Raw genomic sequence first — 55,944 nt, forward strand, 5'->3', positions numbered from 1 at the left:
AAAGAAGAGCGCGAGAGCGTCGATATAAGTGTCGCATCCCTGAAAGTTAAAGTTTCCGACCGTGACGTCAAATGCCCAATTTGCTTCGCGAGCGGTGATGCGAATGTCATCACCTTCTTTTGAAAAATCAAAAAAAGCGAAATCGGCATTTATCCAGTTTTCGAAACTAATATTTTTTGCCCCACACCCTAAGAGCCTGATTACGATGACATCATAGTGATCGCCATACGTGCCCCATTTAGCGACCTCTATTGCTGGCTTCTGTTGGGTATGTATGTTCATGCTAAATCTGCCAGCGACATCCAGGCCGAATTGACCAATATAAATAGGCTCAGTCAGACCGTCAGGGAATAGCTTCTTCAAAAATAGGTTGCTACAGATCATGTCGATTACATTCATGAATTAATCACCAGGTCGTTCCCAGTACTTGAGTAGTTCCAGCTCGCGTTCAATATCATCCATATCATCACTGCCCAATTCATCGTCAAATTTTTCTGAAACGATTCGCCTGACTTTGGCCAAGCGCCGTGTTATTTTATTTTGGTCAATAAAGCGTGTTGTTTCGAGTGCGTAATCTAATGCCGTGTTTTCCGAGGGCTTTAGTTGTTCGTTGTTGTAATGGTACTCGGCTATTTTGTTTAAAGAGATTAATAGGTACTCAATTTCCTTTATTATAGAAATTGCTTCTACACCGGAAAGCTTAATGATTTCATTCTTTTTGAGCATGCTACTTCCTTTTAAAAAAGTCAGGGTTGCTAAGCTGCAAGTCGCCTTTAACGGTTAGCTCGAGTCTGTGATATCTGGGATTATTTACCCATTTAAGTAGCTCTTCAGGTACATCAGTTTCTACATAGTCACGACCTTTATTTTTTGCAAGCTGGTATTTCTCCCTGGCAGCTGTTTCGCTCAAAGGTTTTTTACTGGCGGGCTCAAGATAGACATTGTTATTGTCATTTGCCTTGATATATCCGCTCTCTTTGATTCCGTTTAGGCCTTTTCTACTTGTGTAGTGCCGAACCCGAACACAACTCCACCCCCAAGGATCCACCCACCCCACGGGATTCGGCGCGTACTGATATAAATTCAGCCCGCCCGCCAACCCGATCGGATCAGGCGTCGTGAAGCGCCCTATGTCCGGGTCGTAGTACCTGAAGGTGTTGTAGTGCAGTCCGGTCTCGCGATCAAGGTATTGGCCCTGGAAGCGCAGGTTCTGGTGTTCGAGGAAGTAGGGTTCGCGGGTTTCTTCGGTGGTGCTGCCCCAGACCTGGTAACGCGCCTGCCAGACGACGTGGGCGTCGGGTTCGGTGAGCTGTTCGGGCAGGCCGTTGAGGTCGTTGTGGTAGTGGCGGATTTTCTGGTGTCCGTCTCGGCCATCGACGCGGGCCAGCGGCTCGTGGCTGTCGTCGACATAGAGGTAGAGGGTGGAAAGGCCGTTCTGCTCTTCTTGCAGCAGGCGCAGGCCGTCCCAGGTGAATCGGGTGTCGTTGAGGAGGTGGCCGTCGGGGTGGTGCAGGGTTTTGCGGATGCGTCGGCCCAGCGGGTCGTAGGTCATGCGCACGACGTGGCGGTCGGGGTTTCTGACTTCGATCAGGCGGCTTTCGGCGTCGTAGCTGAAACGCTGGAGGCCGCGGCGGGTGCTGCGTTTTTCGATCAGGCGACCGTAGCGGTCGTAGCGATAGCGTTTGTCCTGCCAGGTCAGCAGTTGGTTATGGGCCACCCGCGCTTTGCCGGACTCACCGACCACGAGGTTGGCGGCGGGGTCATAGGCAAATCGCTCCACCCTTCGGCTGATGCTGTCCTGGGCGCAGAGGATCCGGCTGCTGCTGTCGTAACCGAGCCAGGTCTGGTGGTCGCCATGGCGTTGCTGCTCGACCCGGCCAATCAGGTTGTCAGTGAGGTCGTATTCGTAGGTTTTGGTGCTGTCCGCTGGCAAGGGCCGGGGGCGACTGTCGTGTCGGCGAGCGCGTGATTGAAGTCGACCGCTGCGGTCGTAGGCGCTGCGGGTGTGGACCTGGCCCTGGGTGCGCAGCACTTCGCGGTGCAACCGGTCCCGTTCGACGTCGCAGATGACCTGGCCGTCGAGGTTGAGTTGGTGCAGATGGCCACTGCCGTACAGCAGGCGATTGATCCAGCGCCCGTCGGGGGTTTGGGTCTGGATCAGGTGGCCGAGTTCGTCGTAGCGATGCTGAACGGTGCCGGCGTCGGTGGTTTCGCTGAGCAACTGACCCAGCGCGTCGTAGGTGAAACTCACGCTGTGCTGCGTGCCGTCCAGACCGGTGAAGGTCGCGTCGATCAGGTTGTCGAGCGGGTCATAGGCGTAGGCCGTGCGACCGTCGTCGGTCACTTTGGCGATCAAGCGTCCAACCGCATCGTGCTCGAAGGCATGAGTGATCGACTCATGCCCCGACACGTGCGTGACGCCCACCACATCACCCAGCGAGTCGTATCGATAGTGCCGCTGGCTGCCGTCCAGACCCTGTTGAGTCGAGAGTCGATCCCCGGCGTCCCAGGCAAAGCGGTAGCGTTCGCCGTTCTCGTTGGTCAGCGTGTCCAGCCGGCCATAAGCGTCGTGGCGATACTTCACCGTGCGCTCGTGAGGGTCTTGATGCCGCTCCAGCCGCCCGCACCGGTCGTAGCCGTAACGCGAGATGTCTCCGGCGGCGTTGACGTAGCCGATCAGTGCACCGCTGTCGTCGCGCAGGAAATGTTCGCGGCGCCCAACGGGGAGGTCGCGTCGTAGCAACCGGCCTTGCCCGTCATACCCATATTCCGTTCGCTCACCGAGCGCATCAGTGCTCTGGTCGAGAAAGCCGCGCCGGTCGTAGCGGAATTCAGTCTTGTAACCCGAGCAATCGATGTAATCGGTCAGTTGGCCGAATGCGTTCCAACGCAGAGTTTTGCTTTTGCCGCTGGCATCGATGATCTCGACGACCCGGCCCCGTTCGTCGAAGCGATAACGCGTGACATGCCCCAGAGGATCAACTTCGTGGGTGCGGTTGCCCCGCGCGTCGTAGCGGTAGTGCCAGTGATGGCCCGCTGCATCGGTTTGCACCTTCGGCAACGACCAATGTTCCAGCCACAGCGTGCAGTCGATGCGTCCAAGGGGGTCTTCAGTCGAACTCAGATTGCCTGCGTCGTCATAAGCAAAGGTCCACCGGCCCTGCTGAGGATCAATGGCACCCAGCAACTGACGCTCGTCGTTCCAGAAAAACTGCCACGTCTGGCCAAGGGCGTCGGTGCAGTCGGTGATCTGGTGCTGAGGGTTCCAGCGTCGGACGCTGCGGCGATTGAGGCCGTCCGTAATGACAGAGACACCGGCGCTCAGGTTGTAAGCGAAGTGGTATTCATCCCCCGCGTCGGTCCAGTGATAAACCACGCGCCACTCGCGCCCGTCGATCAGCGCCCAGTCATAAAAACAACGCAGCCCGGTGGACCGTTGGTGTTCGACCATGCGCCGATGCGCGTCGTAGCTGAATCGCCGCTGCACCTTGTCCAGCGCGTCCCGCACCTCACTCAGGTCGCCGTGATCGTCATAGGCATAACTGACCAGCGCCTCGGACGCGTCGTCATCGAACACCCGCTCGATCCGCGCCACACGATCCGGCCATTGCGCCGAATACACCAACCTCACGCGCACGACATCAAGGCCGTCATGCAGATGAGCCAGTCGCCCCTCAGCGTCGTACACCAGATGAATCCGGTTGTCGTTACGGTCGCCAAGCTGGCTCAGGCGTAACAGCGATGAATGAGCCAGATTTGGCTCGAACAGCCGATAAATCCCGTCCTCGCTCTCGATCAACACACGGCCATCGGCATGCCGCTTGACCGCCAGCCCTTCGCCGGGACTGAACACCGCGTCACCCGGCGCAATCGCTCCCATGTCAATGCGCCGGGCCTGCTCATCGATGTAGACCAGCCGCTCGCCACCGTCCGCGAGCGCCTCGACCTCAATGCGGACCTCGAACCCCACGCTCCAGCCCGCGCCCAACAGCCCGTCGCGCCGCTCATCGCGACTGCTGTAGAACCGCTGCCACTCGATCGGCAACACGCCCGGCAAGACGAAATCCAGCTCTTCAGACCCACCCAACACCTTGGCGCCAGTGGCCGCATGCACCGGATTTGGCGACCCGGACACCGCCCGACCCAAAGCACTCGCGACCGCTCCGACGACATATCCCGTAGCGCCGCCGATCAGCAGACACGGCAAGTTGCTGACGAATTTCACAGGCCGACCGCGCAACATCATCAGCGCCGACACCGCCAGCCCCACGCCCGGCGTCTTGCCGCTGCGAATGGTGCGCACCACCGCCGTGCCGCCGCCGATGCGAACGTTGGGTGAGATCAATCCGGAGGACACCACCGTCGCGTCACAGGTGCTGCGATCCCCGCTGCGCACGGCGGGCTGGCCGTTGATGAATACCGTGCTTGAGCCTTCGGCGAGGTATTGACCGGGCGTGCCGGGATGCTTGTTGCAGGCGATCAGGTCGTTGGGCCGTGGCGAGGCGCCGGGGTCTGGCGTGGCGACGGTGGGGCGCCACAGTTCAGAGAAAAAGCCGGCGGCCATGTCGAGGAAGGTGCCTTCGGAGGATGCATCTTCCGGCAGCGAGGAAGGCGCTTCTGATATCGCGCCAGCGGCGCGAGCAGCGGGTAATCCGTTGATGAAGACGTTGGGGGAACCGCTGATGATGTGCGCGCAAACAGTGGGCGGGAACAGGTCGTTGGCCAGCCCCTGGCAGAAATCACTGAGCTGCCTATCGGCCCCGGTGAGTTGCATGCCGACGGTCACCGCCACCCCAACGACCACGCCCAACACACAAGCGCCCAGCCCGCCCGTGGCAACGGTCAGCCCCGTCGCCGCGACGATGGCTGTGGTCGCCAAGATGCCGACCGCCACGGTGGCCACCACTTCGAGGGCACCGCCGAACACGTCGGCCATCATTGAGGTGTGAGCGAGGGCATCGCCCTGACGGGCAGCCCATAAGGCGTCAGACATTCCCTGATCCGCGCTGAGAAAAACGGGGAATCTAGGGGGTTAAAACGCGGCTGTCTGGGCGGTGAAACACAAAAAAGGAGGACTGCGAAGTTTTCAGAAAGGGACTACAGAGGCGGGTGTTTGTGTCCTGCTTGAGAGGGTAAGGTGTACGACGTGGCGCCCCATAACCGATCAGACCCGCGCCTTGATAGCAATCAAACCAACGGCCACAAAAAAGCCCCGCATCTCTCGACGCAGGGCCTCTCGTTCAAACCAGATGAATCAGGTGTCGCTCATCAGGCGTCACAGCTCTTTGACGGTACGCACCTGATCTTTGTTGATGCGGGTTTCTTTACCGTCCAGCTGTTTGAATTCATAGAAACCGGATTCTTCGTCGTACTTCGGCTGGTCAGTGGCCTGGATTTCGCGGCCATCGTTCAGAGTGATCACAGTCGGCGAAGAGCAACCGGCGAGGGTGGCGAGGCCCAGTGCGAGCAGGAAGGCTGCGGGAATAGTCCGTTGTTTCATTACTGTGTCTCCGAGGGTCATTCTTTATGTAGTGAAGTTTCTGACGCGGGGGCTGTGAGCAAAGTTCCATGAAACTTGCCCGGCACCTGCAGTCTGATCGAATCAGCGCTCAACGGCGGACAGCAAATCCGGAGTGTTGAGATTCGCCAGGCGAGGGTCGCCGTCGTCACATTGCAACGCCACGCCGCCCAGCTCGGCCATGGTCCGGCGCGGGCTGCGCTGGCCCTGTTGCCAATGTTGCTCGAAGACGGGGGCGTGGAGGGTCGGAATGCAGCACAGCAGCGGTTCCCACTGATCGCCCTCCCGCACCATCACCGGTTGGCCGGGGTGTTCGACGGCTTTTCGGCGCAGCGCGTTGAGCAGGGCGAGGTCCAGCAGCGGCTGGTCGCAGGGCATCACCAGCAGATAGGCGTGCCGCGCCACGGCGATGCCTGCGCGAATTCCCGCGTAAGGGCCGGGAAACCCGCTTTCGTCGTCTTGAACCAGTCGGTCGGCGAGTGGCGCGTACCGGTCCTGATTGCGGTTGCAGGAAATGATCAGGTCGTCGGTCAACGGGCGGGTCAGGCGATGCAAGTGTTGAATCAGTGGCTCGCCGCGCCATTCGATCAGGCCCTTGTCGCGGCCGCCCATGCGCTGGCCCTGACCGCCGGCCAGCAGCAGGATCGAGCAAGGGGGCAGGGTGTCGGAAGGCGTCATTGTGCTCTTGTCCAGCGGAGAAAAAAGGGGTGCTGTGATATAACACCGGACTGTTTTCCCTACAACCGGACCACGCCGATGAAATCCAAGGCTGACACCCCCTTCGTGCCGCTGAACATTGCCGTTTTGACCGTGAGCGACACCCGTACCTTTGAAAACGATACCTCCGGGCAGATGTTCGTCGATCGCCTGACCGCTGCCGGTCATGGCTTGATCGAGCGCGTGCTGCTCAAGGACGACCTCTACAAGATTCGCGCCCAGGTCGCCACCTGGATTGCTGACGATGAAGTGCAAGTGGTGCTGATCACTGGCGGCACGGGCTTCACCGGCCGCGACAGCACCCCCGAAGCCGTGGCGTGCCTGCTGGACAAGCAGGTCGACGGTTTCGGCGAGCTGTTCCGGCAGATTTCGGTGCCGGACATCGGCAGCTCCACCATTCAATCCCGCGCCCTGGCGGGCCTGGCCAATGGCACGCTGGTCTGCTGCCTGCCGGGTTCGACCAATGCCGTGCGCACCGGGTGGGACGGGATTCTGGCCGATCAGTTGAACAACAGCTTCCGCCCCTGCAATTTCGTGCCGCACCTGAAGAAAGCCGAGCCGTGCGCAACCCGTGGGTGATGACCGATGAGCAACTCTGAACCCCGTGGCCTGATCCCGGTGGAGGAGGCCATGGAGCGCTTGATGGCCCTCGCCGCGGAGGCGCCGATCACCGAGCGCGAAACCGTGACGCTGGCCGACGCCCAAGGTCGCATCCTCGCCGATGACCTGATTTCCACCCTGGACTTGCCGCCGTGGCCCAACAGCGCAATGGACGGCTACGCCTTGCGCGTCGCCGACTGGACCGGCGAGCCATTGCCGGTCAGCCAGCGGATTTTCGCCGGGCAGGCGCCGCTGCCCTTGCAACGCGGCACCTGCGCGCGGATTTTTACCGGTGCTCCGGTGCCGGCAGGTGCGGACTGCGTGGAAATGCAGGAAAACGCCGTGGTCCAGCCCGACGAGCGCGTGCGTTTCCTTGAACCGCTGAGCATCGACCTGAACATCCGCCCCAAAGGCCAGGAAACCACCGTAGGCGACAAGGTGCTGGACGCAGGCACTGTCATGACCCCCATCGAATTGGGTCTGGCCGCGACCCTGGGGCTGGGCCAGTTGCAGGTCATTCGGCGGGCGCGGGTCGCGGTGCTTTCAACCGGCGATGAATTGATCGAACCGGGCCAGCCGCTGGGTCCGGGACAGATCTACAACAGCAACCGCGTGTTGCTGTGCAGTTGGCTCAGGCGCTTGGGCTGCGAGGTCGTCGATGCCGGGATACTGGCGGACGATCTGGAGAAAACCCGCGCCGCGCTGGGGGCCTTGGGTGACGTTGACCTGATCCTCTCCACGGGCGGTGTTTCTGTGGGCGAAGCGGATTTTCTCGGTCACGCGCTGCGTGAAGAGGGCGAAATCTCGCTGTGGAAGCTGGCGATCAAACCGGGCAAGCCCCTGACCTTTGGCCATTTTCGCGGCGTGCCGGTGATCGGTTTGCCCGGCAATCCGGCATCCACCCTGGTGACGTTCGCCTTGCTGGCGCGGCCTTATCTGCTGCGACGCCTGGGCGTGACCGAGGTCAAACCGCTGCAGTTCAAGGTGCCCGCCGGTTTCGTCTGGACCAAGCCCGGCAACCGTCGCGAATACTTGCGCGGGCGTCTGGAACAGGGCCGCCTGATCGCCTACCGCAACCAAAGCTCCGGCGTGTTGCGCAGCGCAGCGTGGGCCGACGGGCTGATCGAGGTCATGGAAGGCACCAGGGTGGCGGAAGGTGATCTGCTGAATTTCATCCCCTTGAGCGAGGTGATGGGCTGACCGGCGGCGGGATCCAATCGCGAGAAGCTGAGCTACGCTGAAAGTGCGTCATGACAAATGGGTATTCAGTCTTTGCCCCGGAGTATTGTTATGCAGGCTTTGCGCGTTGCGTGTGTGATCCCGACGTACAACGGCCGCAGGGAGCTTGAGCGGCTGCTCGATTCGCTCTCTGCCCAGACCGCCGTTTTCGACACCCTGATCGTCGATTCCAGCTCCACCGATGGCACATGGGAGCTGGCCCGCGCCCGCTGCGAGAACGTCGTCCAGATCGCCAGCAAGGACTTCAACCACGGCGGGACGCGGCAGATGATGGCCGAGACCCATCCACGTTATGACGTCTTTGTCTACCTGACTCAGGATGCCTACCTCGAAGACCCTCGCGCGGTGGAAAACATTATTCAGCCGTTCGACGACCCCTTGGTCGGCGCCGTGTGTGGCCGCCAGTTGCCGCACCTCGACGCCACCGTGCTGGCGCAACACGCTCGCTGGTTCAACTACCCGCCGGTGTCACGCATCAAGACCCTCGCCGACGTGCCTGAAATGGGCATCAAGGTGCCGTTCATGTCCAATTCCTTCGCGGCGTACCGGCGTGACGCGCTGCGTGCCGTGGGCGGGTTTCCTCGACACGTGATCCTCTCCGAAGACATGTACGTTGCGGCCCGCATGTTGCTGTCCCACTGGAAAGTCGCCTACCAGGGCTCGGCAGTCTGTCGGCATTCCCACAACTACAGCTTGCGTGAAGAGTTTCGGCGTTACTTCGACATCGGCGTGTTTCAGGCCCGGGAATCGTGGATTCACGCCCGGTTCGGCGGCGCCCGCAAAGAGGGGTTTCGCTACGTGAAATCCGAGCTGGATTTCCTTGGCGCTCGACGCTGGTATCTCTGGCCGGCGTCGTTCTTGCGCAACGGGCTTAAGCTGCTGGCGTTCAAGCTGGGCAAGGAGGAGGCGCGGTTGTCGCGGCCTTTGAAGCGGCGGCTGGGAATGTACAAGCGTTTTTGGGACAGCGAACACGCTTGATTGGCCTGAGGGATTGCGCCCTGCATCAGCAGTGGCGCCGCCATTCGTGCGTCTGACGCACTCATACACTGCCTAAATGTAAATTTTTCTTCATCTTGAGGCTTTTTACACTGCCGGAAACGACGCCCGTTTCCGGAGTGATACGCCCATGTCTCACCTTGCCCAAGCCTCCCTGCCTACTGCTCGACAGCGGGCGGCGCCATGACCGCCGCCGCGCCGTTGCCTGCGATCAAGGCTGCGCTCCCGGCCACGTTCGGCCTGCAAACGGTGCTGGGTCTGCTGGGTGTATTGCTCGCGGTGCTGGTGGCGGGGGTCAATGAAGGTGTGACCCGCATTGCCCTGAATGACATTCGCGGCGCAATGTTTATCGGCTACGACGAAGGGACCTGGGTCACGTCGCTGTATGCCGCCACCTCGCTCACGGCCACCGCGTTCGCGCCTTGGTTCGCGGTCACGCTCTCGCTGCGTCGGTTCACCCTGGGCGCCATCGGCGTGTTTATCGTCCTGGCGCTGCTGTGCCCGCTGGCGCCGAATTACCCAAGCTTCCTGATCCTGCGCGCCCTGCAAGGGCTGGCGGCGGGGTGCCTGCCGCCGATGCTGATGACCGTGGCCCTGCGGTTTCTGCCGCCAGGCATCAAACTCTATGGGTTGGCGGGCTATGCGTTGACGGCCACGTTCGCGCCGAGTCTTGGCACGCCGCTGGCCGCGCTGTGGACTGAGTATTTCAACTGGCAGTGGACGTTCTGGCAGGTGATCACCCCGTGTCTGGTGGCGATGATTGCCATTGCCCACGGTATCCCTCAGGACCCGCTGCGACTGGAGCGTTTCAAGGCTTTCAACGGGCGGGGTGTGCTCTTGGGCGCTCCGGCGATCGGCATGCTGGTCACGGGGCTCTTGCAGGGCAACCGCCTGGACTGGTTCGAGTCGGAGCTGATCACGGTGTTGCTCTTGGGCGGGACGGCGATGCTGGTGCTGTTTATGGTCAATGAGTGGTTCACTCCGGTGCCGTTCTTCAAGCTGCAGATGCTCTCCAACCTGAACCTGTCCCACGCGTTGCTCACGCTTGGAGGAGTGCTGGTGGTGCTGACGGCGACCGGCTCCATTCCGTCCGCGTACTTGGCGCAAGTCCACGGCTACCGCCCTTTGCAGACCGCGCCGATGATGTTGTTGGTGGCCCTTCCGCAACTCCTGGTCTTGCCGCTGTTGGCGGCACTGTGCAACGTGCGCGCCGTGGATTGCCGCTGGGTGCTGACGGTGGGGCTGGGCCTGCTGTCGTTGCATTGCTTTGCGGCGACGCAGATGAGCCCGGAGTGGATTCGCGAGCATTTCTACGGGCTGCAACTGCTGCAGGTGATCGGCCAGCCCATGGCCGTATTGCCGCTGCTGATGCAGGCCACGGGCGGGATCGCGCCGGCCGATGGTCCGTTCGCGTCGGCGTGGTTCAACACCGTGCGCGGCCTTGCGTCGGTGATCGCAACCGGGGTGCTGGATGCGCTGACCACGTCCCGTCAGCACTTCCATTCCAACGTGCTGGTGGACCGGCTCGGCAACAGCCCGGAGCTGGCGGCTCAGGACACGGTGGCGTCGCTCGCCCATCGGATTCACGAGCAGGTTGTGACCCTCGCCAGCATCGACCTCTACTACTGCATGGGCTGGGTGGCCGCCGGGTTGATCCTGCTTATTCCCCTGATGCCGAGCCGTGTTTACCCACCCCAGGCCCCCAGCTGATTTCTTTACCTTTAGAGACGCCCCTCATGAACATGACCTCAAAGCAAACCCTGGCCCTCTGCGGTGGGGTGATCGCACTGGCTGCCGTTGGCCTCTACGGTTTCACCAGCGACGATGGGCGGCAGCGCACCAATGACGCTTACATCGCCGCCGATTACTCCAACGTGGCGCCGAAAGTCGCGGGTTTCATCAGCCAGGTGATGGTGGAGGACAACCAGGACGTCAAGGCCGGGCAGTTGCTGGCGGTGATCGACGACCGGGATTTCCAGACGGCCCTGATCGCCTCCGAAGCCGAAGTGCTGACCGCCAAGGCGCAATACGAACAGGCGAGCGCGGTGTTGCTGCGCCAGACCTCGGTGATCGCCCAGACCGAAGCGGCGTTGTCGGCAAGCAGGGCGGAGGTGACCTTCGCGGATCAGGAACAGGTGCGTTACGAGCGTCTGGCAGGCATGGGCGCGGGCACCTTGCAAAGTGCGCAACAGGCCCGCAGCCGGATCGACACGGCGCGGGCGCGGCAGAACAGCGCCGCCGCGTCGCTGGCGGCGGACCGCAAGCAGGTGGACATTCTGATTGCCCGGCAACACGCCGCCGAAGCCGGGGTGAGACGTGCGCAAGCGGCCCACGATCAGGCGCAGTTGCAGCTGTCGTACACGCGAATCGTCGCGCCCATGGACGGCATGGTCGGCGAGCGGGGCGTGCGTATCGGCAACTACGTGACGCCTGGCACACACCTGCTGTCGGTGGTGCCGCTGCATGAGGTGTACGTGATCGGCCACTTTCAGGAAACCCAGCTCACCCACGTGATGCCGGGGCAGGCAGTGCAGGTGCGCGTCGATATGTTCTCCGGGGAAACTCTCAAGGGCCGGGTGCAGAGCATTGCACCGGCCACGGGGGTGACCTTTGCGGCCATCAAGCCCGACAATGCCACGGGCAACTTCACCAAGGTCGTGCAACGCTTGCCGGTGAAAATCGTGCTCGACGGTCAGCAACCCTTGTTGAGCCGGTTGCGGGTGGGCATGTCGGTGGACGCGAGCATCGACACCCGGTCGAACGGCGAGGACAGCGTCAGCGTGCGATGAACGAGGACGTTGACGGGCGCCTGGCGTGAATGAAAGAAGGACGAATCGCTGCTGGATTTCCGCGCCGGATAGCCGACAATGACGCGACTTTTTTCAGACAAGAAAGGGCACGTCATGCAAAAGCCACTGCAAGGGATTCGGGTCATCGAACTCGGGCAGCTGATCGCCGGGCCGTTCGCGGCGAAGATCCTCGGCGAATTCGGCGCCGATGTGATCAAGGTCGAGCCGCCAGGCACCGGCGACCCCCTGCGCAAATGGCGCCTGCTGCACGAAGGCACGTCGGTGTGGTGGGCGGTGTCGTCGCGCAACAAGCGTTCGGTGACCCTCGATTTGCGTGAGCCCGAAGGCCAGGACGTGGTGCGCAAATTGCTCGCCGAAGCCGATGTGCTGGTCGAAAACTTTCGCCCCGGCACGCTGGAAGGCTGGGGCCTGGGCTGGAAAGAATTGCACGCGCTGAACCCGAAACTGGTGATGCTGCGGGTTTCCGGTTATGGGCAGACCGGCCCTTATCGGGATCGTCCCGGCTTCGGCGTGGTGGGGGAGGCCATGGGCGGCTTGCGGCATTTATCCGGCGAACCGGAACGCACGCCGGTGCGCGTCGGGGTTTCGATAGGCGATTCGCTGTCGGCGCTGCACGGGGTGATCGGCGTGTTGCTCGCCCTGTGGCACCGCGACCAGAACGGCGGCGAGGGGCAGGAAATCGACGTCGCGCTGTACGAGTCGGTGTTCAACATGATGGAAAGCCTGATCCCCGAATATTCAGTGTTCGGCGCCGTGCGTCAGCCTGCGGGCAGCAGCCTGCCGGGCATCGCGCCGTCCAACGCCTACCGCTGCCGCGATGGTCGCTACGCGCTGATCGCGGGCAATGGCGACAGTATTTATCAACGCTTGATGGCGTTGATCGAACGGCCCGATCTGGCGTCCGACCCGGCGCTGGCGCACAACGATGGCCGGGTGAAGCAGGTCGAGCTGATCGACGCGGCGATCTCCGCCTGGGCCGCGAGCCTGGACCTTGACGATGTGCTGGCCAAACTCACGGCGGCGCGGATTCCTGCCGGGAAGATCTACGACGCCGCCGACATCGCCAGCGACCCTCACTACAAGGCGCGGGACATGCTTCTCGACAGCCAGCTCGACGACGGCACGCCCGTCATGCTGCCGGGTATTGTCCCGAAACTGGGTACCACGCCGGGCGGTGTGAGTCGTCCGGCCCCGACACTCGGGCAACACACCGATGAAGTGCTCGCAGAGTTGGGCATCGACGCCGAACAGCGCGCGGCGTGGCGCGCGCGGGGCCTCATTTGAACAGTGTTGGGAGCGCGACATGATCGATCACCTTGACCATCTGGTGCTGACCGCCGTGGATGCCGACGCCACGGTGGATTTCTACACCCGCGTGCTGGGCATGACGCTGGAGACCTTCGGCGCCGGACGCATGGCCTTCACCTTCGGCCACCAAAAAATCAACCTGCATATCCGTGGCAAAGAGTTCGAACCCAAGGCCCACGTCCCGGTCCCCGGCGCGCTGGACCTGTGCTTCATCGCGTCGATCCCGCTGGACGATGTCATTGCCCGCCTCAACGCCGCGCCCTGGCCGATCATCGAAGGGCCGGTGATGCGCACGGGGGCGACGGGGCCGATCCGGTCGGTGTACGTGCGCGACCCGGATTTGAACCTGATCGAGATCTCAGAGGTGGTTTGATCCCATGCCCTTGCCCGACATGAATCTGCTGATCGCCCTCGATGCCTTGCTCGAAGAGGGCAGTGTCGTGGCGGCGGCGAGGCGGATGCATTTGAGCCCGGCGGCGATGAGCCGGACGTTGACGCGCATTCGTGAAGCGTTGGGCGATCCGGTGCTGGTGCGAGCGGGGCGGGGGTTGGTGCCGACCCCTCGGGCGCTGGCGTTGCAGGGGCAGGTGCGCAGTCTGGTGGAGCAAGCGACTGAGGTGTTCCAGGCCCGTGATGAGGTAGACATGAGCACCCTGGCGCGGCGTTTCAATCTGCGCTCCAACGACGTGTTCTTTGGCGCATTCGGCGGCCAACTGGTGGAAGTCTTGCGGACACAGGCGCCTGACAGCTCGCTGAGGTTCGGCCCCGAGGGCGAGGGCGACGACGATGCCTTGCGCGAAGGGCGGATCGACCTGCACGTCACCTCACGGCGCAATTTCGGCCCGGAAATCAAGGTGCAGCAACTGTTCACCACCCGGTTCGTCGCGCTGGCCCGTGAAGCGCATCCCATCTTCGAGGCGCCCATCACGCCGGAGCGTTTCGCCCGTTACGATCACGTCAGCGTCTCCCGGCGTGGGCGTCCCCATGGCCCTATCGATATGGCGTTGGCGTCACTCGAACTGTCTCGCCGTGTCACCCTGACCACGCCGAATTTTCACTCGGCGATCTTCTCCATCGCGGCGTCCGACTTGATCGTCTCGTTGCCGGAACCCGTGCTGTGGGGCTTGCGTGAATTGGGCCTGCGCATGCGCCCCTTTGTGATTCCGCTGGTGCTGGAACCGGTGAGCGTGGTTCAGGCCTGGCACCCGCGTTTCGACAAGGACCCGGCCCACCGCTGGTTACGCCAGACCTTAAAGCACATCTGCACCACGGCGGACGCGCGCAATGCCGGGGTCTGGCCGGCCGCGTGATGCCGATCAAGGATTGAGGCTGCGCCACGGCCTCAACCACAGCGCCAACCCCACCAGCAGCGCCGCCCCGTACGCGCAACTTAGCCCCAATTGCAGCCAGACATTGCTCAATGGGTGCAGCACGGTGGCAGCCAGCAGCATCACCCCGGCCCCTAACAGCCATTGCTCGCGCCAGGGCAACGCGCTGAGCAATCCTTGGCGCCGCATCAGCAGCACGCCGGTGAGGATCGCGCCGCAGACCGCCGCCATGGCGATGCCAATCAGGCCGAAGAAAAACGGCAGCACCGCCAGCAACACGGCATTAAGCAGACTGCCGGTGAGTTCGCAGGCCAATGGCAGACGGGTGTCGCCAGCGGCATAGGCATAACGGGCGAGCAGGGCGTTCCAGGCGCCGAACATCAGTGGCACGGCGAACCACGCCAGCAGTCCCGGCAGCGGACCGTCGACGGCCTGATTCGGCAGCAGCAAGGCGACCAGCGCACCCGCCGCGCCGATCAATCCAGCGACGGCGGGAACCGTCAGCAGCGTGGCGCTGCCCAGCCCTTTGCGCAGCAGGTCCATGCGCTGTTGCCCCTCGGCTCCGCTCATCAACCCCAGCAACACCTGGTTCAGACTCATCAATGCGATCAGTGGCAGGTTGATCAGCTTGCGCGCCAGGTTGACCCACGTCACCGCGCCTTCTCCCAGCAACGAGGCGACCATTCGCTCCAGCAAGGCCAGGCCCTGGCTGGCGAGGTTGCTGCTGAGCAACGGGCCAATGCGCTGTAGCAGCTCGCGCCCGGCACCCGGCGCACGGCTGATGTGCCAAGGCCGCCAGCCTTCGCGAACGAGCGACGGCAACAGCGCTGCGGGCATCAACAGACTGCCGAGCAGGCAGGCGGACGCCAGACCCGTCGGGGTCGCGGCGTGGCGCATCACGGCCAGATACACCACCGGAGGGAGGTTGAACAGCAGCGAACCCAGGCCCGCCAGCACGAAGCGCGAGCGGGCTTGCAGCGGCACGCAGAGCAGGGCGTGCAGCAGAAACCCCGGCGCCGACCAGGCGAGCCATTGCAGTGAACTGGCCGCGAGTGCATAGCCGTCAGTGACCAGCCCCGGCCCGATCAGGCGTACCCAGAACGGCGCGCCCAGACTCAACAGCACGCTGACGCCGAGGCCGCCCAGCAAGACGCGGGGGATCATCGCCCCCAGCCAGTCCTGCTGCGCCTGTGCGACACGTTGCTGATACAGCGGCAACGCGGCGGCACTCAGTAACCCGGCGGCCAATGCCATGCGCAGGGCTTCAGGGAGAAACAGCGACACCAGAAACGCATCGCTGCGCCCGCCCGCGCCCCAGGCCGCGACCAACAGCCACTCGCGGGCGAAGCCTGCCGCCAGCCCGGTGAGGGTGGCGAGGGTCAGCCACAGCGTCGAGCCGAACACCGGCCCGACTCAGTGGAACAAAGTGAACAGGCCTTTGCCGCCCACTTTGTAGTTGAGGCCACGGGCGCGTTCGCCTTTGATCTCGGCGTTGGGGCCGCTGACGATGGCGTAGGGCGGAATGGGTTTGGACACCACCGTGGCACCGCCGACCACCGCACCTTCACCCACGTCAGCGCCGAAGGACAGCAGCGCGCGACTGGCGATCCAGGCGTAATCCCGCACGTACACCGGTCCGCCAACCGCCCAGAATTCAGGGGCCTTGAGGTCGTGGCCACCGGCAATGATCAGCACATGGGACGCGATGGTGACGTGGTTGCCGATGAACAGCCCGCCCCGTGCGTCCAGCTGGCAATGCCAGCCGACGGTGCTGTCGTCGCCGATCCGCAGGCCATCGACCCCGAGGATTTCCGTGTTGCGCCACACCGTCGAGCCCTTGCCGATCTTCGCCCCGCCCATGCGCAGCCAGAACAGGCGCAGGGTGTGGCTGGGAATCTTGCAGATGAGGATGTTGTAGGCCTGCTCCCACGTGCGCAGCATGCGGTCGCGCAGGGTCGGCCAGTTGATGCCGTAGAGGGGAATCAGCGCCCCCGCCGTTTCATGGGACAGCAACCGATAGAAGCGCCGCGCCAGCGGCGGCTCGATGCGCGACTGAATGTCGAGGTAGCTGATGAAACACAGGGTCCTGTCCCTCATCGGGGTTTCGAAGCACACCTCGTTTGCCAGCATCCAGTCGTAGGTGCTTTCCAGTTCTTCAGCGCTGACCCCCATTTTGCGGGCGTATTCCGGCAGGGCCTCACGCAAATTGTGCGAGTGCATCATGCGGTGCTTCATGGTCGTTCCCCCGGATCGGATTCGATGGCTTGCGCACGCTGTTGCAAGCGTTTGGCTTCATGCAGGTTGACCCCGAGCAGCAGCCAGAACAGCGCGATCAGCACCGTGGTAAAGCTGAAATAGTGGTCGAACACGCCGCTGAACAACGCCGCCATCACCCCCACCCGGGTGCCCAGCCACAGCGCGGTGTCCCGACTCAGACTGACCAGGTTGTGCGGCAGTTTCGCTTCGCGCCACCAACTGACCGTCACCGCCACGAACAGCAGCATGCCGGGGATGCCCAGTTTGTAGATGTAATTCAGCCACAGGTTGGAAATGCCCCAGAGTCGGGTACCTGGAATGGGCGGGTCGACCTTGAAGCCGATGCCCAGCGGGAAGGCCCGCATGGCGTCGGGGAAGTGTGAGTACTCCTCGAAACGCACGGCGGTGCTGGCGTCGTCGCTGGTGAACAGGCCCGCGATCCGTTCCTGCAACGGCGGGTAGAACATCAGCAGCAGGCAGCCCAGCAGCACGCCGGTCATCAGCATGCGACCGACATAGGGCACACGCCGACGGGCCATCCAGCACATGACCACCACCAGGCTGACGAGTGCGCCCCGTGAACCGGTAAACAGCAAACCGGCCAGGGCCAGCACCGCCACGGCCAGGCCCAGCACCTTCACCGATCCTTCCCGGGTGACGCCGATGCAGAACGCCAGCGGCAAGAGCATGGCCATCGCACCCCCCGCGATGTTGGGGTGGGTCCAGGGCGTACCCATGCGCGTCGACAACCCGCTGAGGCCCTGATTGAGTGTGTCCAGGTTGCTGTAGCCCAGACCGCCGATGATGGAAATGATCGCCGTCGAGTTGCCGCTTTTCAGGTACACCGGGATCGACAGCAGCAACAGCAACAGCGTGCCGAGCAGCAACGCGATGGTCATCCGTTCCCGGGATTGTTCGTCGTTGAGCAAGCGTGGCACCAGAAACAACGGCGACAGGTTGAACAGCCAGCGCACCCAGTTGATCGGGCCGTTGCCCTCGACATGAACGCTCAGCTCGCCGACCACGAACGGCAGCGCGCTGAACATCATCAGGGCGATCAGCCAGCGCTCGGTGCGCATCAAGTGCAGCGGCGGAGTGTAGAGCGAGAACAGGCGATGGGCGAGCAGGCTGGCCCAGATCAGCATTAGCAAGGCTTCCGACACCGTGGTGCGGATGCCGATCTGCACCGTGGCGTAAGGCAGAAACGTGGCCAGCACCCCGAACAGCAACAGGCCGCGCAATGGGCGACGAACGATGGACAGTGCCGCCGCGACACCGGCCAGCGCCAACAGCACCTTGAGCGGCGGCAGCAGCAGGATCAGCACGCCGAACAGCAGGGCGAGCAAGGCGCCAACGGGCACGGCCAGTGGCATCAGCGCAGCTCCTCAAGCATGTCATTGAAGCGACGACGGAAGGCTTCGACGCCGTACCGTCCGGCCCACCCGCGCAGGGCGGCGGGGTCGTGGGGTTCTGCGGTGGACAGCACGCCCATCAGTCGCACCAGACCGGCGAGGTCGTCCGGCGCAAATCGCGGGCTGTCGTCAGGCGTCACCTCGTCCAGCGAGGAACCCGTGGCCACGGCGACCGGGGTGCCGACGCTCAGGGCCTCGACCACCGGCAGGCCGAAACCCTCGCCATAGGACGGCTGCCACAGACGCTCGGCCCGCTGGTACACGTGGTGCAATTGCGCGTCGCTGATGCCGCTGACAGGGTGCACGCCCGGTGTATCCCGTTGCGCTTGGGTGAGACAGTCGGCACCGCCGACCAGCACCAGGTCCGGCGTCCGGGGAAACTGACGGCGGGCGATCTGCCAGGCCTCGAAAAAGAACGGGATGTTCTTGCGCGGCTCGCGAGTGCCCACACACAGCCAGTAGCGTTCCGGCAATGGCGTGTCGAGTTCGACAGGCGCGACGCTGAAGCCTTCGACCACATGGGGCATGACCCGGATTTTGTGGCGGGCGCCGGGGAACAGCCGCACGGTTTCGTCGGCGGTGTACTGAGAGGGCACCCAGACCCGGTCGGCCACCTTGAGTGAATGGCCGATGGACAGCTGATCCGTCAGTCGATAGACCTTGGCCTTGAGGCGCGAGCCGTGGTTGTTCTGCATGGTCAGCTGGAACAAGTCATGCAACTGCAACACGTAGCGGATACCCGCCGGTTTACGCCCGATGGGCAGGCCCATGTTCAGGTTGGCGACGTAGATTTCAATCTCCGCTTCTTTCAAGGCACCCGGCAGAAATTGCGCTTCGAACCGCAGACGCTCGGGCAAGCGATGAATGCCGTTGAGCGGCGTTTCCCAGGTCGGGCAGTGGGCGATGCGCCGGATCGGGTGGTCGTACGGCCCGACGCTGAACAATTGCAATTGCACGTCGGGATGGGCGCGAAACGCTTCTTCCAGGGCGATGTTCTGCCGGCCGATGCCGCTGTTGGGAAAGCCCGTCGCAGGGCGGTAATCCAGTCCTACGCGCATGCGTGAGCGTCCTCTTGCTGATGAACCCGAGAATAGATGCCTTCCAGTTGCGCGGCGGACACTGACCAGTCGTGATGCTGACGGACATACGCCCGACCCGCTTCACCGATCTTCGCCAGCCGGGCCGGTTGTTCGATGGCTTCGGCCAGCAACCGCGCGAGGCCGTCAGCGTCGTCGCAGCGCAGGTAATGGGTGCCATCGACCACGTTCAGGCCTGAACAGCCTTGTTCGGTGGTGACCACGGTAAGGCCCGCTGCCATGGCTTCCAGCACTTTGAGTTTCGAGCCACCGCCCTCACGCAACGGAGCGAAGAAAATAGCCGCGTCCCGCTGCACCGTGCGCAGGTCCGGCACGTAGCCCAGCCAATCGATGCGCGGGTCGGCCCAACGCTGCGGCCAGTCATGGGGCAGGGCGAAACCGCCGATGGTCAGGCGCACCATCGGGTCGAGGTTCCACACCTTGGGCATGATGTGGTCCAGCGCCCATTGCACGGCATCGACGTTGGGGCCGTATTCGTAATTGCCGATGAACAGCAGGCGGCGGCTGTAGCGGTCCGGGCTGACCTTGGCGTAGTAGTCGCAGTCGACGCCGTTGACCACCAGATGGGTCGCCCTTGAGGTCATGCGCGACAAGCCTTTCGCGTCGTCTTCGGTGACCGCGACCAGCTCGCTGCTCATCGGGAAGATGCGCTTTTCCCACTGCCGGTAGCGCCACTGATCAAAGCGCACGAACGGTCGGGCCCAACCGGGAAAGTCCAGATAGCTGGCAGCGCCCAGACCGGATTCGATGTTGTGCTCCACCAGAATGAACGGCTTGCCGGAATGCCTGAGCGGCGCTTCGAACGGCTGGAACGCGTAGCTGTGCTGAATCTGGATCACGTCCCATGGCTCTTGCAGCAGGGTCTCGAATTCATGCTCCAACTGCGGGGAAAAGCCGTTGGCGCTGGCCAGCATCGGCGGCTTGGCGAAGGCCACGGCGAGCAGGGTGCGCACGCTGCGCAATGGCCGACGGGGCACCACGATCAGACGCTCAAGCCACGGCTCCAGGGCGGCGCGAGTGGCGTCGTCCAGCTCGGTTTTCGACTGCACCAACAGGGTGATGCGATGCCCCCGCGCTGCCAGGTTGCGCAGCAGGTGATATTCCCGTGTCTTGCCGCCGCTGGTGGTGGGCCAGGGCAGGTAGGGCAGTGTCCAGAGAATGCGCATGACTAGGGTTTCCACGCCAGGATTTGCAGGGTCGGGGTCAGCGCCATGTCCACGCCTTTGGCGTTGGCCAGTGAGCTGTGAGCGCCGGTCAGCGGGTCATACAACGTCGCGGTTTTGATGCCGGGAAAGGTCAGGTGCGCGCTGCTGGCGCTCCACGCCATGAGCAAGTGCGTGCCGTCCGGCTTGTTCCAGGAGATGGCGTACAGGTCTTCCGGCACCGAGGTCACGGGCGGCGGATCGGCGGGTTGCAGGGTCGGGCCCGTGACGTCAAAGAAATTCTTCAGCGCGGTGTAAACGGGTTTCGGTTCGCCGCTCAGGTCGAGCAAGCCATAGCCGCGATCACGGGGGGTGGCCCGTTCGTCCAGGTCGCTGAGGTTGAACAGAAAAATACGCTGATAGTCGAGCGTGCTCATCAACGCGAGACGACGCAGGGTGTAGTCGGCCTGGCCATCGAGCCCGATGACGCGCTGCATCTCCACCGGGCCGCTGTAACTCGACCAACCCCACTCGGTGGCCCACACCTGTTTCACCCCCTGATCGTGCAGGCTTTTATTGAGGTTGATGGCGCGAACCAGAAAGTCCCGGTCCGCCACCGAGTCGCCTTCCGGGTATTCGGAATAAGGGTGATACGCGGCGACGATATTCTGGCTGGCGAGGCCCCGATCCACCATCGCTTGCAGCATGTAGCCCGTCGAGCCGCGCATCTGCCCGTAATACGCCACCCCCGCCGTGACGATGGGTTTGTTCGGCAGTGCGCTGCGAATGGCCTTGGCCGTGGTGGTCAGGAGGTCGTAGTACGCCTCGGGATCTGGCTGCGGCAGCCAGACGATATTCGGCTCGTTCCACACCTGCCAGTGACTGACTTGCGGATAACGTTGGGCGAGGGCTGTCATGCGCTCGGCGAAAATCGTGTCGTCCCGTGGCGGGTACTGGTCGGTGTTGCTGGCGCCTTGGGGCGCGCTGCTGTCGAACGCGGCGGAACCCACCAGATAGGCGACGGTGTTGTAGTGGTGCGGGTCGGCGGCCTTCATCGCCGCGTCCAGCGCTTCCAGGTTGTATTGCCCGGGCGCCGGTTCGAGGATCGGCCAATGCAGGGTCCAGCGAATCCAGCCCAGGCCCAGTTGATCGAGACGGCTCATCTGTTTCTGGTAAATGTCCGGGGTGAAGTACTGGAACTGTACGTTGACCCCCAAAAAGTCTTTCCAGACCACCGGACGGGGCGCCCGCAGGATCGTCTCGGCCTCGACGGCCGGGCTGATCGACGTCAACGCACAGACACTTAAAACGGCCATCGCCAGCAACGCTTTTCCCGTCATTCAGCCACCTCGCATGCAGTTTGGAAGACTTGCCGGAATCGCTCGGCGGTCAGGCTCCAGACCCGCTCCCTGCCAAGAACGGAGGCCCGGTCAGCCCAGGTCTGTGCCAGTTGCGGCTGTTCGCACAACCTCGACAGCGCGTCGGTCAGCGCCTGGACATTGCCTTGCGGGTAAATCTCGCCGTTGCCATGGGACACCTCTTCGGCGAACGACCGGGCATCCGAGGTGATCACCCCGCGCCCGCACGCTGTCGCCCAGGACAGCGCCCCGCTGGTGCCGCGCAGTTTGCCGAGGATCTTCAACTTGCTCGATTCGCGGTACGGCAAGACCATGACGTGGTGGGCCTGAATCACATGAGGGATGTCCGCCGCCGGCAGGTCCAGGTGCCAGCCGATCAGGTCATTCAACCCTAGCTCACGAATGCGCTGGCGCAGTTGTTCGAGGTAGCTGCCGGACGGCCCGAACGCCATTTCCGGTTCGCTGCCCCCCGCTAACGTTAGTCGCACGCGAGCCCGCAGCGCAGGCTTTTCAACGAACAGCCGGGCCAGCGCTTCGAGCAGGTCCTCAATGCCTTTGCCCCGGTAGATGAACCCGAAATACAGCAGCTTGAGCGGTTGCAGCGGCGGCAGCGGTATCGGCGCAATGGGCAGATTGCCGTGGGGGATGACGGCCATCTGCGCCTGCTGCAACTTCATGCGCTCCATGAGGCTGCGGTTGCCCGCTTTGGTCAGGGTGATCAGCCGGGTCAGGCGCTGCGCCAACTGCCGTTCTTCATGCAGGCACAGCGGGTCGGCCAGCACCGTGGCGACTTCTGGCAACGGCGAGCGCAGCGACGACATCATCGACAGCGGCCATGGCAGCTGTTGTCGACGCCAGACCAGGCGTTCCGGATCATGAACGGTGGCGGTCAACGGCAAGTGCGCGAAGCGCTGGCGCAATGCGCGCAGGGCATGAAACTCGGCGAGACGGCCGCCACCGATTTCCGCATGCACCAGATCGATGCCTTGCCAGTCGGCCTCGGCCACCCGTTGTCGAGCGGCCTGTGGGTCGTTGCCGACGCCGTGCAGCGGCGTTCTGACGCGCACACCGAGGTCTTCCAGCGCCTGCTTGAGGTGTCCGGCGTAATCGGCGATGCCGTTCTGCTCTGGCGGCAGCGGGGCGAGGAGGGCGATCTGCATCTTAATGGTGGCTCCGATAACGGCCGATCCAGGTCAGCACTTTTTCCGGAATCTCGAAGCGACGGCGGTTGAGGATCACGCCATCGACGTGCTTGAACGCGGTGGACAGCGTCGCCAGTGCGTTTTGCAGTTTCGGCACGGTGGACTTTTCGGCTTCGATCACCAGCACGATCAGGTCGGCGTCGCGCAGGTGCACGAACGCTTCCTGCTTGCTGTAGAAATCCGAGGCGTCGATCAGCTGGATTTCTCCGGCTTCGGCGGTGCGCCCATCGCCCACCCGCACGGTGTGACCCAGCTCCACCAGCAGGTCGCGCAGGTGTTCGATCACAAAGGTCACGCCTTCCCCGGCATTGGCAGACGTGATGCCGATGCTCAAGCCACGTTCCGGCACCTGTTTGAGCGGCAGCACGCTGTAAAGGCGATAAAGGCTGGCCGTGAAGGCGCTGCGTGGCGGGCCTTTCGGGGCGTCCAGGTCTTGCAGGGTGGTCCACACCGGCACGCCAAATTGCGCCTCGATCTTGTCGGCATCGTGGATGCGCTGATCGATCAGGTAGAAGAGGTACATCGCCAACAGACCGACGCCGATACTCAGTGGAATCGCCACCAGCAACAGCACCAGGCTTTTCGGGAAGACCTTGCTCGGGTTGAGCGTGGCCTGTTCGATGACGGCGATGTTGCTGATGCGTTTGTTGTCCAGTTCGCGGTCGATGCGCGCTTTCTCCAGGCTGACGGTGTACAGCGCGTAGTTCTTGTCCTCGGCTTCCAGCTCGCTTTGCAGGCGCGCGAATTGCGGTTCCAGGTCCAGCGCTTCTTGCCGGTCTTTCTCCAGTTGCTCCAGCTGGGCATCCAGTTGCTTGAGCTGCACCAGCAGGCGGGTGTAGCTGGCCTGCTGGTCATTCAGGATGTTCTGCAAGCGGGTGAACAGCGGGTTGGGGGCGATGTTTTCGGTGCGCTGAACCGTGGTGCTGTGGCTCTTCCACAGCGCCTTGAGGTTATTGATTTCGTTATCCAGCGCAATGACCGGCGGCGCGCTTTCCTTGTAGGAGCGCAGCAGTTCCTGCCGTTCGACTTCCTTGCCGTTGATGCGGCTTTCCAGGTCCTGGCGAGTCGGGTTCAGCGCCAGTTCCTTGCCGGAGCTGATGAGCCGGGTCTGCTTGTTGATCTGCTCCTGTATCTTGTCGATCCCGGCCTTGGTCGCTGCGATCGAGCGCAGGGTGTTGTTGCGCTCGGTGCGCAGGTCGTTAAGGCCTTGGGAAACATCGGCCAGGCGCTGGTTGATGCTGACGGCGCCCAGCTTGTTGAGCAAAGTCTGAATCTGGTGTTTGTGGTCGAGAATATTGGCCTGAGTGTCCTTCACTTCCTGCTCGTAGAAGGCATACAGGCTGACACGGCCCAGTGTACGGGTGCGCTCATCCTCGAAGCGGTCGACCCAGGTCCTGAGGATTTCCTGAGCCACCTCGGGATCGCCCCAGGTGAAGGTCAGTTCCATGACCGAAGAGCCCGGATCGTGACTGGCCTTGAAGTTCTTCTCCATGTCTTCGGCGATGCGGTCTTCCTGCGAGCGCTCTGCCACCAGACCGACGAACTCCAGGGTGCTGCGCGCCGCATTGACCAGCCATTCGAACAGGATGTTGGGCGCGTTTTTCAGCGTGGCGACGAAGCCTGACTCGCGTCGCGCGTTGGCCATTTTCTCCATGTACTCATGGGCGACCTGGCGGATGATTGGCCGCCCGGTGAGCATCCGCTCCTCGTCCAGAAGCGGGTCACGCAGGGCACTGGGCACGGCGATGGATTGGCGGTCGGCCAGCTCGATCGGCACGGTGCTGGTATCGCGGCCAGGCTTGACCAGCAACAGCGCCGTGGACTCGTAACGGCTGGGCAGCAGAAACGCGCCCAGCACGATAATGGCGAACGTCGCGATGACGGTGATCTGGACTTCACGCCGAAAGATGAAAAACAGGCGTAGCAGATCGCGGAATGAGCGGATCGTGATCATGTTCGGCAGTCCCTTCCGATTAGTTGCTGTCGCGCAAGTTGTAATTCACGCCGAAGCCCAACGATTTCGAGAAGGGGATCAACTGATTGAAATACGTGTTTACGCCGTCGATCCGGTTGCCCACCGTCGATTTGGGCACGAACACGACATCGCCGCGCTGCAACAGCACCGGCGCACTTGGACCGCCACCCTTCGCGTACAGCAGCTTGCTGTAATCGAAAAAGTAGGTCTTGTAGAGGCCGTCGTCGCCCTGACGCAGCAGCGCCACCTTGGTCGCGTCGGCGTCGGGGTTGATCCCGCCCGCGCCCACCAGGGCCTGCTCCAGATTGGTCACGACGGGCACCGGCAGGTTGGAGGGGTTGCGCACCGCGCCGCCAACGAACACCACATTGCTGGGTGCCTGGCTGATGTTGATGGTCAACGCCGTTTCCCGATACACCGGCGCCAGTTTGGCCTCCAGCACCTCGATCAACTGCGGAACCGTAAGGCCAGCCGCTTTCACTGAACCGATATAGGGGTAGGAAAAGGTGCCGTCATTGAGCACCGGGAACAGCGTCAACTCGTAGATCGAGTTGGCCGTGAACGCTGAAATCGAGGGGGCCTCACCGGTGTTGCGCACGATGCGCAGGGTGTCACCGGCGTGAATCCGTTCCGGCGGCAATGGCTTGCCTGCGAGGGCTTTACCGGCGTCTTCGGCCGCCTTGATCTCGGGGGATTCAGGGAGGCCGATCCGTGCCGGCGTGTTGCACGCGCACAGCAGTAGGACGCTGGCGAGCAACAGCGTGTTTTTCATTGGTCCAAAACTCCTGTCATGCATGAATACGGCTCCCTTGCGGGTAAAACAATCATGTCGGCGATACTGCCAAGTCCAATGTCGGGTGTTGCTGGGTGTCGGGTCGAATTCGGTCTCGTTGGGGTAATGGCCGCGACGGGCGCGGCCAGTGTCGGGTGGTCGCGAGGGTCAGACTTTTGGAGCGTCTGGCACACGACCGTAGATGTCAGTGAAGCGCACGATGTCGTCTTCACCAAGGTACTCGCCGCTCTGCACCTCGATCATCACCAGGTCGATGACCCCCGGATTGACCAGTCGGTGGGTGTGGCCCGGCTTGATGAAGGTCGATTCGTTGGTGTCGAGCATGAATTCGCGATCATTGTTGGTGACCCGCGCCATGCCGCTGACCACGATCCAGTGTTCGCTGCGGTGGTGGTGCATTTGCAGCGACAGCGACCCTTGCGGCTTGACCACGATGCGTTTGATCTTGAAGCGTTTGCCTTCCTCCAGCACCGTGTAGGTGCCCCACGGGCGGGTCACGGTGTTGTGCAGCAGGTACGCCGGATGGCCTTGGCGCTTGAGCTCCTGAGCGATCAGCTTGACCTCTTGAGTACGCTCGGCATCGGCAATCAGCAGGGCGTCAGGGGTGTCGATGATGATCAGGTTGTCCAGGCCCACGGCGCCGACCAGACGTTTCTTCGAGTCGATGTAGCAGTTGGTCACGTCGTGTAGCACCACTTGCCCGTTGTACTGGTTGCCGTTGACATCGGCGGGCACGAGTTCGCGAATCGCTTGCCACGAACCGATGTCGCTCCAGCCCAGCTCGCAAGGCACCACCGCGACTTTTTGCGAACGTTCCAGCAAGGCGTAATCGATGGAAATGTCCGGCACTTGAGCGAAGGTGGTGGCGTCCAGCTCCATTTGCAGTTCGTTGCTGCCTTCCTTGCTCTTGCATTGCTTCAGGCAATGGCGCACAGCCGCCAGCACGTCCGGCGCGTGGGTTTCCAGTTCACGCAGCAGCACGTCGATCCGCAGGCAGAACATCCCCGCATTCCACAGGTGCAAGCCACCCTTGAGGTACTCCTGAGCAGTGCTGGCGTCCGGTTTTTCCACGAATCGGGCGACTTGGTAGCCCTTGTCGTTCAGGGCCTGGCCTTTTTCGATGTAACCGTAGCCGGTCTCTGCACGGGTCGGAATCAGCCCGAATGTCACCAACCAACCGTCGTCCGCCAGTTTTTGCGCGTCCTGCACAGCGGTGGTGAACGCAGCGATGTCGGTGATCAATTGGTCGGCTGGCAGAATCAACAGCTGTGCGTCATCGCCGTGCAATTCCTGCACATGCAATGCCGCCGCTGCGATGGCCGGTGCGGTGTTGCGACCAAACGGCTCCAGGAGAAAATCCAAGTGCAGCTTATGGTCGTTCAGCAGCCGATAATCGTCGACGGTGCGGAAATAGACTTCCCGATTGGTGACGGTCAGTAAGCTCTGCACGCCGGGCAAATTGCTGGCGCGGTTGAAGGTCTTTTGCAACAGGCTTTCGCCGTCGGGCAAACGCATGAAAGGTTTGGGCATCGCCTCACGGGAGACTGGCCACAAACGGGTGCCGGCACCGCCGGCGATAATGCAGGGAATCAGGGTGCCCATCAGTAAGCCTCGCGAGAGAAAAGCACTGCCGGAACAGTGCGCAGAAGGATGTATAAATCGAACCAGACGGACCAGTTTTCGATGTATTCAAGATCGAATTCGACCCGCTTTTCGATCTTCTCCACGGTATCTGTCTCACCACGAAAACCGTTGATCTGCGCCAGCCCGGTGATGCCCGGCTTGACTCGATGACGCGAGGTGTACTCCTTGACAGCTTGCTCGAACAAAATGCCCGCGGCCTTGGTGGCCGTGGCATGTGGGCGCGGCCCCACCATGGACATGCTGCCCGCGAACACGTTGAACAGTTGCGGTAACTCATCCAGGCTGGTCTTGCGAATGAAGCGCCCGACACGAGTGACCCTGGCGTCGCCCTTGACGGTCTGTTGCTCGGCGGTGGCGTCGGCCTGATGGGTGTACATCGAGCGGAATTTGCACACCGTGATCAGGCGGTTGTTGTAACCGTAGCGTTTCTGCCAGAACAACACGGGCCCACGGGAGTTCAGCTTGATGGCGAGGGCAACGGCGGCCATGACCGGCGACAGCAGCAGAATCGCCACGCTCGACAGCACCATGTCTTCGATGCGTTTGAACAGGGGCGACCATCCGCGCAACGGTACGTCCGAGGCGTTGAACATCGGCAGGCTGGCGACTTCGGTGATGCGGTTGTGGGCGTGACGGAACGCGACCATGTCGGGCACCAGCAACACATTCACCGGCAGGCGACGCAATTCACGAATGATGTAGTCCATGCGGTTTTCGGCGGACCAGGGCAGGGCCACCAGCACTTGCGTGACTTTCTCTTCGCGGATCAGGGTTTCCAGGTCGCGGGTATTACCCAAGAGCGGGAGGTTAGCCATGGTTTTGGGCAGGCGACCGATGCGGTCGTCGATGAAGCCCAATACACCCGAACGAATGTCCTGGTTTTGCAGCATGTACTCGGCGAGCCGCTGGCCGTTTTCTGTCGCGCCGAGAATCACGGCGCTTTGCAGGAAGAATCCACGGGCCATCAGGCGCTTGTAGATGATCAGCAGCAGCAACCGTTCGGCGCAAAACATCACCAGGCTGGCGAAGAACCAGACCATCAGTTGCTCTTGGGTGATGTAGACGAACAGGTCCATGGCCTTGTGCATGAACAGCAGCACACAGAACGCGGAGGACCAGACGAACAGGATCATTTTGAAGCGTGACCGGTTGCTGAAGATGATCTCGGAATACACCCCCAGCGCCTGGAACATCAGCACGCAGACTACGCCAAAGAACACCTGCACCATCACGTAACTTTCCGGTGGTGTGGGCGTATCGGTCTTCCAGAAGGTAAAAATCAGGATGCCGGGCAGAACGGATGTGACCCCGTGTACCAACCTGACGGCGAACAGGAAATACTCGATCAGGCTTGTGCGTGTCAGCAGAAGGCTGTCGACCGGTTGCAGTCGCATAAGACGTCCTCACATCTTCAATCCGTGAATCCATGACTGGCTTATCTGACCGGTCCCACCCATAAAAGTCAAGATACTGACTTTTCGAACCGATAATTCCAAATTAGCCAATATTTTGTCGATTAGGCGCTCTCTCGATCTGCATTTCAATCCCGCCGATGAGAAAAAATCCCATTGATTCTCAAAGTGGCGTAGGACTACTCCCAAATGCGGATCGGTAAATCCCTCAAACGAGTGCCTGACCAGAGTAAAGCCCATGAAACATCCTGTGTCATGGCAATGAGGCCTTCGGATCGGCCAAAAGCGCGTCTTGGATCCGCATCGTGCGGGAGGAGAGGCAGCATGGAGTCCAATGACGGCGGGGTTTTGGCCCTTTCCGGGTGCGGGCAAAATTTTTTTTACAACACGGCTTTTTCCGACAGGCTTGAGGTCAACATCTCACGCAACGAAATGCACGCACAGAGGGAAGGTTTATGACGGAGCGCAGAGCAGTATTGATTCTTCACGGCAAACAGGCGCTCAACGAGGACGTTCGCCAGGCCGTGCAACGCAAGCGCAAGCATGGATGGGAACTGGACGTGCGAGTGACCTGGGAGGGCGGTGATGCACAGCGTCTGGTGACCGAAGCACTGGATGCCGGGCACCGCGAGATCATCGCAGGCGGCGGTGACGGCACGTTAAGGGATGTGGCCGAAGCACTGGCATTGGCCCACAGCGACGCCCATCTGACGATTCTGCCACTGGGCACCGCCAACGATTTTGCCCGCTCGGCGGGCGTGCCGCTGGAGATCGAGCGGGCACTGGACCTGCTGGACGTGCCCGCGCGCAAGGTGGACATGGGTTCGGTGGACGGTCAGCTGTTTCTCAACATGGCGACGGGCGGCTTCGGCAGCCAAGTGACGGCCAACACCTCCGAAGACCTGAAAAAAGTGCTGGGCGGCGCGGCCTATCTGTTTACCGGCTTGTCGCGCTTCAGCGAATTGAAAGCGGCCTATGGCGAATTGAACGGCCCTGACTTCCACTGGCGCGGTGATCTGCTCGCGCTTGGAATCGGCAACGGTCGGCAAGCGGGCGGCGGTCATCCTTTGTGCCCCCATGCGCTGGCGGATGATGGCCTGCTGGACATCAGCATTCTCCCTGCGCCGCAGGAAGTGGTCGGCACCCTCAAAAGCCTGCTGGAAGGCGGGCTCGGCATCGACAACCTGTTCGTTCGGGCACGGCTGCCGTGGGTGGAACTGAAGTCGGCGCAGGGGCTGGACATCAACCTGGACGGCGAACCGCTGCGCGGGGAAAACCTGCGTTTCGAAGCACGCCCCGGCGCCCTGCATATTCACCTGCCAGCGCATTCGCCGCTGCTGGGCGGGGTGAAGCGGATCGAGTGAGTGGTCAGTGCAATCGGCATCGCCTGAGCCACCTTCGCGAATGAATTCGCTCCCACAGGGATCGCGCGGCGCCGCGAAAAGCTGGGGCTGATGGGGAGCAGCTCAGGCATTCGGCGGCGCCACGCAGTTTCGGGTACACGCGAGCTAAACGGTGGGAGCGAATTTATTCGCGAGGGGCTTGTACAGCCGCCACATCAACATCGCCTGGCCCATCCTTCGCGAATGAATTCGCTCCTACAGGGATTCAGCGGCGCCACGCAGCTTCCGGTACACGCGAGCTCAACTGTGGGAGCGAATTTATTCGCGAAGGCGGATCAGGCTCCACATGGAGGTCTTCTGACCGATCGAGCCTTGGCGATGAATTCGCTCCCACAAGTGGCTGCGAGATTCGTTCTTTCAATCATCCAGGCTGATGATGTGCTCTCGCACGCAAAACAGCACCAGGCCCGCCACGTCGTAGATCTGTAGCCGTTTCATGATCTGCGAGCGGTGGGTTTCGACGGTCTTCACGCTGAGATTCAGCCCCGACGCGATTTCCCGTGTGGACTTTCCGCGCACGATGAGGCGCAGGATTTCCAGCTGTCGAGCGGTGAGGTTGTGGTTGTCCGCGGGTTCGGCTTTGCTGGACTGGGCACTGACCAAAGCCTGGTTGATGACCGTATGGGCGATGGCCGGGCTCAGGTAGCGTTCGCCATTGCGCAGGGCATCCAGCGCCTGTTCGATTTCCGTTGCGGTGGCATCCTTGAGCAGGTAGCCATGGGCGCCACCTTCCAATGCCCGCATGATCATGTGCGGATCGGTGTGCATCGACAGGATCAGCACCTTGCTCTCGGGCAGGGTACGGTGCAGACGCTCCAGCGCGTCGAGGCCATTGCTGTCCTTCATGGAAATGTCGAGCAGGATGATGTCCGGTTTGAGTTCAAGGGTCAGTTCCAGCAAGTGCTCGCCACTGGCGGCTTCGCCAATGACCTGATAGCCGGGAATGTCGGACACCAGGGCCCGAACGCCAGCGCGAATCAAGGCGTGGTCATCGACCAGGAGAAGAGTGCAGGTCATCAATGTTTACTTATGTCAGCGCGTTCACGGGCACGGGGTGCCCAAGGGAACAGGGCCTCGATGTCAGTGCCGTGTCCGGGTTCGCTTTTAACGGTGAGGTGCCCCCCCAGCAAGGCCACGCGCTCGGCCATGCCGGCCATGCCGCGCTGGCCCTGTTCGCCAGGGTTGGGGGAAGGTGAAAACCCCTGGCCATCGTCGGAGATTTTCAGACATAGCCCGTCGGGGCAGCGCTTGATGCGGATCAGCAGGTTCTTCGCCTGAGCATGGCGCAGCATGTTGGTGACGGCTTCCTGAGTGATGCGAAAGGCCGCCACCGCCATTTCCTCGGGAATACCGGCCAGCCGCTGCTGGCATTCCAGGCTCCAGAGGACAGGGGTGTCCGCCAGCGTTCGCAACAAATGCGCGCGCAAGCTGGCCTCCAGGCCCAGGCTCGCCAGTTGCCGCGGGTTGAGAATCGCCGAAACGTCCCGCACTTTCGCCAGGGTTTCATCGAGGATGTTCTTGAGCATCACGCAGTGCGCCTGCAGGTCTTCAGTCGCCCGTCGCTGCAGCCAGTCGCTTTGTAGTTTGGCCGCCGTCAGCATCTGGCCGATGTCGTCGTGCAACTCGCGGCTCAAGCGATGGCGTTCGGTTTCCTGGACTTGCAGCATATGGTCGGCCAGTTCCTGGGGTTGAAACTGGATGGTCTGGTTGGGGCGGCTCATGGCGTAACCGAAGCCCAGGAATGTCGCGGCGTTGACCAGCGCCCACGGCAAATTGCCGTCGACCCACCAGACGAGGGTGTTCAGCGCGATGATCACCAGACCTGATATCGCTACCCATCCACACGCTTTGTTCGGGCTCATAGGCCATAACTTGAAAGTCTTGTTGCTGCCATGCATAGCGGATGAAGCCATCAAGTAATGATTGCGGATACCTGAACATTCATTTTCAGGTCACTTGTCAGGGAGCAGGCGCGACGACGTGCGCCGACCTACCTTCTACGTGCATACGGAAACCAGTGTTCGACGTTCAATAAGGGTAATGCGATTAAAGTCATCATTAGCGGGCGACGATCTTACCTTAATCGCCGGTTTTATTAAGCGTTAACTGTAAATAACGTGCCGCCAACAATTGTCTGATTAGTCAGGATTTAGTTCTGGAACGATGGTGCTAGCCAGCGCTGTATCGTCTATCGGCAGAACGCCCATTAACTTTCAGCCTGCCCATCGACAAGTTGCGATGCAACAGGAAACGCGCATGGCTCTCGCGTTTGGCGAGTATCGGCTCATTCGGGCGTGGATTCGTCGTTATCAGGCATGTTGCCGCCGCCGCACAGAAAGCCGGACGGATGCGGTCAGAGTGTGCCTGGGCGATCAGCGCGGTCGACGCTGGCGACGTCCGGGGGATTGAGGGGTAACGGGGCAGGCCACTCCAGGGACTCGGCAGGGCTGCTTTCGGGCTGTTCAATGCCGCAGCAGCAGCCGAATTGTTCCAGCAACGCCTGTTGCTCGTCCTCATCGAGCAACAGGACGCCGGTGAAAGGGTCGACCAGCTCAACCTGCCAGGACAACAGCGCCAGGCATTGGCGCAAGGACGCCAGCGCCTTGGGCAGCAAACGCCCCGACGCCGCAGCGAAATACAGCAGATAGCGAAGTTGGCGGGCGAAGCTGCCGACGCCGCACACGCCTGCCTTATCGGCTTTGCCGGCGACCTGTTGGAGGGTGACAAGCAGGCATTCAATGGCATCCCTGTCGTCGCTGATCAGCTCCAGATGGCTGAGACATTCGTCTGCGCGGCTCAGAAGCTGCGGGGTATCACTGAGGAAATCACTGTGCAGTTGCTGCCATTCATTGCCATTCAGCATGTGAAGTCTCCACTTTTCATGGATAGCGATCCAGGGTCGCGCAGGGCGAGTGGCGCAAAGTTAATGTTGAAGGCAATGAGAAGTCTGTAGGGCGTTTCTGAATGTTCTGATTTTTTTGTCGCCGATGAGACCGCGTCGCGCGCACGGGCCGATTCGACGCTCAGGACAGTCACGTCCACAAGCCCCGGATTGACAGGGGGATCGAGAGATTCCACAAGCGCAACCACGTAACCGACTCCATTCAATGAGAATGGCGTCACAATAATGGCAATTAGATACCGCGAATATCAGGTTTGCCCTGACGTCGGTTAGGGAATACCCCTAGATGCATGGAGAGGCGCTAACTTGGTTGGCGGCATAAAGCCACTATTTGTCAGTATTTGAGCGCACTGGATACCCGAGAGTAAAACATGATGTTAATGTGATATCAATGAAGTCGGCAGGCATTTACATGAAGATTAAGGTCTGCTTCGGTGCTGCCGATAAAAAAGGTAGGCGGACTTATTTGAACCCTGCTCCAGGAGCAATTGAATGGCTGGCATTCTCGACACGGTAGACCAACGTACACAGCTGGTGGGTGAGAACCGCCTGGAAATTCTCATGTTCCGCCTCGCCGGTCGGCAACTGTTCGCGATCAACGTGTTCAAGGTGCAGGAAGTGCTGCAACTGCCCAAGCTGACCCTGATGCCGCAGCGCCATCCTTTCGTCTGCGGCGTGGTGAACCTGCGTGGGCAGACGCTGCCCGTGATCGACCTGTCCCAGGCCATCGGCATGCGTCCGCTGGTGCCGGGGCCATCGAGCACCATCATCGTCACCGAATACAACCGCTCTGTTCAGGCCTTTCTGGTGGGCGGCGTGGATCGCATCGTCAACATGAACTGGGAAGCCATCCTGCCTCCCCCGAGCAGCGCGGGTCGACAGCATTACCTGACCGCCATCAGCAAGGTCGACGACCAGTTGGTCGAAATCATCGACGTCGAGAAAGTGCTCGCGGAGATCGTGCCGTACAACGCCAAGGTCTCCCGCGACAAGCTCGAAGACCCGGTGCTTGCCCGGGCACGCGGTCGTGAAGTCTTGCTGGTGGACGACTCCAACGTCGCGCTCTCCCAGTTGCGCGATACCCTCGGCCAGCTCGGTGTGAAGATGCACGTCGCCAGCGACGGTCTCAAGGCCCTGAACATGCTCAAAGGCTGGGCGGACACTGGCGAGGTCATGACCGACAAATTGCTGATGGTGTTCACCGACGCCGAAATGCCGGAAATGGACGGCTACCGGCTGACCACCGAAATCCGCAACGACCCGCGCCTGCGCGGCCTGTATGTCGTGTTGCACACGTCGCTGTCGGGCAGTTTCAACGAGTCGATGGTGAAGAAGGTCGGCTGCGACAACTTCCTCTCCAAATTCCAGCCGGACAAGCTGGTGGACGTCGTGCGCGAGCGGCTGATGCTCGACAACTGACGGCGTCTCGACCCTTTTCCAGCCCCTTGCTGTATGGAGGGGCTTTTTTGCATCTGTAGGGTTCGCGCAGGCGATGGCTCGTATAAAGTGAGGCCTTTCCCGCCCAGTCATAAGGACGCGTTTATGCTGCACCTCAGCGCGCTGTACCGTTACCCCCTCAAATCCTGCAAGGCCGAGCCGTTGCAGCAGGCCGGTTTCGACGAATTGGGGCTGACGGGGGACCGACGCTGGATGCTGGTGGACGAAGTCAGTGGGCGATTCTTCACTCAACGTGCGCTGCCGCACATGTCGCAGCTTTCGGTGCTGTGGAACGAGGCCGGCGGAGTCACCCTGTCAGCGCCGGGTGTCCAGGCGCTGAACGTCGCCTTGCCGGACAACGTCGAGGACAGCTTGCGCGGCGTCACAGTCTGGCGCGACACCTTGCGCGTGCCCGATGCGGGGGACGAAGCGGCGCGGTGGGTCAGCGAGTTCATCGGCAAGCCGACACGCATGGTGCACATTCCCAAGGAGCGCGCCCGCTGGCTGCCGTCCGGCTATGGCACGGTCGATGACAAGGTCGGCTTCGCCGACGGTTTCCCGCTGCTGCTGATCGGTCAGGCGTCCCTGGATGACTTGTCGAGCAAGATTGGTCGTCCGCAGGAAATGCTGCGTTTTCGTCCCAATCTTGTCGTGGAAGGCGCTGAGGCTTTTGCTGAAGACGGCTGGAAGCGCATTCGCATCGGCGACATGGAATTCCGTCTGCTTAAAGGCTGTTCGCGCTGCATCCTGACCACCATCGATCCTGCCACTGGGGAGCGCAGCGACGACCGCGAGCCGCTGAGCACGCTCAAGACGTATCGCGAGAAAGAGGGTGAGGTGTGGTTCGGGCAGAACATGGTCAACGACGGCCCGGGTGTTGTTGAGGTGGGCATGGAAGTCGAAGTGTTGGAGTGAGGGCTGCAACACGCGCCCGTGAATCCCATGGGGTGAGCTGACCGCAGACGCCAGCCATCTGGCGCCTGCGAAGAGGGCGAATGTCTACGCCCTCCCGATTTACGTCCTACGAAACTGCGCAGCGGCTTAGCGACGACCGAGCAGCAGGCCGACCACCAGGCCGAAACCGGCAGACACGGCAACGGTCTGCCACGGGTGGCCACCGATATAAGTCTCGGTCGCTTGCACGGCAGGCTTGGTCTTGTCACGAACGCTGCCGAGGGAATCCACGGCCTGTTTGAGTTTCAGGCTCAGTTGAGCGCGTACGGTTTCTGCCTCTTCGCCGACCAGCGAAGCGCTGTCCTTGAGCAGTTTGTCGGACTCTTCAATAAGGGCCGCCAATTCGCTGAATGCTTGATCCTGGATCTGTTCGGCGGCGTTTTGGGCAGCAGTTTTACGAGCCATGGCAAATTTCCTTTCAGTTGATGATGGCAGTGAGCAATGGAGTCGCGAGGGCCGGAAAAAGTTGCAGCGTATTTCCGGCGCGGCGCAAAAAGTGCGACGAATGTGATCGGGCATCGGCCGTGGCGGGTGTAAGATGCTGACGCTTTTTGAGCCAATGTCCGGCTCCCGTTTTTGAACACAGAGGTAACCGTCATGAGTTTCAACCTGGCCAACAAGACCCTTACCGAACGCGCTGAAATCGAGGACGAAAAATCCCGTCTTTTCGACTTGTGGCAGAGCAATCTGGGCAAGGCCAAAGGCGAAGCCGCCCGGTTGATGGGTGAGCGCGCCAAACGCAAGGGCAAGTGGTCGGAGTGGGTGCGTTCCGAACTCGACGCCATGTCACCTCCCGAGTACGCCAACATGGTGCGCGCCGAAGTCAACCGACTGGTCGCCGCTGCACGGGCCTGATGCCCATCTACGCCTGATATAAGCGCCGCTGAAGGCTGCCATAAGCACTATTCGTTTTTATTGATACCCCGAACTTCCTAGACTCACTCCATCGCAACGGCAGGCGCTTCGTCCTGCCGATTTCAGTGGAGATATGGCATGTCGAAGAATCAGGAAACAGCGTTCTGGCAAAAAGCGCAGCGGCATTTGATCCGCTACGGCGGCACATTTGAGTCGCGGATCATCGAGCGGGCACAAGGCAGCTTCGTCTACGACGCCGACCAACAACCGATTCTGGATTTCACATCAGGGCAGATGAGCTCGCTGCTGGGCCACGGCCATCCGGACATCTGCGACGTGGTGCAACACCACGTCCGCAACCTTGACCACCTGTTCAGCGGCATGCTGACCCGTCCGGTGGTCGATCTGGCCCACGCGCTGTCCGAAACCTTGCCGCCGAGCCTGTCCCGTAGCATGTTCCTCAGCACCGGCGGCGAGGCGAACGAAGCCGCGATCAAAATGGCCAAGCTGGCCACCGGTAACTATGAAATCGTCGGTTTCGCGCAATCCTGGCATGGCATGACCGGTGGCGCGGCTTCTGCGACTTACAGCGCCGGTCGCAAGGGCTACGGCCCGGCTGCCGTGGGGTCGCTGGCGATTCCGGCGCCATACCCGTACCGCCCGCGTTTCGAAAAGAATGGCGAGATCGACTGGCAAGGCGAGCTCGACTACGGCTTCGACCTGATCGACCGCCAGTCCAGCGGCAGCCTCGCCGCGTTCATCGCCGAGCCGATCCTCAGCTCTGGTGGCCTGATCGACCTGCCGCTGGGCTACCTGGCCGCGCTCAAGCGCAAGTGCGAAGAGCGCGGCATGCTGCTGATCCTCGACGAAGCACAGACCGGCGTGGGGCGCACCGGCCTGATGTACGCCTTCGAGCGCGACGGCGTGGTGCCGGACATTCTCACCTTGTCGAAAACCCTGGGGGCGGGCTTGCCGCTGTCGGCGGTCATTACCAGTCCCGCCATCGAAGACCTCTGCCACGAGCGCGGCTTCCTGTTCTACACCACCCACGTTTCCGATCCGCTGCCCGCTGCCGTGGGCCTGAAAGTGCTGGAAGTGGTGCAGCGTGACGGCCTGGTCGAGCGGGCGAAGGTGGCTGGCGCCTACCTGGAAAAAGGCCTGCGCCGTTTGCAGGAGCGCTTCGACTGGATAGGCGATGTGCGCGGCCGGGGTCTGTTGCTCGGCATGGAAATCGTCAGCGACCGCACGAGCAAATCGCCGGCCTCCGACCTCGGCGCTGCCATCACCCGGGAATGCATGAAGCTGGGGTTGAGCATGAACATCGTGCAGCTGCCGGGCATGGGCGGGGTGTTCCGTATTGCGCCGCCCTTGACTGTGAGCGACAGCGAGATCGATCTGGGGCTGGACCTGCTCGGCAAGGCCATCGCGGCGGCGCAGTGATCAGCCGTGGGCGTGATCTGCCCCTGTACAGAAAATGAACGTTAATAAAATTGTCACTGTAAGAAATGAATACGGTTGAGTCGGGCTCTGCGTTCATATTTTTGCGCTCCGTGGCGAGATTGCCGCACGCTACCGCGCGATTGTTCGACGCTTTGGGCGATGGCACCTGTCTTGCACCCCGGACGCAACGCCTGGGGTCCGGGCGTTGATGACAAATCCGGTTGAACACTCATAACAAGGGTCAATGACATGCGAACATTCAAGGCAATCACGTTCGACTTCTGGGGAACGCTGGTCGATGTGGACACCAGTGGCGAGGCGGGCGTGGCGGCTGTGCTTGCCCAAAGCGGCGTCACTCCCGGCATGACGGCGAAAGAGCTGTATTTCAAATGGGACGATGCAACCGTACGCCGTTATCGGTCGGGCACGTGGCGACCTTATTTCGACTTTGCACTGCTGGGGCTGCAAGACGTGTTGCAACCCTTGGGTTTCGATGCAGGACCGGAGCGCTGGGCGGCACTCACTGAGACGCTGCTGAGCACGATGACGGGGGAGGCACGGCCACACCCTGAAGTGCCTGCGATCATTGCGGTGCTGAAAGAGAAATACCCGCTGATGCCGATCACCAACATGGACAATCGGCTGTTCGATCTGAACCCGTTTCGGTCCGAATTCGCTCAGGTCACCACAGCGGAAGAAGCCAGGGCATTTAAGCCGTCGGCGTTCATTTTTCAGCGGGCAATCGAGAAGCTTGGCGTACCGGCGGATCAGATTCTGCACGTGTCGCTGTCGCAGTTCGCCGACCTGGAAGGCGCGATGCCGATGGGAATGCAGGTGGCCTGGATCAATCGGTACGGCCATCCATTGGGCCAGTTCACGCCGAAGCCGTTGTATGAGTTTTCCGATCTGTCCGGGCTGAAAGGTGTGCTCGCAGGGGATTGGTAAGGGATGATGCCGTGCCGGGCTGCATTCCCCCTGAAGCAGTCCGCTAAGGTCACGCACCTGTTTGCGCCTGCGAGCACTCATTCCTGTGGCAGCGAATTCATTCGCGAAGGGGCGTACAGCCCCTACACCCTCGGCGCCATAACCCTTTTCGCGAATAAATTCGCTCTACACGTTTCGTGTACGGCGTTCTCAACCTTCGCGCGCCCTCATTTTCTATACGGCAATAAAACCGCCCACTTTCGCTGTAAAAAATCCAAACACTGTCAATAAAATTAACGTTAATTATAAATACAAACGCTGCTGTCCTATTCCCATTCGCCTCAAAATAATCCTGCACTTTCAATCAGTTATAAGCTTAAAACCAACTGGCATCCTCCTTGCTCTTTGTCAATGACATTACCAAGAGAGGTGAATCATGCCGATTGAAAAAGATTCGACCCACTGCGTCGACACACTCGTGACGTCGAACATGACCGCCCGTGCTTTCGCGACCCGGCCGGGGGAGAACTATCCCGCTGTATTAAGCACTCCGTTTTTGATCAGCGAACTGGAACGCGTGGCTGCCGACATGCTGGCGCCGCTGTTAGGCGAAGGCAAAGTGTCAGTGGGCGTCTCGGTCCACCTCGAACACCTGGCCCCGACTCCCGTGGGTTCCAAACTTCGCTCACACGCCCGTTTCACCGGGCAGGAAGGGAAACTGTTCTGGTTCGAGGTCTGGTCCGAAGACCCTGCCGGGCCGGTCGGACGGGGCAGACACGCTCGCGCCATCGTTGATCTTTCCGCCATCGAAACACGTGCCGCTGCACGCGGCGCTTCCACGATCCAATAATAAGGATGCCTTTCATGCCTCTCGATTTACTGCACCCGGAATTTGAAACGTTGCCCGATCACGCCATTCGCCATTTGCAAGATGGCTTGTGGAAACATCAGTGGAACTACGTGCGCAATACTTCGGCTTTTTATAAAGAGAAGTTGGGCGCGTTAGTTGATCGCACGTTCACACTCGATGACCTGGAAAGTCTGCCGTTTACTGAAAAGGAAGAAGTACGCCGCAGCCAGGAACTGAGTTATCCGTTCGGCACGTACATCGCGTGTGGCAACGATAAGGTGGTGCGCGTCCATCGCACGTCCGGCACCACCGGCAAGCCATTGCAACTGGCCAACAGTCGACGCGACGTGGACTTGATTTCCGTCGTCGGCGGCCGTGCGCAATATTCCGCGGGCCTGCGACCTTCCGACCGCGTCGTGCACTGCCTGAATTACTGCCAGTGGACCGGTGGCGTCACCGACCACATGACCCTCGAAGAAGCGGGTGCAGCGGTAGTTCCGTTCGGCGTCGGCAACACCAGGCTGCTGCTGGACACCATCAAGGACCTCAGCGTCACGGCCATCTCCTGCACGCCTTCGTATCCGGCGCTGCTGGAAAAACTCCTGCGCGCGGAAGGCAAGAACCCACGGGACCTCAAGTTGCGGGTGGGCCTCTTCGGTGGCGAAGCGGGGCTCGACAACATCGAATTCCGTCAGTCGATGGAAGACGTCTGGGGCTTCAGCGTGCGTAACGCAAATTACGGCATGTCTGAAGTGCTCAGCAACTTTGCCAGCCAGTGCGAACACACCCATGACCTGCACTTCCACGGCGCCGATGCGTTGTTCATCGAGATCCTCGATGCACAGAACCGCAGCCAGCCGATTCGCGAAGGCACCACCGGCGAACTGGTCTGCACCCACCTGGCAAAAGAGTGCCAGCCGCTGATCCGCTTCAAGACCCGCGATGTGATCACCGTGACCGGCACCGGGCCCTGCGACTGCGGGCGCACCGGGTTCCGTTTCCGTGTCACGGGTCGCACCGACGACATGTTCAACGTGCGCGGCATCAACATTTTTCCGAGCGCGGTGCAAAAGGCCATTTTCAGTCGGCCCGATCTGGCGTCCGGTCAGTTCCGCATCGTGCTGGAAGGCGCAGGCCCCTGGGACCGCATTCGGGTCAAGGCCGAAGCGGCGGCGGGTGTCGGGGAAGAGTCCTGGGAGTACGCCCGCAGGTCGCTTGAAGAGGCGATCCGCACCTTCGCCGGAGCGACGGCCGAAGTGACCATTTTGCCGATCGACAGCCTGCCGCGCACCGATGGCAAAACCGCCCTGATCGAGAGGAAGCCCGCATGAGTTATGCACTCTACAAGCGCCAGGGCGCCATTGGCATCGTGACCCTGAACCGTCCCGAGCGCCTGAATGCGATCAGCGGCGAGTTGCTGTCGGCGTTCTCCGCCGCGCTGAACGCCGCCATCGACGATGCCGAGGCCGCCGTCATTCTGCTGCACGGCGAAGGCCGCGCGTTTTGCTCCGGTGATGACCTCAAAGAGTTCGACATTCAGAGCAAGAACGACGCCTCGATCAAGGCGCACATCAGCGCGATCCAGGAAATCACCCACCTGCTGATGGGCTGCGACAAACCCGTGGTCGGCGCGCTGCACGGCTATGCCGTCGGTGGCGGGTTCGAGTGGCTGTTGAATTGCGACCTCGTCGTTGCCGCCGAGAACCTGGTGGCGTTTTTTCCCGAGATGGACTGGGGCCAGTTCGTCACGGGCGGCGTGACCCATTTGTTGCCCCAGTCCATCGGCTATCAGCGGGCCATGGAGTTGTTGCTGCTGGGCGAGCGGCAATCCGCCGAGCAGTTGTTGCGCAATGGCCTGGTGAACCGGGTCGTCGCGCTGGAGGAAACGTACGACGTCGCATTCGGGCTGGCGGAGAAGATTGCGGCGAAGTCACGGTTCTCGGTTTCCCGTCTGAAAACGCTCATCAACCAAGGGCTGGGCGCTTCGTTGTGGCGGGCAGTCGAGTTGGAGCAGGAGGTCACGATCGAAGCGTTCAGTCAGCCGGGGGCGGCGGAGCGGGTGGCAGGTTTCATCACCCGGAAAAAGTGAACCCAACCTAACGATGCATAGACGGCAATCACGAATAGAAGGGGAACAGTAAGATGAAAATCCAACGAATTCTCACAGTGTCAACGGTCTTCATGGCAATGAGCACGTCCCTGGTCCAGGCCAAGGATGTCGTGCTGGGTGTCGCGGGACCGGCCACAGGCCAATACGCATCCTTTTTCGATCAGATCACCCATGGGGCGAAATCCGCAGCAGAAGCCATCAACGCGGCGGGAGGGATAAACGGCGACACGCTGGTGCTGGACATACAAGACGACGCCTGTGATCCGAAGCAGGCGGTGGCGGTAGCGAACAAACTCGCGGCCAAGAAAGTGGCGGGCGTGATCGGCCACTTCTGTTCGTCCTCGGCGATACCGGCATCCGATGTGTACGCGGACTCGGGCATTCCGATGATCGCGTCGGCCGCCAGCAACCCGACCCTCACCGAACGCGGTTTGCAGAACGTGTTTCGCACGACGGGTCGGGATGACAAGTCGGCAGTGATCGCCTATCAGGCCATCCTCGCCAACAAGGATTTCAAGCGCGTGGCGATCATTCATGACAAATCCACCTACGGGCAGGGCCTGGCGGATAACGTCAAGAAAGGCCTGAATGCGGGCGGTCTGCAGGAAGTGGTGTTCGACACCCTGACCCAGGGCGAGAAAGACTTCTCGACGCTGATTTCCAAACTCAAGCAGGCCAACGTTGACCTGGTGTTCTTCGGCGGTTATTTCGCCGAGGGCGGCCTGCTCGTCAGGCAGGCCAGAGAGCAGGGCCTCAAGGCCACGTTCATGGGCGGTGACGGGATTGCCTCGACGGAATTCGCCACCATCGCCGGGCCTGCGGCGAACGGCTTTTTGATGACGTTCTACCCGGACCCACGGGATAACCCGAAAGCGGCTGGCATCGTCAAACAGTTCCGCGACGGCGGCTACGAGCCCGAGGGGTACACGCTGTACACCTACGCCGCGATTCAGGCCTTTGCCGCGGCGGCGAACAACGTCAAATCGGAAGACGGCCCGAAAGTCGCCACCGCGCTGCACAACGGCACGTTCGACACCGTGTTGGGCGATGTGAAGTTCGACAAGAAAGGCGACCCGAGCACCGAGCCTTTCATCATTTACGTCTGGGAAGACGGCAAATACAAACCCCTCAAAAAATAAGAAAACCGTGAGCGCCGGTTCGTGGCCTCGCTGCCACGGGCCGATTCCGAAAACTGAATCGGGGAGTCTGTCATGGGCTATTTTCTGCAACAAACCATCAACGGCCTGACCCTGGGTGCCATCTATGGGCTGGTCGCGCTGGGCTACACGATGGTCTACGGCATCGTCGGGATGATCAACTTCGCCCACGGCGAGGTGTACATGATCGGCGCGTTCATCTCGCTGATCGCGTTCACGGTGCTGGGTCTGCTCGGCATCACGTGGGTGCCGCTGGCCATTCTGCTGGTGCTGGTCATCGCCGTGCTGTTCACCGCGATGTATGGCTGGGCTGTCGAGCGCATCGCTTATCGTCCGCTGCGTCGCTCGTTTCGCCTGGCGCCGCTGATTTCGGCGATCGGCATGTCGATCTTTCTGCAGAACTACGTGCAGATCCTCCAGGGCGCGCGCACCCGGACGCTGCCGCAACAGGTGTCCGGTGGCTTCACGCTCTGGGAAACCGACGGCTTTTCGGTGCAGGTCACCATTATTCAGATTGCCATCGTGGTCCTGACCTTCTGCCTGATGGCGCTGCTCTTTCATGCCGTCGAGCGCACACGTTTCGGCCGCTCCCAGCGGGCGTGTGAACAGGACATGGAGATGGCGGGGATGGCCGGGATCGACGTCGGCCGGACCATTTCGATCACCTTCATGGTGGGGGCCGCGCTGGCGGCCGCCGCCGGGCTGATGACCACGCTGTATTACGGTTCGGTGGATTTCTTCATCGGGTTTCTCGCGGGCGTCAAAGCCTTTACCGCCGCCGTGCTGGGCGGCATCGGGTCGATTCCGGGCGCCATGATCGGCGGCCTGCTTATCGGCCTGGTCGAGGCTTATTGGGGCGGCTATGTGTCCGGCGCGTACAAGGATGTCTCGGTGTTCGCCGTGCTGATTCTGGTGCTGACGGTCCGCCCAACCGGACTCTTCGGTCGTCCGCATCTCGAAAAAGTCTGAGGCTGCCCATGAAAAGAACAATCGCCCACACCCTTAAAGGCGCGCTGCTCCCCGCGCTGATAACGGCCTTGCTGGCGTTGCCACTGGCGGGCCTGCAGCTTCAGGACCTTGGCGGCAAAAACGGTCTGAACATCCGGCCCCTTTGGGTCATCGTGCCCGCGCTGATCGTGTTCATCGGACACTGTCTGGTGCAGCTGTTGCGCGACCGAAATCCGTCTCGACCCGTTGTGCCACGTCGGCCGTCACGGGCCTCGGCGTTCATTGCCGGTGTTTCGCCACGCCTGTTTCTGATGATCGGAATCGTTGCGCTGGTGTTTCCCCTGTTGCCGTTCACCAGCCGCTACGAGCTGGACCTGGCAACCACGTTTCTGATTTACGTCATGCTTGGCTGGGGCCTGAACATCGTGGTCGGCATGGCCGGTTTGCTCGACCTGGGCTACGTTGCGTTCTACGCCGCCGGGGCTTACACGTTCGGTTATCTCTCGGTGAATTTCGGGGTCAGTTTCTGGCTGGCGTTGCCGTTGTGCGGTCTGGTCTCGGCGTCGTTGGGCCTTCTGCTGGGCTTTCCGGTGCTGCGTCTGCGGGGGGATTACCTGGCGATCGTCACCCTCGGGTTCGGTGAGATCATCCGCATCTTCATCATCAACCTGACCGACATCACGGGCGGCCCCAACGGCATCGCGGGGATCTCACGTCCCAGCTTTTTCGGTCACCCCTTCGCCCCGTCCGCGCCGGATGGCATCACCACGTTCGCGGATTTCTTCCACCTGGATTTCTCGCCCGATCACCGCTTCATGTGGCTGTACTACATCATCCTCGGGCTGGCGGCGCTGACGTTGCTGTTCACCGAGCGGCTGCGCCGTCTGCCGATTGGCCGGTCGTGGGAAGCATTGCGTGAGGACGAGACTGCCTGCCAGGCCGTGGGCATCAACCCGACGTCGGTCAAGCTGACGGCCTTCTCACTGGGCGCGATGCTTGGCGGGTTCGCCGGGTGTTTCTTCGCTGCTCGGCAAGGCTTCATCAGCCCCGAGAGTTTCACCTTCACCGAGAGCGCGATCATCCTCGCCATTGTGGTGCTGGGCGGGATGGGCAGCCAATTGGGCGTGGTCCTCGCTGCGGTGGTGCTAGTGGGCCTGCCGGAGCTGGGGCGGGAGTTCGCTGAATACCGCATGCTGCTGTTCGGACTGGCGATGGTGTTCATCATGATCTGGCGACCCCAAGGGCTGATCGCCGGACGCAAGCCTTCCATTCTTGCGCCCGCTGAATCACCCCCTCTTCATGTTTCGGAGTCACTGCAATGAATCGGCCCACGAGTGCCAGGCTGTTGTCCGTCGAAGGGTTGAGCATGCATTTCGGCGGGATCAAGGCCATTGAAAGCCTGGACTTCAAAGCGGCCAGCGGCGAGATCACGGCGGTCATCGGCCCCAACGGCGCGGGCAAGACCACGGCGTTCAACTGCGTCACCGGGTTTTACCGGCCCACCTCGGGCAAGATCACCATCGCGGGGAACGATAGCCAGATTCGCGTCGATCATTTGTCCGGCCATCAGATCGTGACACAAGCCGGGATCGCCCGGACCTTTCAGAACATCCGTCTGTTCCGGGGCATGACCGCGTTGGAAAACCTGATGGTGGCCCAGCACAACGTGCTCAGCGGCAAGGGCCTGTTGCAGATCGCTGGGTTGTTCGGCCTGAAGGCCTATCGCGACAGGGAAGAAGCGGCCGTCGAGAAGGCCATGACCTGGCTACGCCGCATGAACCTCGCGTCACGGGCTGACGAACTGGCGGGCAATCTGTCTTACGGCCAGCAGCGTCGTCTGGAAATTGCCCGGGCGATGTGCCTGGACCCAGGCTTCCTGTGCCTCGACGAACCAGCGGCGGGCCTCAATCCCCGAGAGTCAGGTGAGCTGGGGGAAGACTTGCAGCGGCTCAAGACCGAAAACGGCGTCGGCGTGCTGCTGATCGAACACGACATGAGCGTGGTGATGAACGTCTCGGACCGTATCGTCGTGCTGGAATACGGCAAGAAACTGGCCGAGGGCACGCCGGACTACATCAAGGAACATCCGGGCGTGATCGCGGCCTATCTGGGGCAAAGCGACAGTTCATCCACGTTGAAGCGATTTCCCCGTGAAGGCCGGGTGCCGACCACGTTCTCGCCGCCGGTGTTGGCGGTGGAAAACCTGCACGCCAGTTACGGCGCGGTGCAGGTACTGCATGGCATCGACCTGGAAGTGCGGCAGGGCGAGATCGTCACGCTGCTGGGCGCGAACGGGGCGGGCAAGTCGACGTTGCTCAAGACCATTTTTGGCGCGCCCGCGGTGAAGGCCGGTTCGATCGCGTTTTGCGGTAAGCCGCTGAAGGGGTTGCTGTCCCATCACGTCGCGGACCTGGGCATTGCTCACTCGCCGGAAGGGCGGCGGATCATGCCCAAAATGACGGTGTTGGAGAACCTGCAGATTGGCGCGTTCTTGAGCGATCCGAAGCATTTTCAGGACGACCTGAAGAAAGTGTTCCGGCTGTTTCCTCGTCTGGAAGAGCGCAGTTGGCAGCGGGCGGGCACGATGTCCGGTGGTGAGCAGCAAATGTTGGCCATCGGACGGGCATTGATGCAGCGACCCAGACTGCTGTTGCTGGACGAGCCGTCGCTGGGCCTGGCACCGCTGGTGATTCGCCTGATTTTCGATGCGATCCAGAAGATCAATCAGGAAGATGGCATTACCGTGTTGCTGGTCGAGCAGAACGCAGCGATGGCGTTGTCGATTGCCGACCGGGGTTACGTGCTGCAGACCGGCAGGGTGGTGCATGCCGGTGATGCCGAGGTGTTGGCCTCGCAACCGGAGATCCGGAATGCATATCTTGAAGGGATGACGGCGCCATGATTCCATGGAGCGGGCAATGATGGCGCGGCCAATGACGGCAAGCGATCCGAACGATTTCTTGAGAGTGCGATAGCAATGGACATGGCCAAAGCAGACCCGCTGGTAGCCCACCTCAGTGAGCTGTGCGACTTGTTCGGCTCGATGTTCCCCGAGGCCATGGTCAGCGTGGCGATTTACGACGACCGCTATCGCCTCCGGAATTCTGCCGGGCTGATCACCTTTCCGTCCGCAGTGCCTGCCGCACGGCGTCCGGTGGAGGAAACGCCGGTGATCGGCGAGTGCAGCGGTCGCACGCTGGCGATGGTGAAAATGCCCACTGCAACCGGGCAGGCGGCGCTGTTTTTCGCGGTGTGCTCGGCGGACCCGTTGCCTGAAGACGTGCTGGTACGCCTGTGTCGCATGGGCTCCGGGTTCGTCGCCCGCACGGTCGATTTGCTGGAGCAGGCCAGTGCGTCGCAGCAGCTGTTCCGCGAACAGAAAGCGATCATGGACAACATGTCCGACGGCCTGCTGGTGCTGGACCGTTTTGGGGTGCTTCGTTACCTCAACGCGCCGGGCGGGCGCATGCTGGGGATCGATCCGAAGAAAAGCATCGGTCACGAGCTGCGCAAGGTCATCGATTTCGAGCCCTTCATCACGCCGATTTTTGACACCAAAAAAGGTTATGTCGACCGCGAGCTGGAGATCCGCTCCAGTCGACTCAATCTGCACATTCTCGACACCGCCGTGCCGATCATCGATGAAGACGGCACGGTGGTCTCCATCGTCAACACCTTCCACGAAATCGCCCGGGCCAAGCGGCTCTCCAATCGTATGGCGGGGGATTTGGCGCGTTATCACTTCACCGACATCACGGGGCGCTCGCCCAAGCTGACCGAGGCCGTGGCCATCGCCAAACGGGCGGCGAACTCCGATGCCAACGTCCTGCTGTTCGGCGAGAGTGGCACGGGCAAGGAAGTGTTCGCGCAGTCGATTCACAACGAGAGCAAGCGGGCGGGGGCGTCCTTCGTGGCCGTGAACTGCGCGGCACTGCCCCGGGACCTGATCGAAAGCGAGCTGTTCGGCTACAGCCCCGGGAGCTTCACTGGCGCGGATAAAGCCGGACGACTGGGCCGGTTCGAACTCGCGGCAGGGGGCACGATCTTCCTCGATGAAATCTCGGAAATGCCCCTCGACGTTCAGGCCAAGTTGCTGCGGGTGCTGCAAGAGCGGCAAGTGACCCGGATCGGCGGCGCCACCAGCATCGCCCTCGACGTACGGGTGATTGCGGCGGCCAACCGCGACCTCACCGACATGGTCGCCAAAAAGGCGTTTCGCGATGACCTGTTCTATCGCCTCAACGTGCTGCGCATCGACCTGCCGTCCCTGCGCGAACGCGTCGACGACATCGAAATGCTGATCGACCAATGCGTTCAGCGGACCTGCACCTTGCTGCATCGCTCGCTGATCGAACTCGGTCCGGCCGTGATTCACACCCTGCGCAACTACAGCTGGCCGGGCAATGTGCGGCAACTGCAGAACGTCATCGAGCGTCTGGTCAACATGACCGATGGCGACCACGTGGCGGAGATGCCGGTGGGCTGGCTTGGCGATGAAAGCGCGGTGGTGTCCCCGACCGCTGTGCCCGACAGCGCCGCGAACGTCATCAGCCTCGCCGAAACCGAACGCCTCACCATCGTCGGCGCCCTGCGCGCGTTCGACAACAACGTCACCCGCACGGCATCCGCCCTGGGCATCACCCGACCGACGCTGTACAAGAAGTTGAAGCAGTACAAGGCGGAGGTGTAGCGCACACCTGTCGCAGCGTCACGACGCAGAGCACATGTCTTGGCCGTGCACACACTCACTCCTGTAGGAGCGAATTCATTCGCGAAGGGGCGATACAGCCTCCACAGCTCGATTGCCCTAACCCTTATGGCGGCAGGCCCCACGGTCAAAGCGCATAGTGCTCCAGCGCGTTGGCAATCACCATCCGCTGCACTTCGCTGGTGCCTTCGTACAGCTGGGTGATCCTCGCGTCGCGGTAGTACTTCTCCACCGGATAGTCTTCCAGGTAGCCATAGCCCCCATGAATCTGAATGGCTTTGGAGCACACCCGCTCGGCCATCTCCGACGCGAACAGCTTGGCTTGGGAGGCTTCGGTCAAACACGGCTCGCCAGCACTTCTCAACCGTGCCGCGTGCAGGATGAGCAGGCGGGCGGCGTTGAGTTGGGTGTGCATGTCGGCGAGCAGGTTGGCGATGCTTTGGTGCTGGATGATCGCCTGGCCGAACTGCACGCGATCACGGGCGTAGGCGAGGGCTGCTTCGAAGGCGGCGCGGGCGATGCCCAACGATTGCGCGGCGATGCCGATGCGGCCGCCTTCGAGGTTGGAGAGGGCGATGGCCAGCCCTTTGCCCCGTGGGCCGAGCAGATTGGCTTCGGGAATCGCGCAGTTGTTGAGCGTCACGGCGCAGGTGTCCGAAGCCTTGATGCCCATCTTGTGTTCGCTGCGGTCCACGACGAAACCGGGGTTGTCGGTGGGCACCAGAAAGGCCGACAGCCCCTTCTTGCCCAGCTCCGGATCGGTGACGGCGAACACAATCGCCAGCTGTGCACGTTTGCCGTTGCTGACGAATTGCTTAGCGCCGTTGAGCACCCACTGGCCGTCGCGCAGTTCGGCACGGGTCCGCAGGTTGTGGGCTTCGGAACCGGCCTGAGGTTCGGTCAGGCAGAAGCAGCCGATGGCCTCACCGCTGGCCAACATCGGCAACCAGTGTTCTTTTTGCTCATCACTGCCGTAGCGCAAGACCGGGCCGCAACCCACGGAATTGTGAATGCTCATCAGCGCGCCCACCGCGCCATCGCCCGCCGAGATTTCCTCCACCGCGAGGGCGTAGGCGACGTAGTCGATGTACGTGCCACCCAGCTCTTCGGGCACGATCATGCCCAGCAGGCCCAACTCACCCATCTTGCGGACCAGGGCGTCATCAATCCAGCCGGCCTTTTCCCAGGCCTGTGCGTGGGGGGCGATTTCGTTGCGGGCGAACTCGCGGGCCATGTCGCGGATCATCCGCTGCTCTTCAGTCAAGTCGTGGTCGTTCATCGTGGGGCTCTCTTGTCAGGGGACGACGGTCAGACCGTGGCCAGGGTATCGAGTGTGTGCACAGGGTGGCCGTCGAAGAACGCCAGCACCTGTGCGTGCGGTAATGCCTCAATGTTCGGAGGGTTCCAACGCGGGGTTTTGTCTTTGTCGATGATCAGCGCGCGCACGCCTTCCATGATGTCGCCCTTGGCGAACCACTGACGGTCCAGGTGCAGTTCCAGCGCGAAGCACTGCGCCAACGATAGGCTCCGGCCACGGCGGATCAGCTCCAGCGTGACGGCCATGGCCAGCGGCGAGCGGCTGTCGAGTACCTTGATCGTTTCTTCGGCCCAGTCCCGATACGCCGGACGGTCTTCCCGCGACAAGGCGTCGCGAATCGACACGATGTCCGGCAGCGCGAAATACTCATCGATCACGCGGCGCATGGCCTTGAGTTCCGCGCCCGGCAGCAGCTTGGTGGTCATGGAGGTCACGAGCGTGCGCAGGGTCTGCGTCGGGTCGTTTTCCCATTGGAGTGCGTCGAGGCGCTGGTCAAATGCCTCCAGCGATTCGCGGGGCAGGCACACGTCGGCGAGCCCTGCGTAGAGCGCGTCGGCCGCTCTCGCCTGAACCCCGGTGACGCCGAGGTAAACCCCCAATTGGCCGGGCAGGCGCGACAAAAAATAACTGCCGCCCACGTCCGGAAAATAGCCGATCCCCACCTCCGGCATGGCCATTTTCGCCCTGCCAGTGATGACCCGGAATGTGGTGCCCTGCACCAACCCCATGCCGCCGCCCAGCACCAGCCCGTCCATCAAGGCCACGGTGGGTTTCGGGTAAACGTGGAGGCAGTGATCGAGGGCGTATTCCTCTTCGAAGAACACGCGGTGCAAGCTGTCGTCCGCCTGGAAACTGTTGTACAGCGAGCGAATGTCACCCCCGGCGCAGAAGGCTTTTTCACCCTCGGCGCGAAGCACGACGGCGAGCACCTCGGGGTCGTCTGCCCAAGCCTGCAGGTGTTGATGCAGGGCGCGAATCATCGGCAGGGTGAGGGCGTTCAGCGTCGCGGGCTGATTGAGCGTCAGGTGGCCAATCCGGTTGCGCACCTGTGCGGTAACGGGGGCCTGAGCGTCCAGGGGCAGTGTGTCGGATTCCATCAAGGCACCTCGATAGGTCGGCCACACGCTCACGGGGAAGCGGGCCGTTCACGGAGAAAAAAAGGGCGGGGGATCAGGCGAGGGCGTGCGTCATGAGCGTCGGTGCCCGGAGCGCTCACACCCGTGCGCATCGCTACACGAGGCAGGGTATTCGCTGACGAGGAAACCTCTGGCGAGGGCGGCAGACGGGCAGGCGGTGAAACGTGGGTGCAAGGCTGGCATTGTTGTTGTTCTCCGTGCGTGACGCTACTGGCAGTCCCTCACCTTGTGAGCGGGGGACTGAGCGACTTGCCGAGATGCTAGCAGTGCATTTTTATTAGTTTCAACTCACCTTTCTGCATTGTGAGTCTGCATTTTTGCACGGGTGTCAGTCAGTGATCGGGCACGACTGACAGCGAGCGTTTCAGACAACGCAATGTGAAGCTGGAGCGTGAATGGGTGATGCCGGGCACCTTGTAAAGCTTCTTGCGTAAGAATGCTTCGTAGCCCGCCGTGCCGTCCACGGCCACTTTGATCAGGTAGTCATAGTTCCCGGTGGTGAGGTAGACCTCCAGCACTTCGGGCATGTCCGCCATGGCTTTGCCGAACGCTTCGAGGACCGAGTCGTCATGGCGCTCAAGGGTGATTTCAATGATCACGGTTTCCGCCGCCCCGAGCAGCGACTGATCGAGCACCGCGGTGTAGCCCGTGATGTAGCCGAGGGTTTCCAGACGGCGGGTTCGCTGCCAGCAGGGGCCGGGGGTCAGGCCTATTTCCTGGGCCAGTTGGGTGTTGCTCAGGCGACCGTCCCTTTGCAGGGCTCGAAGAATTTCACGGTCGATGCGGTCGATCTTTTTGTTGTTTTCGGCCATCTCGAAATATCCATTCACAACGCAGGGAGGTATTGAAGGAATCTCCTGCCTGATTAACAAAACGACGAAACATTTGGAAGCTCATTTTGACGATTCATCGATAGGCTTTTGTTGTTCGGACAATACCCCTGCTCATCCCAAGGGCGAGCGAGTGCTGCCACGACAATAAAAATAATTCGAGGAAGCCCCAATGGTTGAGTATCCCCCACTGAGTCTGGCGGTGCCCGCGCCTGAGCTGCGCCCTGGCGACCGGCCGGACTTCTCCCGCGTGTCGATCCCCGAAGCTGGCGCCATGCGCCGTCCCGCTGTCGATGAAAACGCTGAGCACATGCGCGACCTCGCGTTCGGCATCATTCGCGTACTGGATCAGGACCATCTGGCGGTCGGACCCTGGGCCGACGACCTTGGCCTGGACGATACGGCGCTGATCGCCGGGCTTGAGCACATGCTGACCCTGCGCGCCTACGACGTCCGGATGTTCTCGGCCCAGCGCCAACAGAAAACCTCGTTCTACATGCAGCACCTCGGCGAAGAGGCGATCTCCTGTGCCTTCCGCATTGCCCTCGAAAAAGGTGACATGAACTTCCCGACGTACCGCCAGGCCGGTCTGTTGATCGCCGGTGGCTACCCGATGAAGTCAATGATGTGCCAGGTCTATTCCAACGACGCCGATACGCTGCGCGGTCGGCAGTTGCCGGTGTTCTACTCGTCGAAAGAGCATGGTTTTTTCTCGATCTCCGGCAACCTCGCCACGCAATACATTCAGGCGGTGGGCTGGGCCATGGGCTCGGCGATCATGAACGACCGCAAGATCGCAGCGGCCTGGATCGGCGACGGCTCCACGTCCGAAAGCGATTTCCACGCCGCGCTGGTGTTCGCCTCGACCTACAAGGCGCCGGTGGTGCTGAACATCGTCAATAACCAGTGGGCGATTTCGACGTTTCAGGGCATCGCCCGAGGTGGCGCGGTGACCTTTGCCGAACGCGGCCATGGCTTCGGCATTCCGGCGTTGCGGGTCGATGGCAACGATTACCTCGCAGTGTACGCCGTCGCGAAATGGGCCACCGAACGCGCCCGTCGCAACCTCGGCCCGACCCTCATTGAATACGTCACTTATCGGGCGGGCGGCCACTCCACCTCAGACGATCCTTCGGCGTATCGCCCCAGCGATGAAAGCAGCGCCTGGCCGCTGGGCGATCCGGTCACACGTCTGAAAAACCACCTCATCGTGCGCGGCGTCTGGTCCGAAGAACGGCATGCCGAAGCCGAGGAACGCATCATGGCCCACGTCATTGCGACCCAGAAAGAAGCCGAGGCGATCGGCACGTTGCGCAGCGGGCAGCGACCCAGCCCCAGTGAAATGTTCGACGACGTGTACGCCGAGATGCCTGAGCATCTGCTGCGTCAACGTCATGAAGCGGGGTATTGAGTCATGGCTCGACTGACGATGATTGAAGCGATTCGCGATGCCATGGATGTCGCGATGGAAAAAGACCCCCACGTGGTGGTGTTCGGCCAGGACGTGGGTTATTTCGGCGGGGTGTTCCGCTGCACTGCCGGCTTGCAGAAAAAATACGGCGCCTCCCGCTGTTTCGACGCACCGATCTCGGAGCTGGGGATCGTGGGCGCGGCGATTGGCATGGCGGCCTACGGCATGAAGCCGTGCGTGGAGATTCAGTTCGCCGATTATATGTACCCGGCGTATGACCAGATCGTCTCCGAAGCGGCGCGTTTGCGTTACCGCTCGGCGGGGGAGTTCACCTGTCCGCTGGTGGTGCGCATGCCCACGGGCGGCGGCATCTATGGCGCCCAGACCCACAGCCAGAGCCCCGAATCGCTGTTCACCCACGTGGCCGGGATCAAGACCGTGGTGCCGTCCAATCCCTACGACGCCAAGGGCCTGTTGCTCGCCTCGCTGGAAGACCCGGACCCGGTGATCTTTCTGGAGCCGAAGCGGCTGTATAACGGCCCTTTCGACGGCCATCACGACCGCCCGGTGGTGCCGTGGAAATCCCATGAGCTGGGCGAAGTGCCCGACGGTCGCTACATCGTGCCGCTGGGTCAGGCGGCGGTGCGTCGCGAAGGCAAGGCGGTCACGGTGCTGGCCTACGGCACGATGGTGCATGTCGCGCTGACTGCCGCCGAGGAATCCGGGGTGGACGCAGAGGTGATCGACCTGCGCACGTTGATCCCGCTGGACCTGGAAACCATCGCTCGCTCGGTGCGCAAGACCGGGCGCTGCGTGATCGTTCACGAAGCCACGCTGACTTCCGGTTTCGGTGCGGAGCTGGCTGCACTGGTGCAGGGCGAGTGCTTCTATCACCTGGAAGCGCCGATCCGTCGCGTGGCGGGTTGGGACACGCCGTACCCCCATGTGCATGAGTGGAATTATTTCCCCGGCCCGGCCCGCGTGGCCGAGGCGCTGACCGCAACGATGGAGGCTTGAGCATGGGTACGCATGTGATTCGGATGCCCGACATCGGTGAGGGCATCGCCGAAGCGGAATTGGTCGAGTGGGTAGTTGCGCTAGGCGACAGGGTGAAGGAGGACGACACCCTCGCCACGGTGATGACTGACAAGGCAACGGTGGACATTCCTTCGCCGGTGAGCGGCAAAGTGACCTGGCTCGGTGGCGAGCTGGGCGCGCTGATCGCGGTCGGCGCGGAATTGATTCGCCTTGAGGTCGAGGGTGAAGGCAACGCTCGCGCTGGAGCACCGGTGGCGCAGTCGAGTGAAACGAGTCCTGTGGCCGCTGAGCCGTCCGGTGTCGAACCCGCCCCGGACGCCGTTGCGCAGACGGCATCTCCCGAGAAACCTCAGTCAGTTCGATCCCCCTCTGAAATGCCATTTGCGTCTGTCACGCCAGGACCATTGCGGGCCGAAGGGGAGAAGCCGTTGGCCTCGCCGTCAGTGCGCGGCCGTGCCCGCGACGCGGGCATCGATCTGCGCCAAGTGCGCGGATCGGGCGGTGCCGGACGCATCACTCATGACGATCTGGAGGCGTGGATCGCGGGCGGTGGCGTGGCTCAGGGAACAGGCAAACCGGCGCGGGACAACTCGGTCAGTGAGGTCCGCGTCATGGGCCTGCGGCGCAAGATCGCCGAACGCATGCAACTGGCCAAACGCACCATCGCCCACATCACCATCGTCGAGGAAATCGACGTAACGGCGCTGGAAGACCTGCGCAGCAAACTCAACGCCCAAGGCGGGCGCACCAAGCTGACCCTGCTGCCGTTCGTGATGAAAGCGATGGTCTTGGCCGTGCATGATCAGCCTGGCCTCAACGCCCATTACGACGACGAAGCCAACGTGATTCGTCAGTTCGCGGGGGTGCACATCGGCATTGCGACACAGACCCCCGGCGGCCTGATGGTCCCCGTGGTGCAGCACGCCGAGACCTTGAACCTCTGGCAGTCCGCGGATGAAGTGGCGCGGGTCGCAGAAGCGGCGCGGACCGGCACGGCAGCGCGGGAAGAATTGTCCGGCTCCACCATCACCATCAGCTCGCTGGGTCCGCTGGGCGCGTTGTCCACCACGCCGATCATCAACCGTCCGGAGGTGGCCATCGTCGGCATCAACCGTATGGCCGTGCGGCCCCATTGGGACGGCGCGGCGTTCGTGCCCCGCAAGATGATGAACATCTCGTGCAGCTTCGATCACCGGGTGATCGACGGCTGGGACGCGGCGGTGTTTATCCAGCGTCTGAAGGCGCTGCTGGAAACCCCTGCGTTGATGTTCGTGGAGCAATGACATGAGTGAGACTTCCTGCAAATTGCTCGTCATCGGTGCAGGCCCCGGCGGCTACGTATGCGCCATCCGCGCCGGGCAACTGGGCGTGGACACGGTGATCGTGGAAGCCGCCAAACCGGGCGGCACCTGCCTGAACATCGGCTGCATTCCGTCGAAGGCGCTGATCCACGCGGCTGACGAGTTTCATCGGTTGCAGACCTTCGCCGACCACGCGCCGCTGGGCATTTCGGCCTCGGCCCCCACCCTCGATTTCGCCAAAACCCTGGCCTGGAAAGACCAGATCGTTTCGCGCCTCAACGGCGGGGTGGCGGGTCTGTTAAAGAAAGCCAAGGTGCGCGTGATCACGGGGCACGCCACGGTCGTCGACGGCAAGACCGTGCGCGTCGAATCCGCTGATGGCACGCACACGATTAACGCGCAGATGATCGTCATC

Annotated in this window: 50 protein-coding genes and 1 pseudogene; 28 read left to right on the top strand and 23 right to left on the bottom strand. The window is 61.8% G+C overall.

Annotated elements, in window-relative coordinates:
• The 5 genes from GVN17_RS26305 to mobA all read right to left on the bottom strand — a co-directional run.
• On the bottom strand, nucleotides 1-399 hold a 399-nt coding region (locus GVN17_RS26305; protein ID WP_166598215.1), incomplete at its 3' end, for a hypothetical protein.
• Nucleotides 400-402: 3 nt separating this feature from the next.
• Nucleotides 403-726, bottom strand: a complete 324-nt coding sequence (locus GVN17_RS26310; protein WP_166598216.1) for a hypothetical protein — start codon at nucleotides 724-726, stop codon at nucleotides 403-405.
• A 1-nt stretch (nucleotide 727) separates the two neighbouring features.
• The gene (locus tag GVN17_RS26315; RefSeq protein WP_166598217.1) at nucleotides 728-4,993 is read right to left on the bottom strand and encodes an RHS repeat-associated core domain-containing protein; all 4,266 of its coding nucleotides are present in this window, start codon (nucleotides 4,991-4,993) and stop codon (nucleotides 728-730) included.
• Nucleotides 4,994-5,275: 282 nt separating this feature from the next.
• Nucleotides 5,276-5,500, bottom strand: a complete 225-nt coding sequence (locus GVN17_RS26320; RefSeq protein WP_166598218.1) for a YgdI/YgdR family lipoprotein — start codon at nucleotides 5,498-5,500, stop codon at nucleotides 5,276-5,278.
• Nucleotides 5,501-5,602: 102 nt separating this feature from the next.
• Nucleotides 5,603-6,196 carry a molybdenum cofactor guanylyltransferase MobA gene (gene mobA / locus GVN17_RS26325; protein ID WP_166598219.1) on the bottom strand — a complete coding sequence of 198 codons (594 nt, stop codon included), beginning with the start codon at nucleotides 6,194-6,196 and terminating at the stop codon, nucleotides 5,603-5,605.
• 78 nt (nucleotides 6,197-6,274) lie between these two features.
• Here mobA and moaB point away from each other — a divergent pair, with 78 nt between their 5' ends.
• The 8 genes from moaB to GVN17_RS26365 all read left to right on the top strand — a co-directional run bounded on the left by moaB (nucleotide 6,275) and on the right by GVN17_RS26365 (nucleotide 14,498).
• Nucleotides 6,275-6,814 carry a molybdenum cofactor biosynthesis protein B gene (moaB, locus tag GVN17_RS26330; RefSeq protein ID WP_166598220.1) on the top strand — a complete coding sequence of 180 codons (540 nt, stop codon included), beginning with the start codon at nucleotides 6,275-6,277 and terminating at the stop codon, nucleotides 6,812-6,814.
• 6 nt (nucleotides 6,815-6,820) lie between these two features.
• A complete protein-coding gene (gene glp, locus GVN17_RS26335) occupies nucleotides 6,821-8,035 on the top strand; it encodes a gephyrin-like molybdotransferase Glp (RefSeq protein WP_166598221.1) in 1,215 nt (404 codons plus the stop codon).
• A gap of 90 nt (nucleotides 8,036-8,125) precedes the next feature.
• Entirely contained in the window at nucleotides 8,126-9,052 is a 927-nt protein-coding gene (locus GVN17_RS26340) for a glycosyltransferase family 2 protein (RefSeq protein WP_166598222.1), read from the top strand.
• Between the two features lie 201 nt (nucleotides 9,053-9,253).
• The gene (locus GVN17_RS26345) at nucleotides 9,254-10,780 is read left to right on the top strand and encodes an MFS transporter (RefSeq protein WP_166598223.1); all 1,527 of its coding nucleotides are present in this window, start codon (nucleotides 9,254-9,256) and stop codon (nucleotides 10,778-10,780) included.
• Nucleotides 10,781-10,812: 32 nt separating this feature from the next.
• Entirely contained in the window at nucleotides 10,813-11,859 is a 1,047-nt protein-coding gene (locus tag GVN17_RS26350; protein ID WP_166598260.1) for an HlyD family secretion protein, read from the top strand.
• 114 nt (nucleotides 11,860-11,973) lie between these two features.
• Nucleotides 11,974-13,164 carry a CaiB/BaiF CoA-transferase family protein gene (locus GVN17_RS26355; protein WP_166598224.1) on the top strand — a complete coding sequence of 397 codons (1,191 nt, stop codon included), beginning with the start codon at nucleotides 11,974-11,976 and terminating at the stop codon, nucleotides 13,162-13,164.
• A gap of 19 nt (nucleotides 13,165-13,183) precedes the next feature.
• The gene (locus GVN17_RS26360) at nucleotides 13,184-13,561 is read left to right on the top strand and encodes a VOC family protein (protein ID WP_166598225.1); all 378 of its coding nucleotides are present in this window, start codon (nucleotides 13,184-13,186) and stop codon (nucleotides 13,559-13,561) included.
• Nucleotides 13,562-13,565: 4 nt separating this feature from the next.
• Nucleotides 13,566-14,498, top strand: coding sequence for a LysR family transcriptional regulator (locus tag GVN17_RS26365; protein WP_166598226.1), 933 nt, complete (start codon nucleotides 13,566-13,568; stop codon nucleotides 14,496-14,498).
• A 6-nt stretch (nucleotides 14,499-14,504) separates the two neighbouring features.
• On the opposite strand, the gene GVN17_RS26370 is transcribed toward GVN17_RS26365, so the two are convergent.
• From GVN17_RS26370 to GVN17_RS26420, 11 genes are all read right to left on the bottom strand, one after another.
• Nucleotides 14,505-15,920, bottom strand: a complete 1,416-nt coding sequence (locus GVN17_RS26370) for a lipid II flippase MurJ (protein ID WP_166598227.1) — start codon at nucleotides 15,918-15,920, stop codon at nucleotides 14,505-14,507.
• Between the two features lie 9 nt (nucleotides 15,921-15,929).
• Nucleotides 15,930-16,751 (bottom strand): acyltransferase, encoded by an 822-nt coding sequence (locus GVN17_RS26375; RefSeq protein WP_166598228.1) that lies wholly within the window; start codon nucleotides 16,749-16,751, stop codon nucleotides 15,930-15,932.
• Nucleotides 16,748-18,145 (bottom strand): O-antigen ligase, encoded by a 1,398-nt coding sequence (locus GVN17_RS26380; protein ID WP_166598229.1) that lies wholly within the window; start codon nucleotides 18,143-18,145, stop codon nucleotides 16,748-16,750. Before GVN17_RS26380 ends, GVN17_RS26375 begins: the two co-directional genes overlap by 4 nt.
• The gene (locus tag GVN17_RS26385; protein ID WP_166598230.1) at nucleotides 18,145-19,242 is read right to left on the bottom strand and encodes a glycosyltransferase family 1 protein; all 1,098 of its coding nucleotides are present in this window, start codon (nucleotides 19,240-19,242) and stop codon (nucleotides 18,145-18,147) included. Before GVN17_RS26385 ends, GVN17_RS26380 begins: the two co-directional genes overlap by 1 nt.
• Nucleotides 19,233-20,447: a glycosyltransferase family 4 protein gene (locus GVN17_RS26390; protein WP_166598231.1), complete on the bottom strand. Its 1,215-nt coding sequence runs from the start codon at nucleotides 20,445-20,447 to the stop codon at nucleotides 19,233-19,235. The genes GVN17_RS26385 and GVN17_RS26390 overlap by 10 nt, the downstream gene beginning before the upstream one ends.
• Before the next feature lie 2 nt (nucleotides 20,448-20,449).
• Nucleotides 20,450-21,763: a cellulase family glycosylhydrolase gene (locus tag GVN17_RS26395; RefSeq protein WP_166598232.1), complete on the bottom strand. Its 1,314-nt coding sequence runs from the start codon at nucleotides 21,761-21,763 to the stop codon at nucleotides 20,450-20,452.
• Nucleotides 21,760-22,941: a glycosyltransferase gene (locus GVN17_RS26400; protein WP_166598233.1), complete on the bottom strand. Its 1,182-nt coding sequence runs from the start codon at nucleotides 22,939-22,941 to the stop codon at nucleotides 21,760-21,762. Before GVN17_RS26400 ends, GVN17_RS26395 begins: the two co-directional genes overlap by 4 nt.
• A gap of 1 nt (nucleotide 22,942) precedes the next feature.
• The gene (locus GVN17_RS26405) at nucleotides 22,943-24,937 is read right to left on the bottom strand and encodes an exopolysaccharide transport family protein (RefSeq protein ID WP_166598234.1); all 1,995 of its coding nucleotides are present in this window, start codon (nucleotides 24,935-24,937) and stop codon (nucleotides 22,943-22,945) included.
• Between the two features lie 19 nt (nucleotides 24,938-24,956).
• Nucleotides 24,957-25,730, bottom strand: coding sequence for a polysaccharide biosynthesis/export family protein (locus GVN17_RS26410; RefSeq protein ID WP_166598235.1), 774 nt, complete (start codon nucleotides 25,728-25,730; stop codon nucleotides 24,957-24,959).
• Between the two features lie 168 nt (nucleotides 25,731-25,898).
• On the bottom strand, nucleotides 25,899-27,353 hold the full coding sequence (locus GVN17_RS26415; RefSeq protein ID WP_166598236.1) for a mannose-1-phosphate guanylyltransferase/mannose-6-phosphate isomerase: 1,455 nt from the start codon (nucleotides 27,351-27,353) through the stop codon (nucleotides 25,899-25,901).
• The gene (locus GVN17_RS26420) at nucleotides 27,353-28,789 is read right to left on the bottom strand and encodes an undecaprenyl-phosphate glucose phosphotransferase (RefSeq protein ID WP_166598237.1); all 1,437 of its coding nucleotides are present in this window, start codon (nucleotides 28,787-28,789) and stop codon (nucleotides 27,353-27,355) included. Before GVN17_RS26420 ends, GVN17_RS26415 begins: the two co-directional genes overlap by 1 nt.
• A 342-nt stretch (nucleotides 28,790-29,131) precedes the next feature.
• Between GVN17_RS26420 and GVN17_RS29750 the strand changes: the two genes are divergently transcribed.
• Together GVN17_RS29750 and yegS are read left to right on the top strand one after the other, a co-directional pair.
• Entirely contained in the window at nucleotides 29,132-29,266 is a 135-nt protein-coding gene (locus GVN17_RS29750; RefSeq protein ID WP_256665395.1) for a hypothetical protein, read from the top strand.
• On the top strand, nucleotides 29,263-30,171 hold the full coding sequence (gene yegS, locus GVN17_RS26425) for a lipid kinase YegS (protein ID WP_166598238.1): 909 nt from the start codon (nucleotides 29,263-29,265) through the stop codon (nucleotides 30,169-30,171). The genes GVN17_RS29750 and yegS overlap by 4 nt, the downstream gene beginning before the upstream one ends.
• 396 nt (nucleotides 30,172-30,567) lie before the next feature.
• On the opposite strand, the gene GVN17_RS26430 is transcribed toward yegS, so the two are convergent.
• The 3 genes from GVN17_RS26430 to GVN17_RS26440 all read right to left on the bottom strand — a co-directional run bounded on the left by GVN17_RS26430 (nucleotide 30,568) and on the right by GVN17_RS26440 (nucleotide 33,073).
• Entirely contained in the window at nucleotides 30,568-31,227 is a 660-nt protein-coding gene (locus tag GVN17_RS26430) for a response regulator transcription factor (protein WP_166598239.1), read from the bottom strand.
• Complete coding sequence (locus tag GVN17_RS26435; RefSeq protein WP_166598261.1) at nucleotides 31,227-32,108, bottom strand: sensor histidine kinase; 882 nt, start codon at nucleotides 32,106-32,108, stop codon at nucleotides 31,227-31,229. The genes GVN17_RS26430 and GVN17_RS26435 overlap by 1 nt, the downstream gene beginning before the upstream one ends.
• A 455-nt stretch (nucleotides 32,109-32,563) precedes the next feature.
• Nucleotides 32,564-33,073, bottom strand: coding sequence for a hypothetical protein (locus tag GVN17_RS26440; RefSeq protein ID WP_178115767.1), 510 nt, complete (start codon nucleotides 33,071-33,073; stop codon nucleotides 32,564-32,566).
• 531 nt (nucleotides 33,074-33,604) lie between these two features.
• On the opposite strand from GVN17_RS26440, the gene GVN17_RS26445 reads away from it, so the two are divergent.
• Together GVN17_RS26445 and GVN17_RS26450 are read left to right on the top strand one after the other, a co-directional pair.
• Nucleotides 33,605-34,531 carry a chemotaxis protein CheV gene (locus GVN17_RS26445; RefSeq protein WP_166598240.1) on the top strand — a complete coding sequence of 309 codons (927 nt, stop codon included), beginning with the start codon at nucleotides 33,605-33,607 and terminating at the stop codon, nucleotides 34,529-34,531.
• A gap of 123 nt (nucleotides 34,532-34,654) precedes the next feature.
• Nucleotides 34,655-35,464, top strand: a complete 810-nt coding sequence (locus GVN17_RS26450) for an MOSC domain-containing protein (RefSeq protein ID WP_166598241.1) — start codon at nucleotides 34,655-34,657, stop codon at nucleotides 35,462-35,464.
• 126 nt (nucleotides 35,465-35,590) lie between these two features.
• Here GVN17_RS26450 and GVN17_RS26455 read toward each other — a convergent pair whose 3' ends face one another.
• On the bottom strand, nucleotides 35,591-35,908 hold the full coding sequence (locus GVN17_RS26455; RefSeq protein WP_166598242.1) for a YqjD family protein: 318 nt from the start codon (nucleotides 35,906-35,908) through the stop codon (nucleotides 35,591-35,593).
• 192 nt (nucleotides 35,909-36,100) lie between these two features.
• Here GVN17_RS26455 and GVN17_RS26460 point away from each other — a divergent pair, with 192 nt between their 5' ends.
• The 12 genes and pseudogenes from GVN17_RS26460 (at nucleotide 36,101) to GVN17_RS26510 (ending at nucleotide 48,477) form a co-directional block, all read left to right on the top strand.
• Complete coding sequence (locus GVN17_RS26460; RefSeq protein WP_166598243.1) at nucleotides 36,101-36,358, top strand: hypothetical protein; 258 nt, start codon at nucleotides 36,101-36,103, stop codon at nucleotides 36,356-36,358.
• A gap of 138 nt (nucleotides 36,359-36,496) precedes the next feature.
• Nucleotides 36,497-37,798 carry an aspartate aminotransferase family protein gene (locus GVN17_RS26465; RefSeq protein WP_166598244.1) on the top strand — a complete coding sequence of 434 codons (1,302 nt, stop codon included), beginning with the start codon at nucleotides 36,497-36,499 and terminating at the stop codon, nucleotides 37,796-37,798.
• Nucleotides 37,799-38,047: 249 nt separating this feature from the next.
• A complete protein-coding gene (locus GVN17_RS26470) occupies nucleotides 38,048-38,743 on the top strand; it encodes an HAD family hydrolase (protein ID WP_166598245.1) in 696 nt (231 codons plus the stop codon).
• 415 nt (nucleotides 38,744-39,158) lie between these two features.
• Nucleotides 39,159-39,572: a thioesterase family protein gene (locus GVN17_RS26475; RefSeq protein ID WP_166598246.1), complete on the top strand. Its 414-nt coding sequence runs from the start codon at nucleotides 39,159-39,161 to the stop codon at nucleotides 39,570-39,572.
• 14 nt (nucleotides 39,573-39,586) lie between these two features.
• Nucleotides 39,587-40,903: a phenylacetate--CoA ligase family protein gene (locus tag GVN17_RS26480; RefSeq protein ID WP_218576417.1), complete on the top strand. Its 1,317-nt coding sequence runs from the start codon at nucleotides 39,587-39,589 to the stop codon at nucleotides 40,901-40,903.
• Nucleotides 40,900-41,661 carry an enoyl-CoA hydratase/isomerase family protein gene (locus GVN17_RS26485; protein ID WP_166598248.1) on the top strand — a complete coding sequence of 254 codons (762 nt, stop codon included), beginning with the start codon at nucleotides 40,900-40,902 and terminating at the stop codon, nucleotides 41,659-41,661. The genes GVN17_RS26480 and GVN17_RS26485 overlap by 4 nt, the downstream gene beginning before the upstream one ends.
• Before the next feature lie 53 nt (nucleotides 41,662-41,714).
• Nucleotides 41,715-42,821 carry a branched-chain amino acid ABC transporter substrate-binding protein gene (locus GVN17_RS26490; RefSeq protein ID WP_166598249.1) on the top strand — a complete coding sequence of 369 codons (1,107 nt, stop codon included), beginning with the start codon at nucleotides 41,715-41,717 and terminating at the stop codon, nucleotides 42,819-42,821.
• A gap of 72 nt (nucleotides 42,822-42,893) precedes the next feature.
• The gene (locus GVN17_RS26495; RefSeq protein WP_166598250.1) at nucleotides 42,894-43,808 is read left to right on the top strand and encodes a branched-chain amino acid ABC transporter permease LivH; all 915 of its coding nucleotides are present in this window, start codon (nucleotides 42,894-42,896) and stop codon (nucleotides 43,806-43,808) included.
• 20 nt (nucleotides 43,809-43,828) lie between these two features.
• A complete protein-coding gene (gene livM / locus GVN17_RS26500; RefSeq protein ID WP_371928627.1) occupies nucleotides 43,829-45,109 on the top strand; it encodes a high-affinity branched-chain amino acid ABC transporter permease LivM in 1,281 nt (426 codons plus the stop codon).
• Nucleotides 45,110-45,153: 44 nt separating this feature from the next.
• Nucleotides 45,154-45,897, top strand: a pseudogene (locus GVN17_RS29755) (ABC transporter ATP-binding protein); the annotation flags it as partial.
• Nucleotides 45,898-45,972: 75 nt separating this feature from the next.
• Nucleotides 45,973-46,689: an ABC transporter ATP-binding protein gene (locus GVN17_RS29545; protein ID WP_371928628.1), complete on the top strand. Its 717-nt coding sequence runs from the start codon at nucleotides 45,973-45,975 to the stop codon at nucleotides 46,687-46,689.
• A gap of 81 nt (nucleotides 46,690-46,770) precedes the next feature.
• Complete coding sequence (locus tag GVN17_RS26510) at nucleotides 46,771-48,477, top strand: sigma-54-dependent Fis family transcriptional regulator (RefSeq protein WP_218576418.1); 1,707 nt, start codon at nucleotides 46,771-46,773, stop codon at nucleotides 48,475-48,477.
• A gap of 145 nt (nucleotides 48,478-48,622) precedes the next feature.
• On the opposite strand, the gene GVN17_RS26515 is transcribed toward GVN17_RS26510, so the two are convergent.
• From GVN17_RS26515 to GVN17_RS26525, 3 genes are all read right to left on the bottom strand, one after another.
• Nucleotides 48,623-49,774 carry an acyl-CoA dehydrogenase family protein gene (locus tag GVN17_RS26515; protein ID WP_166598253.1) on the bottom strand — a complete coding sequence of 384 codons (1,152 nt, stop codon included), beginning with the start codon at nucleotides 49,772-49,774 and terminating at the stop codon, nucleotides 48,623-48,625.
• Between the two features lie 29 nt (nucleotides 49,775-49,803).
• Nucleotides 49,804-50,910 (bottom strand): enoyl-CoA hydratase/isomerase family protein, encoded by a 1,107-nt coding sequence (locus GVN17_RS26520; protein ID WP_166598254.1) that lies wholly within the window; start codon nucleotides 50,908-50,910, stop codon nucleotides 49,804-49,806.
• 371 nt (nucleotides 50,911-51,281) lie between these two features.
• Nucleotides 51,282-51,761 carry an Lrp/AsnC family transcriptional regulator gene (locus tag GVN17_RS26525; protein WP_166598255.1) on the bottom strand — a complete coding sequence of 160 codons (480 nt, stop codon included), beginning with the start codon at nucleotides 51,759-51,761 and terminating at the stop codon, nucleotides 51,282-51,284.
• Nucleotides 51,762-51,951: 190 nt separating this feature from the next.
• On the opposite strand from GVN17_RS26525, the gene GVN17_RS26530 reads away from it, so the two are divergent.
• The 4 genes from GVN17_RS26530 to GVN17_RS26545 form a co-directional block, all read left to right on the top strand.
• The gene (locus GVN17_RS26530) at nucleotides 51,952-53,190 is read left to right on the top strand and encodes a thiamine pyrophosphate-dependent enzyme (protein ID WP_166598256.1); all 1,239 of its coding nucleotides are present in this window, start codon (nucleotides 51,952-51,954) and stop codon (nucleotides 53,188-53,190) included.
• A gap of 3 nt (nucleotides 53,191-53,193) precedes the next feature.
• Nucleotides 53,194-54,207, top strand: a complete 1,014-nt coding sequence (locus tag GVN17_RS26535; protein WP_166598257.1) for an alpha-ketoacid dehydrogenase subunit beta — start codon at nucleotides 53,194-53,196, stop codon at nucleotides 54,205-54,207.
• Nucleotides 54,208-54,209: 2 nt separating this feature from the next.
• The gene (locus GVN17_RS26540; protein ID WP_166598258.1) at nucleotides 54,210-55,511 is read left to right on the top strand and encodes a dihydrolipoamide acetyltransferase family protein; all 1,302 of its coding nucleotides are present in this window, start codon (nucleotides 54,210-54,212) and stop codon (nucleotides 55,509-55,511) included.
• A gap of 1 nt (nucleotide 55,512) precedes the next feature.
• On the top strand, nucleotides 55,513-55,944 hold a 432-nt coding region (locus GVN17_RS26545), incomplete at its 3' end, for an FAD-dependent oxidoreductase (RefSeq protein ID WP_166598259.1).

This window comes from Pseudomonas sp. SLFW (genome assembly GCF_009905615.1).
GTDB lineage: Bacteria > Pseudomonadota > Gammaproteobacteria > Pseudomonadales > Pseudomonadaceae > Aquipseudomonas > Aquipseudomonas bambusae.

Excerpts from the sequence above, each read along its gene's own strand:
- GVN17_RS26310 (WP_166598216.1), bottom strand. The coding sequence starts at position 726 with ATGCTCAAAAAGAATGAAATCATTAAGCTTTCCGGTGTAGAAGCAATT.
- GVN17_RS26315 (WP_166598217.1), bottom strand. The coding sequence starts at position 4,993 with ATGTCTGACGCCTTATGGGCTGCCCGTCAGGGCGATGCCCTCGCTCAC.
- GVN17_RS26320 (WP_166598218.1), bottom strand. The coding sequence starts at position 5,500 with ATGAAACAACGGACTATTCCCGCAGCCTTCCTGCTCGCACTGGGCCTC.
- mobA (WP_166598219.1), bottom strand. The coding sequence starts at position 6,196 with ATGACGCCTTCCGACACCCTGCCCCCTTGCTCGATCCTGCTGCTGGCC.
- moaB (WP_166598220.1), top strand. The coding sequence starts at position 6,275 with ATGAAATCCAAGGCTGACACCCCCTTCGTGCCGCTGAACATTGCCGTT.
- glp (WP_166598221.1), top strand. The coding sequence starts at position 6,821 with ATGAGCAACTCTGAACCCCGTGGCCTGATCCCGGTGGAGGAGGCCATG.
- GVN17_RS26340 (WP_166598222.1), top strand. The coding sequence starts at position 8,126 with ATGCAGGCTTTGCGCGTTGCGTGTGTGATCCCGACGTACAACGGCCGC.
- GVN17_RS26345 (WP_166598223.1), top strand. The coding sequence starts at position 9,254 with ATGACCGCCGCCGCGCCGTTGCCTGCGATCAAGGCTGCGCTCCCGGCC.
- GVN17_RS26350 (WP_166598260.1), top strand. The coding sequence starts at position 10,813 with ATGACCTCAAAGCAAACCCTGGCCCTCTGCGGTGGGGTGATCGCACTG.
- GVN17_RS26355 (WP_166598224.1), top strand. The coding sequence starts at position 11,974 with ATGCAAAAGCCACTGCAAGGGATTCGGGTCATCGAACTCGGGCAGCTG.
- GVN17_RS26360 (WP_166598225.1), top strand. The coding sequence starts at position 13,184 with ATGATCGATCACCTTGACCATCTGGTGCTGACCGCCGTGGATGCCGAC.
- GVN17_RS26365 (WP_166598226.1), top strand. The coding sequence starts at position 13,566 with ATGCCCTTGCCCGACATGAATCTGCTGATCGCCCTCGATGCCTTGCTC.
- GVN17_RS26375 (WP_166598228.1), bottom strand. The coding sequence starts at position 16,751 with ATGAAGCACCGCATGATGCACTCGCACAATTTGCGTGAGGCCCTGCCG.
- GVN17_RS26380 (WP_166598229.1), bottom strand. The coding sequence starts at position 18,145 with ATGCCACTGGCCGTGCCCGTTGGCGCCTTGCTCGCCCTGCTGTTCGGC.
- GVN17_RS26385 (WP_166598230.1), bottom strand. The coding sequence starts at position 19,242 with ATGCGCGTAGGACTGGATTACCGCCCTGCGACGGGCTTTCCCAACAGC.
- GVN17_RS26390 (WP_166598231.1), bottom strand. The coding sequence starts at position 20,447 with ATGCGCATTCTCTGGACACTGCCCTACCTGCCCTGGCCCACCACCAGC.
- GVN17_RS26395 (WP_166598232.1), bottom strand. The coding sequence starts at position 21,763 with ATGACGGGAAAAGCGTTGCTGGCGATGGCCGTTTTAAGTGTCTGTGCG.
- GVN17_RS26400 (WP_166598233.1), bottom strand. The coding sequence starts at position 22,941 with ATGCAGATCGCCCTCCTCGCCCCGCTGCCGCCAGAGCAGAACGGCATC.
- GVN17_RS26405 (WP_166598234.1), bottom strand. The coding sequence starts at position 24,937 with ATGATCACGATCCGCTCATTCCGCGATCTGCTACGCCTGTTTTTCATC.
- GVN17_RS26410 (WP_166598235.1), bottom strand. The coding sequence starts at position 25,730 with ATGAAAAACACGCTGTTGCTCGCCAGCGTCCTACTGCTGTGCGCGTGC.
- GVN17_RS26415 (WP_166598236.1), bottom strand. The coding sequence starts at position 27,353 with ATGGGCACCCTGATTCCCTGCATTATCGCCGGCGGTGCCGGCACCCGT.
- GVN17_RS26420 (WP_166598237.1), bottom strand. The coding sequence starts at position 28,789 with ATGCGACTGCAACCGGTCGACAGCCTTCTGCTGACACGCACAAGCCTG.
- GVN17_RS29750 (WP_256665395.1), top strand. The coding sequence starts at position 29,132 with ATGGAGTCCAATGACGGCGGGGTTTTGGCCCTTTCCGGGTGCGGGCAA.
- yegS (WP_166598238.1), top strand. The coding sequence starts at position 29,263 with ATGACGGAGCGCAGAGCAGTATTGATTCTTCACGGCAAACAGGCGCTC.
- GVN17_RS26430 (WP_166598239.1), bottom strand. The coding sequence starts at position 31,227 with ATGACCTGCACTCTTCTCCTGGTCGATGACCACGCCTTGATTCGCGCT.
- GVN17_RS26435 (WP_166598261.1), bottom strand. The coding sequence starts at position 32,108 with ATGCATGGCAGCAACAAGACTTTCAAGTTATGGCCTATGAGCCCGAAC.
- GVN17_RS26440 (WP_178115767.1), bottom strand. The coding sequence starts at position 33,073 with ATGCTGAATGGCAATGAATGGCAGCAACTGCACAGTGATTTCCTCAGT.
- GVN17_RS26445 (WP_166598240.1), top strand. The coding sequence starts at position 33,605 with ATGGCTGGCATTCTCGACACGGTAGACCAACGTACACAGCTGGTGGGT.
- GVN17_RS26450 (WP_166598241.1), top strand. The coding sequence starts at position 34,655 with ATGCTGCACCTCAGCGCGCTGTACCGTTACCCCCTCAAATCCTGCAAG.
- GVN17_RS26455 (WP_166598242.1), bottom strand. The coding sequence starts at position 35,908 with ATGGCTCGTAAAACTGCTGCCCAAAACGCCGCCGAACAGATCCAGGAT.
- GVN17_RS26460 (WP_166598243.1), top strand. The coding sequence starts at position 36,101 with ATGAGTTTCAACCTGGCCAACAAGACCCTTACCGAACGCGCTGAAATC.
- GVN17_RS26465 (WP_166598244.1), top strand. The coding sequence starts at position 36,497 with ATGTCGAAGAATCAGGAAACAGCGTTCTGGCAAAAAGCGCAGCGGCAT.
- GVN17_RS26470 (WP_166598245.1), top strand. The coding sequence starts at position 38,048 with ATGCGAACATTCAAGGCAATCACGTTCGACTTCTGGGGAACGCTGGTC.
- GVN17_RS26475 (WP_166598246.1), top strand. The coding sequence starts at position 39,159 with ATGCCGATTGAAAAAGATTCGACCCACTGCGTCGACACACTCGTGACG.
- GVN17_RS26480 (WP_218576417.1), top strand. The coding sequence starts at position 39,587 with ATGCCTCTCGATTTACTGCACCCGGAATTTGAAACGTTGCCCGATCAC.
- GVN17_RS26485 (WP_166598248.1), top strand. The coding sequence starts at position 40,900 with ATGAGTTATGCACTCTACAAGCGCCAGGGCGCCATTGGCATCGTGACC.
- GVN17_RS26490 (WP_166598249.1), top strand. The coding sequence starts at position 41,715 with ATGAAAATCCAACGAATTCTCACAGTGTCAACGGTCTTCATGGCAATG.
- GVN17_RS26495 (WP_166598250.1), top strand. The coding sequence starts at position 42,894 with ATGGGCTATTTTCTGCAACAAACCATCAACGGCCTGACCCTGGGTGCC.
- GVN17_RS26510 (WP_218576418.1), top strand. The coding sequence starts at position 46,771 with ATGGCCAAAGCAGACCCGCTGGTAGCCCACCTCAGTGAGCTGTGCGAC.
- GVN17_RS26515 (WP_166598253.1), bottom strand. The coding sequence starts at position 49,774 with ATGAACGACCACGACTTGACTGAAGAGCAGCGGATGATCCGCGACATG.
- GVN17_RS26520 (WP_166598254.1), bottom strand. The coding sequence starts at position 50,910 with ATGGAATCCGACACACTGCCCCTGGACGCTCAGGCCCCCGTTACCGCA.
- GVN17_RS26525 (WP_166598255.1), bottom strand. The coding sequence starts at position 51,761 with ATGGCCGAAAACAACAAAAAGATCGACCGCATCGACCGTGAAATTCTT.
- GVN17_RS26530 (WP_166598256.1), top strand. The coding sequence starts at position 51,952 with ATGGTTGAGTATCCCCCACTGAGTCTGGCGGTGCCCGCGCCTGAGCTG.
- GVN17_RS26535 (WP_166598257.1), top strand. The coding sequence starts at position 53,194 with ATGGCTCGACTGACGATGATTGAAGCGATTCGCGATGCCATGGATGTC.
- GVN17_RS26540 (WP_166598258.1), top strand. The coding sequence starts at position 54,210 with ATGGGTACGCATGTGATTCGGATGCCCGACATCGGTGAGGGCATCGCC.